This window comes from Phyllobacterium sp. OV277 (genome assembly GCF_900104355.1).
Lineage (GTDB): Bacteria > Pseudomonadota > Alphaproteobacteria > Rhizobiales > Rhizobiaceae > Phyllobacterium.
Map to the genome: position 1 here is coordinate 1 of NZ_FNIY01000006.1, position 55107 is coordinate 55107.

Sequence of the window (55107 nt, forward strand, 5' to 3'; positions counted from 1 at the left end):
CCGATCCTGTCAAAACCCATCCGCCCGGCCGAACTGCGCTCAACCATTCTGGCGCTGAAACTTCAGGCGGAACAACAACCCGTCCACGCATGATCCGCTAATTCAGGCTCCTTTGAAAAGCTGAGCTTCTATCGCGGTCTTGTCCAATATCGACCAGACCGATACGATTTTTGAGCTTTTAAACTGGTAGAACACGTTTTCCGCGAACGATATCTTGCGTCCGTTGACGCTCAAGCCGAGGAATTCGGCTTTTGGAGAGCATTCGAAGGCAAGGCGTGCAGCGACGTTTGGAGGTTCGCAGACCAGAAGTTGAATGTTGAAGTGGAGGTCGGGAATGTCCTCGAAGTCCTTCACCAGCATGTCGCGATAGCCGGATAGCTTTAACAATCGACCATTATGCTCGACATCGGAATCGACATGCCGCCCGAGATTGTTCCAGTCCTGCCGGTTTAGACAATCAATATAGGCGCGATAGAGCTGAGAAAGAGGCATGGAAATCTCCGGTTGCAGCTGCCAATTATTGAAAATGCATCCTCGATGCCGATCAACGTATCACAGTACATTTTACCAAGGGACCGTACGGGGCAATCGTTACTGTCGTGTCTGGGTATCCGAAACCAACGCGGATCGAATGCAATTGGTAGCACCCGTGCCATATTTGTCCCTGGCTGCGAGCAGGTGCAAGCTGCCATCCATAGGGTAGAACAAATTTTTTCAATGAATGTCGGATTGAGGGATTCTCAAACGTCCTTTGCAAGTTAATGGATCAAAGGAGGTTGCAATGACCATTCGCACGCGCATTTCGCCGAATCTTTGGTTTGATTTCAATGCGAAAGAAGCGGTAGATTTCTACGTTTCAATTTTTCCCAATTCTAAAGTGTTGCGCATGTCGCATTATCTGAAGGACAGTCCGGGGCCGGAAGGCGAAATCATGACTATTGAGTTTCAACTCGATGGTTTGGTCTTCACGGCCATCAACGGTGGACCCCAATTCAAATTCAACGAGTCCGTGTCATTCCTGATCGAGTGCACGGATCAGGCTGAGGTCGATCGCTATTGGGATGCTCTCCTTGCAGGCGGCGGCGAGCCGAGTGTTTGCGGTTGGCTAAAGGATCGCTTCGGTTTGTCGTGGCAGGTCAATTGGTCACCGATGATAGATATGCTGCTCGATGCCGACAAACAGAAAGCCGGGCGCGCAATGCAGGCGATGCTCAAGATGCGCAAGCTCGATGTTGCGACCCTGCAGAAGGCCTATGCCGGGGACTAAGGCGAGGTATCACGGATGCCCCACTGTGTTCAGAGATGGTGGGGCATCGCCGTAGTTTTTGATAGGGCGGAAGACTGAGAGGCAGACAAATGGCAAGCTCTAAGAATCCACATCACAAAGGACATCGGCTTTAGATCCGGCTGGATTGTTCCAGGTCAATTGGCCGAGCGTCTTCCGTGCGACGTATATCGACAAGAGCGCACCATGCTTGTTTGCAATATGTATCCGTGGGACCCCGTTTTCCGACACTGTGCGAACAGTCCATTGGGGGTCCTTCAAATCCTCAAAAAGTGTAATCGCCGGACCCGCAAGTTGGGTCAACGTCGCATTGCCCTTACCATCGAACGAAAACTCAAGGCGATTACCGCCCTCCCAGCATTTCAAGGTGTGAACTGGGTTCTTCGTTTGCGCGAGCGTAGGGCCTATCGTTCCGAACGCGACGGCCAGTATGAGCGTGACCGGCAAAGTGGTCTGCATTCTCATATTGCGCTCCTCATTGAGGTGAAAACGAGAAGAAAACCCGGACTATCAGCAGCGCTGCAACCTGAGTTCAGGCCGAGCCATCATCCAGAAATACGTCGTCCGAGCCGGTCTGGGCAACGCCGCCACAATCAATAGCATCACCTATGCGGCCTGCCGGTCTGCCATTGATGAATACCGTTGGTGAGCCCACCGCCAATGCCCGGCCATGGGATGGCGCTGGACATGACGGACACCCGTGCGGCGCATAGGCATCACCAACGCGCACTGCATTCTTGCCGTTGATAATAACATCAGGGCTACCCTCAATCGCATTGGTCGGAGGGAAATGGCAATCATGGCCGGAACCGATGTCATCTAAACGGGCTTGTGCTGGCATTCTGTTTCCATCGCATGACGTGAGCTGGAGTGGAAGGCGTGAGTAGGAATACAATGCTCAACAAATATTTGACAGAGTGTTGGATCAACATTGTAAATCGTTATAATCACTTCCTATTCGGTTGTAAGAGCCCTTGATTGGATCATTTTTTGAAGGACTTGCGGCGCATGTTGAAGCTTTTCGTCCGGCACATCAACAATTAGCCCTTCAGCTCTTGCCGCGAGGAGTAACGCAACGCCAGCGGTATCCTTTCCCAAGGCAATAAGCGTTGAGAGCTTGTTCTCCGGCAGTAATTCGGGATTCAAGAGTAGTGCTGCAAAATCAGCGGCAGGTTCAATGGCTGACTCTGCACCAATACGTCGCCAAATATCAAGAACTTGATCCAGCGTCGACCCTTTACACCAGGACAGTGCAGCGCAAGATATTGGCGTCCAACCAGCTCCGTTTGCCAATTGTTGCCATCTTTCAGCGGAGAATTCTTTAAGCCGCGCCGCTACGCCGTGATAGCGATCCAATGTCTCAAACATTCGCCCTTGTTTAGCTGTCCGAAACATAACAGCGTACGTGTTAGGCCAAAATTTTCCGCAAGCGTTAAGCTCTATCCAAATCATAATGGGTGAATAGCCGCCAGCTAACTCAGCCAAAAGTGGGAGGCTTTCATTGGAGGGTTGTTCATGAGCCATAGCGGAACCTATTTAAACAAATGTTGTTGATCGAATGGTACCCACGGCAGATAAGGGTTCGTGGTTGCAGACCGTGCTCCGTCGTAAAACTGCTTATTCATCTCAACAACGCGTTGCAACGCATACTGGCTGTCGGGATAGCCATATTTTTGCGGGTTTGCGATCATGTCTTCCGTTATATTGTTGATGATGCGATCCTGTTGCTGCAAACGCTCCAACTGTTTTTCATAAGCGTATTCTTTGGATTTCCATTGCTGAAAAAAGGGATGGACGTTGTACGTCTGAAATGGGTACTCCTCCTTCTTTGAGTAGGCCAATTCCGCCCATAGCGAAAAGAATTTTTCAACTCTCCATACTCCCCACAAAGATCCCAACGATGCCGAAACCAGTGTAGCGTCATTCGTAATGTTGAAAGCAGTCGCCTCTTTGAACAGGTTTCTTGCATCCGCCAAATAATAACTCGCTCCACCAATCAGGACATCCACAGCAACACCGGACACGACGCCCATCGTTCCGCCCAAATCATTCGAAGAGAATGGGGTCAATGCGTTGAAAGTACTGACATTACTCGCCAGCAGTTTATAAATGTGATGTGCCGACTTAATATCCTCGAGAGAAGTCGACCAGTTATACGCATCATTGACATCTTTTGCTTTTTCAATGCGTTCCAACATTTCTGAAGGGAGTTTGGTGGATTTACCTCCACCTCGCTCCAGCTTTTTCGCAGCATTGGACAGACCAAATTGTGCTGTGAGACCTCCACCGATCAACGATGCGCTGAATGCGACAAGATTCTCTCTTCCGAAGAAAAGAAAGGTATGTGCACCAATCCCAAGTGACATGCCGGAATGGTAACCGATCATCCAACTTTCAGACTTTGTGTTGGCAAAGCCCGCCCATGAGTCAGGATTATTGAGATCGTTGCCGTAAGGAAACTTGCTCATGATTTTCACCGATATAGATTGGGTTGGCGATGTATGGTTTTAAACTGCGCCGTTACAAAAGCCGATTTTGCGTTCAGGTTTTGCGATGTCTGGAGCTTCATTTGAACGGTTCAAATGGCTTGTCACCGCTATTGTATTTCAGCGCCGGTTCAAGCAGGCAATATAGGTTAGATTTGAATATGACGGCGATCGGGTAGCAAGCTTTATTATTGCTCGATGAGCATTTCTGAAGTCCCTCAAGAATATCAAGGCCCCGACATTTCTCCGTATCGCAATAACTCTGGCTAAATGTGGAAAAATCACTGGCGACATAAAATACGGTCGTGCGTCCATATATGCTTGGGTTTCCGATTTTGTCCGTCAGCTTCTTATAAGCAGATCGCACCTCTTCCACCGTCCCGCCATAAAACTTCTGAGGCGAAGTCTGCATAAAATCGAACTTCTCGATTTGCGAATTGCACGTGGACGCTTGGGCGATCGGAGCAATAAGTAAATTTGCAAGTGTAATAAGCAGTATGATTTTCATTTGAATTATCCAATCAGTTCAGACTGATTTTTGCGCTGTTCGCAATTATCTGTTTCTCTCCATTGATCTCGATTTCTTCGAAATCCATAAACAGCCTTTTACCGGTAAGGATCATAGTTCCGTCCTTGTGCATCAGTATTTGCGCCTTACCGCAGCGAACATGGAGTTCCCCCCCGCTATGCATCGTTGTTGTGTTTTGCGAACTAAATGACATTGTGTCATTACTCATGAGATTAATACGGGTACCAGCATTGACGCTGTAAGACATTGCCACGTTCGTTGCCATCCCTCCACCAGCGTTGATCGCATTAAACAGACCAACCGTTTCAGTCTTATTCTTCTCTACCGTCACCGACATGTTTCCTTCCCCAGGATTGAGGATGCCTGGAAAACCCAGATTTTTGGCTGCTTCTCCGATACCCTGCGTCAAGGAGGCCAAAACCTTGTTCACGATCCGCCCGATGCCTGACGGGCCAACGCTGAGTGATAGATTTCCACCAATCACCTCGTCCTTATTATTCCCAACCTCTATTTGCCTGTTGTGACCAATGTGTTGGACGTCATTGTTATCTATTGCTTGAGTTTTATTGTTGAGAATCTTGGTGTTCATGTCCTTTTGAGCGTGAATGTATATCTCTTCTTGTCCCTTCTCATCTTCAAAGGTCAATTCGTTGAACTGTTTAACATCCTTGCCTTTATGCGTATTAGTTCGGAACACGCTCTTGGTTTTGTTATGAGGCAATGGATACGGCACTTTTGTGCTCGGATTAGGCACGATGCCTGTGACGACGGGTCGGTCCGGGTCACCTTCGAGATAGGTGACCATCACTTCCATGCCAATGCGCGGGATGACCTGCGCGCCGAAACCGCCGCCTGCCCAGGATTGCATCACCCGAATCCAGCAAGTGTCGGAACCATCTTTCTTGGCGCGGTTGCGCTGCCATGGGAACCAGACTTTGATGCGTCCATATTCATCCGGATGGATTTCTTCGCCCGGCGGTCCGGCGACGATGGCTACTTGCGAGCCATCAATGCGCGGAGTGGTGGTATGGCGATGCGGTGTTGCCGGTAATCGGCTGGGAAGGGCTATGAACGAATTGGCGTATTCCAGCTTGCCATCGCCCGTCTCGTAGGATGAATCAACGATCTGGTGGACAATTGCGGTGACAACATATTCTTCGTGCTGGTGATCCGCATGCGCCACCTCGTAAGGCTTGAATCGCCGACCCGCGGCCAGCGTTCTGACCGTCGATGATCCTTCGATCTGCTCATGACCCGCTTCCACCGCCTGCATACGCAGTCTGGAAGCCTGATCATTGGCCGATTGATCCATCGCCTTTGACGGATAGTGGAACAGCTCATATTCGGCATTCTTTGGCAGCGAGACAAGCGAGGGCGTCGTTGCACCCTGCGGTCCTTGCGGCTTTTCAAAGTTCCAGTCGCCGCCCGCACGTTTTCCCGGCGTGAACTGATAATTGCGTGCAAATTCGCTGATGTGGTTTCTGTCCGTGGAACCTGCTGCAAACCTGACATCGGTATCAGGACCCTTCGTATAGCCGAAGGGATGGCTTGCCACATGCAGCGTATGCTGGCCCTCCTCATGTTCGAACCAGTAGAACAGGCCGTCGGCTTCGAGCCGCCGGGTCAGATAGGCAAGATCAGTTTCGTTCCATTGCACGGAGTAGTGCATCGGAGCGGGCGGCGTAACAACACCGCCTGTCACCGCAGCCTTGATGCCGTGTTCGCTCAGAAGCGTTTCCACGATCTGCACCGTGGTCATATCCATGAAGATGCGGCAGTCGGAGCGTTGCGACAGCAGCCACAATTGCGGGCGGATGATCAGGCTATAGGAGCGCAGACCACGCGAGACGGGCGGGCCTTCCTTCAATCCCGTGACAAGACCATTCCACGGTCGGCGCTGGCCATAGGCGATTTCCAGCGACAGATCGACAAGCGTTCCGACAAGCTCTTCCGGCTTGATGTCAGTGCGCTTGGATTTGACGTCCACCGCGATCTCGAACAGGCCGTTGATTTCCTCGCGGATATCCATTTTCTCGGCCAGAAGAACGTCCGTCCCCAGCGACGTTGAGATGCGAAGAATGCGGTCGGCTTGAATCAAGCCGGCGTCGGTGAAGTCAAATTCCATTCATTCCTCAACTGTAATTGGTCTCGAACCTACAACCTTTGATTGTTTTTAAGTTGCTTGAAAAGCGGCGTCGAGTGTTTATTCGCCTATAGTGCATTATTGCACAAGGATAAGCCTTCTATTCTTCAATAATCGCCAGATGAATTCAGTATCATTTTGAACAAATGCTGTTTTGGATTTGGGTGTCTTCCGCCGCGGCCATCTTGAAACCGACAATCCAATTGCTTGAACCAGATCGTTAATCGCCATATGTGAAGGGGATCGCAGCTGTTGCCGCCCTTATTACCGGAGTATCGATGTCAGACAATATAAACCGTTTTCTGGGAGACACGCCCGGCCGCATCTTGCTCAAGCTCGTTGTCATCTCGCTTTTTGTTGGTGTGGTCATGAGTGCGTTCAACTGGTCGCCGCTCGATATTCTCTATGGCTTTGAGAACTTTGCCCGGCGTATCTGGAATCTTGGCTTTGGCGCCATTGAGCGTTTCGCTGACTATTTCTTGCTTGGTGCCGTCGTGGTCATTCCCTGTTTCATCATCCTGCGGTTGTTAAGCTTTCGACGCTGATCTCAAAAACATCTCTCTGGCCTGAATGAGCCACAATTGCTGGGTATCGGCAGGGTGTCTCATTCAGGAATTGCCTATGCCAGCTTCAGAATCTTATTTGTCACGCCGCAGCTTTCTTGGTTTTGCAACCGTCTCGGCACTGTTGCCGCTGGCAGCGTGCCAGACGGTGACGAGTCCGCCCGGAAAGAAAGAAGGCGTTTCGTCGTCAGCTGCCTCTCTCGTTCAGAATATACGGTCTTCAAATGGCCTTGCTGGTTTGACTGCGGATTCCACGCTGGAAAAAGCGGCCTTGCAGCAAGCAGGTTTTATGGCGAGCGCAGGCCGGATGTCGCATACGACAGGCTGGGGCCGTGATTTTGCTACTCGGGTGCGGAATAATGAAATTCATGGTCTTGCTGCAGAAAATATTGCAGTAGGCCGCATGGAACTAGACCGGCTCTTTGCCATGTGGATGGCTTCGCCGCCACATCGTCGTAATATGCTTGATCAAAAATTCACCCGGTTTGGTCTTGCCTATTGCGAGGCATCAAGCGGCAGCAGCCAGCGTTATTGGGCGCTCGTTCTCGCAAGCTAATCTTTCGGCTGTAATTGGCCGATAGTGCTGGAAAAGAACCGCGCTCAATGGCATAGAACACCGTCAGCCTTCTGGCCTCTTTCTCCGGTGTTTCAATGTCAACGCAAGTGTCAAATCCTGATGGATCAAAGATTGTTCGCCCGTTCGAGGTGACCAATCGCTTGATGCTGGCGATTACGATTCCGGTGATGCTGGCATCGCTGACAACACCTTTGCTTGGCCTTGTCGACACTGCTGTTATTGGTCAGCTTGGCGATCCGCATTTGCTCGGCGGACTTGCGATCGGCGCACTGGTCTTCGATTTTCTGTTTTCGACTATGAATTTTCTCCGTGCTGGAACGACAGGGCTGGTGGCGCAGGCCATGGGACGCCATGACAATGTCGAGCAACAGGCTGTGTTCTGGCGCGCGATTGGCATTGCAGTGGTTGTCGGCATTGTTTTTATCGCTATCACGCCTCTGGTTCTGACCGGGACGATCAGGTTTATGAACCCGGATTCGGCGGTCGCCAACGCCATGTCGACTTACGTGTCGATCCGGCTTTTTTCTTCGCCGATGGCGCTGGGGAATTTCGTCGTGCTTGGGCTGTTGCTGGGACAGGGAAAGGCGATGCAGGGACTTTACCTGCAATTCCTGCTGAACGGTGTCAATGTCATCATGACCTATTGGCTGGGCCTCGTTCTCGGTTGGGGTGTTGCGGGTATTGCCTGGGGAACAGTTCTCGGCGAAAGCGTGGCGCTTCTGGTCGGTTTGATGATGGTCTACTGGCAGTTTCGCGCGGTACCCAACCCCTCTCTTGCGCGTATCCTCGATATGCATGCCATACGCCGCATGTTTGCGGTCAACCGCGATATCATGTTGCGTTCTTTCTTTCTGCTTATCGCCTATGCCTATTTTACCCGCGCTGGTACCGAAGCGGGTGCAGTGACATTGGCGACGAACGCCGTTTTGATGAATTTTCTGCTGATTTCAGGCTATTTGATCGATGGTGTAACCACGGCCGCGGAGCAGATTTCCGGCCGTGCAGTAGGCGCGCATTATCGCCCGGCCTTTGATCGCGGCATCAAGCTATCATTCCTGTGGGGGCTGGTTCTGGCTTCGCTGATGGCACTTTTCTTCCTGACCTATGGCAACGCCATTGTTGCCCTGCTGATCAAGTCGGCTGATGTTCAGGCCATGGCAGCCCTATACATGCCATGGGCAGCTTTGGCTCCTGTCACCGGCTTGTTGGCCTTCCATATGGACGGCGTCTTCATCGGTGCCACATGGTCGCGCGACATGCGCAACATGATGATCCTGTCACTCCTCGGTTATTTCGCCGCTTATTACGTTCTGCCGCAATTCATGGGCAATCACGGGCTCTGGCTGGCGCTGCATCTTTTCCTTGGATTGCGTGGGCTGTCGCTTCTGGCCATCCTGCCGCGGCGGGCACGGTTGCAGTTCGCCAACTAGATCAATGAGCTGGTCTGCCGTTCAGCGCGATCGAGCGCATGCTGGATCAATCGCTCAACCAGTTCGGGATAGGCGATGCCAGTCGCTCCAAGCGCCTTCGGATACATGCTGATATTGGTGAAGCCAGGTATGGTGTTGACCTCGTTGACAACCATACTCATATCGGGCCGAACAAAGAAATCGACACGGGCCATGCCTTCACAGCCCAAGGCCCGGAATGCCCGGCCCGCCATATCCTGCAACTGCCCTGTGACAGCGTCGGGGAGATTGGCTGGAATAGACAGAGCGGCCCCATCCGCGTCGATATACTTGGCCTCATAGGTATAAAACCCATGGCTTGCCGCCGGAGCGATCTCGCCGGGAACGGAAACAGTCAACGATCCATCGCCATGTTCCAGCACGCCGAATTCAATCTCGCGCGCCTGAACGAATTCTTCTACGATAAGCTTACGGTCGTGCTTGAAGGCCTCTTTAACAGCCGCATCAAAGGCTTCTGCCGTTGCTGCCTTGCCGACACCGACGGATGAGCCTTGCCGGGCTGGTTTGATAAAGACCGGCGTCCCAAGATCGCGCGCTATACCGTCGAAAGAGGCCGTTTCGCCAAACTGGATCGTCACGCCACGCGCGACTGGCAGTCCTGCCTCTTTAAGCAGGCGCTTGGCAATGTCCTTATCCATCGCCGCAGCGGACCCGAGAATACCGCAGCCGACATAGGCCACATCAGCGACTTCGGCCAATCCCTGCACAGAGCCATCTTCACCGTAAAGGCCGTGCAGCACTGGAAACACAATATCGACAGGCGGCAGTTCATGCGGCGCGCCGCTTGCGGGAATAACCAAAAGACGACCTTTACCACCCGGCAGCAGGCTGACTTCTGATCCGGTTGTCGGCACTGCCTTTGGCAGTCCACCATTTTCAAGTTCAACCAGTAGCCATTGTCCGCTGCGTGTGATGCCAATGGGCACTATTTCGTATTTTGACGTATCGATGGCCTTGACGACATTGCTGGCAGAAAGCAGGGAAACCTCGTGTTCGGCTGAACGTCCGCCAAAGAGAACTGCAACCCGTCTTTTGCTTGTCATCACTCTGTTTCCATGTGGTTGGGAATATCGCTGTTCCGTTGGATTGCGGAACAATGGCGAAATTACGCTCGCCGATCAGGCGGGAATATCTTTGCTAGCCCAATCAGCAACATCGCGGTCACGCAGTTCAGCAATGTTGCCCACGCCATCGCGTTTTAGTGCCGCTGACATATCCTTGATAATCTCGGCAGCAAGCCCGGGGCCGCGATAGATCATGCTCGTGTAGAGCTGGACAAGATCAGCGCCCGCGCGGATTTTTGCGATTGCCGTCCTGGCGCTGTCGATGCCACCAACACCGATGATTGGCAGAGCAGGTCCAACACGCTGGCGCATTTTAGCCAGAACAATTGTCGAGCGGGTAAAGATGGGCGCGCCTGAAAGTCCACCAGCCTCGCCTGTGTTTTTCGCGCTGCGCAAACCAGTGCGTGACAGCGTGGTGTTGGAGATGATCAGACCATCAAGCGGATGCAGTCCAACCTCGGCAGCGATATCATCAAGGCTTGCATCAGGCAGATCAGGTGCGATCTTCAGAAATACGGACCGCCTTGCGCCAGACTGAGCGGCAACTTCATCGCGTGCTTCCAGTACCTTGCCGAGCAATTCCTTGAGACTGTCCCGCGCCTGCAGGTCACGCAGACCGGGCGTGTTCGGCGAAGAGATGTTGACGGTGAAGTAACTCGCAAGCGTATGGAATTTGCGGATACCGGCGACATAGTCTGCCACGCGATCAGCCGAATCCTTGTTGGCTCCGATATTGACCCCGACAATTCCCGGATGGTTCTTGCGTGATGAAAGGCGCTGAAATGCAGCCTCATGGCCTTCATTGTTGAAGCCAAGGCGATTGATCACGGCATTGTCTTCAACAAGACGGAAAATGCGCGGCTTTGGATTGCCGGATTGTGCTAGCGGTGTGAGAGTACCGATTTCAGCAAAACCGAAGCCAAGTTTCAATAAAGCATTCGGCACCTCAGCATTCTTGTCGTAACCCGCCGCCATACCCAGTGGATTTGGGAACGTCAGTCCCGCAATCTCGACACGCAAGGCTGGATCACTCGTTGAGGCACAGGAGGGAACGAGTCCCGTTTTCAACGCCTTGATCGACATGCCGTGGGCATCTTCCGGATCGAAAGTGAAGAGAACTTTGCGGCCAATCGACTGGAACAGCCCACTCATGCATCCATCTCCGGGAACTGGTGTTTGCCGCCAGCATCAAGCGGCAGTGGTTTGACCCATAGAACTGCATCCATGGGGAGTGATGCATAGAGATGCGGGAAAAGATCGCCGCCGCGGGAAACTTCATACTTCAAGGCTTCGCCAAGTCGGTCAGCTTCGACTGCAATCAAAAGCAGGTCATCCTGTCCAACAAAGTGTTTGGCAGCCGTTTCCACCGCCTGTGCAGCGGTGGAAAAATGAATATAGCCGTCGGCATGGTCAATCGGTGCGCCATCAAACACACCGGCAGCTTCTGCCGCCTGCCAAAGTCCCCTTGGGGCAATCTTGTAAATCAATTTGCTCATGCGGTTTTACTAGACGCAAAACCGCAATGCGCAAAGAGTAGACTGGCATCGGTAACAGAAATCTCGACCCGAATTCCTATTTTCGGCGTATTATCCGCTCAAGCTCGGTGTTCTGCATTTCGGAGGTCAGTCATGTCACGCACACGAACTCTCTTTGCCGCCGTTACGGCTGTTCCACTTCTGGCTATCGCTGGCTCAACCGGTGTTTTTGCTGAAGACACGATGAGCTACTCGCTGGAAAAGACCGAAACCGGTTATATCAGGCTGAACAACAAAACAGGCGAGACGTCTATCTGTCAGGAAAAATCCGGACAGCTGGTCTGCAAGCTCGCCACAGAAGAGCGCAAGGCCTATGAGGAAGATCTGGCTGATCTGAAAACCCGTGTCGCCAAATTGGAAGACACGGTGGCGAGCATAGGCAAAATTCCTCCGGTGGTTCGCGATGCGCTGCCTTCCGATGAAGAATTTGAAAAAGGCTTGAGCTACATGGAGAAATTCATGCGTCGTTTCATGGGCATCGCCAAGGAATTCGAGAACGATGACAAGGGCTCGAAGGCAGAACCCCAGAAGACCTGAACCGCACGAATTTCCGCATGATTTTCCAGGACTGTTTTCCACGGATAATAGCAAATCCATCCCTCCCGGCATCATTTTGTTCTTGATTTGTTCCAGTAATTATACGACTTTAGTGTTCAATAATTGACGCTGGAGGGACAGGATGAACGAGGGCCCAAGATTGATCGGTGAGATTTCCATCCGGCTTTTTGTGCGCCACGGCGACCAGCAAATGGCCCTGGATTTCTATGAGAATGTGTTTGGTGCGCGGATTGTCGGGCGGCCTTATCTGCACAATGGCGAATTGATTGCCGCTGAAATGCGGATGGGTGCGTCGGTGATCATGATTGTTGGCGCAAATCCGAAACGTGATGCAGATGCTTCAATGGGTGGCCCGCGCTCGGTTCACGCCATTGGTGCGACCCCTGTCATGCTCGACATCCATGTGGATGATGTCGATCGTGTCATGCACCATGCCACATCGGAAGGCGGCCATGTGCGCAATGCCGTTGAAGAACTTGATAATGGTGATCGGGTCGGCGTCCTCACCGATCCGTTCGGCCATTTATGGGTGGTTAAATCACGACGCAAACATCTGGCTGCGTGACGCAAACATCTGCTGTGTGAAGTGGCAGCCGGCCGTGATAAGGGCCGATTGCCATAGGTGCCTAAGAAGTAGCAAACTTCTTGGTTGCTGAGATCAATTCATGAACAATGCCCGGCTCCGTGACCGAGTGACCGGCATCTTCAACAATCCGCAAATCGGCTTCCGGCCAGACCTTTTTCAAATGCCACGCATTCAACAGCGGCGTGCACATGTCATAGCGGCCATGCACCAGAACGCCCGGAATCTCGCGGATCAGATGGGCATTGCGCAGGAGATGATCATCCGTGTCGAAGAAGCCCTTGTTCTGGAAATAGTGGCACTCGATGCGCGCAAACGCGATGGCAAAGTGGTCTCCGGCGAAAGCCTCTTCTCGCGCTGGATCTGGCAAAAGGGAAAGCGCCGAGCCTTCCCAGCGTGCCCACAATTTGGCCGCTGCCAAGCGAACGGCCGGGTCCTCATCGGTAAGGCGTTTGTAATAGGCGGCAATCATATCGCCACGCTCCGCCTCTGGAATATGCTCCTCATAGGCTTCAAAACGATCAGGATAGATGATGCTCGCACCGTTTGAGTAGAACCACTCAATCTCAAAGCGACGGATCATGAAGATGCCGCGCAAGATCAATTCGGTGACGTGTGCCGGATGCGTCTGGGCATAGGCGAGTGCAAGGGTCGAACCCCATGAGCCACCAAAAACCTGCCATTTCTCGATACCGAAATGCTCGCGGATGCGCTCCATATCGGCCACAAGATCCCATGTCGTGTTCTCACGCAATTCAGCATAAGGCGTTGATTTTCCACAACCACGCTGGTCAAACAGAATGATGCGGTAAAGCTCCGGATCATGCAGGCGGCGCATGGTGGGATTAATCCCGCCGCCTGGCCCGCCATGGATCATGATAACCGGTTTACCGTTGGGATTGCCGCATTCCTCCACATGGATACTGTGCAAATCGGACACAGCAAGCATCTGCTCGGAATAGGGCTGGGTCTCGGGGTAAAGAGTATTGGTGATCATGCATCTTTCTTTCGAAGATTGTCCGTAATGTACGTATGATTGCGCGGGATTATGGTTTTGCCAAGTCAATTCATGTGTTTAGCAGACATCAACGGACAAACCGTACGCGTTTAAAACTTTTGTGCGGACTAAATTTGTCTTGATATATCAGGTAAATGCGCTTTAGTCGAAAGCATTAAAATCAATAAATTACAGTTGCTGATATTTTTCGAAATAAGGACTTTTCAATAATGAAATTTAAGTTTGTCATTGTGGACGATCATCCACTTTTCCGCGGCGCATTGAAAGCAGCCCTTGGTATGCAGCCATGGGATGCGGAAATTATTGAGGTGGGCGATCTGGAGAGTGCCAAGAATCTGTTGCTCGACGTATTTGATGTTGATCTGGTGCTTCTTGATCTTGCATTGAACGGGGTGAGTGGCCTGACTGGCTTGATTATCTTGCGCGCGCTGTGCCCGACCATCCCGATTGCAGTTGTTTCGGCAACTGACGATCTGTTCACCGTCCGCGCAGCTCTTGCACTGGGCGCATCGGGCTTTATTTCCAAGTCGTCGACGCCCGATAAAATTGGCCTTGCTGTCAGCAAGATATTTGACGGTGAAATCTGGTCGCCGCCCGCGTGCGACGACGAGAGCTCTCTTGATGCTGAGCATTATGAGTTGATTGCTTGTTTGCGCCGGCTAACGCCACAGCAGGGGCGTGTTCTTGGCATGATGGCTGGCGGCATGCTGAACAAGCAAATCGCCCATGAGCTTAATGTATCGGAGGCGACCATCAAGGCGCATGTGTCGGCTGTTCTGAATAAGCTCGGTGTTGAAAGCCGGACACAGGCAGTCATTCGTTTTTCGCGTTTCAAGTCCGATACAGCGACCTTGAACACTGAACTTGTTGAATTGCAGTAGACCTGAGCGCAATTTAACTGCAGCTATCAGCTAGTTGAAAGTGCGAAAGGAGTGCTCTGAGGGCTGCGGGCTTGACGGGCTTGTTGATAATCGAAACATCGGTGGACATGGCGTGGTGGCGCAATTGGTTGGATCGCTCGGCAGTAACGAGCGCAGCCTTTATCTGGCAATCATAGTGGTTGCGTGCGTATTCAACGAGATCAATACCCGTTGCTTCACCGAGGTTGTAATCCGTAAGGATGACATCCGGCGCTGACGTGTGATTTTGGCAAAAGCTGCTTAAAGCGCCACTGTGGTTCAACACGTCCACTTTGCATCCCCAGCTTTGCAGGAGTGCTTTCATGGCGGAAAGCGAACGCTCATCATCGTCAATATAAAGAATTGCCAGGCCATCCAATGGACGGGAGTGCCGTAGGGCCGGCATCTCTTTGACAAGCGCTGATGCTTTGGTTTCTGACACCGGCATCCGCACCGAGAAAACCGAGCCTTTTCCAAGGTTTGAATGAACCTCGATAGACATGTCGAGAGTCTTGGCTATGCGTTCAACGATCGATAGACCAAGGCCAAGTCCCTCCGATTCCATCATACCCTCGGAGAGCCGGGAGAATTCACGAAAGATGATATTCAGCTTTGATCTGGCAATGCCAATGCCCGTATCAAGAACCTGAACCTCAAGCATTTGGCCCCGGCGGCGCACCCCGACCAGTATCTTGCCTGACTTGCAGTACTTGACCGCGTTCGAAACGAGGTTTTGAAGCAATCGGCGTAAGAGGTTGCGGTCTGTCGCAACGATGGCCGAACTCGCAACAAGTTTGAGTTCAAGACCCTTCTGGCCGGCCGCAGGCAAAAAATCTCCTATCACTTGCTCTAAAAGTGTGTTCAGCGCAAAGACAGAAACAACAGGCTTCACAGCACCCGCATCCAATCGCGAAATGTCCAGCAACGTGTTGAAGATCGACTCTACTGCCTCGAGAGATGAATCGAGGCTGGCCGCCAACGCTCTCTGATGCGAATCGCCCAACTGCTCGGTCAGTGCGGACGCATAAAGACGGGCCGCGCTGAGCGGTTGCAGGATATCGTGCCCCGCATCCACCAGCAAACGTGTCTTGCTGTTATTGGCTTCTTCGGCCCGGCGCTGTGCTTTTGCCAGTTCTTCATTTGCATGGGTAAGCTCTGCCGTCCGTTCGCGAACGCGTGCATCGAGATGTGCATTGGTCTGCCGCAAACTCAAAGCATGGATGAGCGGTCGGTCCCTGCTGTTTTCGCTGTCAGCATGCCGGTCAATTGTCTTGGTACGCACATAATGTGCCAGGAGATATAAAAGTGCGACGAGCGCGCCAGTCCAGCCCACCATGGGCCTCAACCTTCCGTTAAATAGCGGCAAATGCCTTCATGAAAATGGATCGATCTCAAAATGGGAATGCGGGAAAATCTGCGGTAGTGAACGCGTATCTACTTATAAAACAAAACTTTTTGTTAATAATTTAGGAACATCTGTTACTGTCAATCTGTGTTGCACGTCGCATCACTGGGGACTGACAGCTTCCAATTAACACGGAATACTGGAGAGTGGTATATCATGCTAAAGGAATTCAAAGAATTTGCCTTGAAGGGAAACATGGTCGATCTCGCCATTGGTGTGATCATCGGCGGTGCTTTTGGCAAACTGGTTGACTCGATTGTTAACGACATCCTGATGCCGATTATCGGGCTTCTTACAGGTGGCGTAGACTTTTCCAACATGTATATCCAGTTGGCGGGAGCGCCCGCTGCTACACTGGCTGCCGCACGCGCTGCCGGTGCAACGCTTGCTTACGGCAACTTCATCACCCTGGTGATCAACTTCCTGATCATTGCCTGGGTTCTCTTCATGGTGGTGAAAGCCATGAACAGGCTCAAGAAGAAGGAGCCGGTTGCCCCTGAAGCTCCTGCTGCGCCGACCAAGGAAGAAGTATTACTTACTGACATCCGCGATCTGCTCGCCAAACGCTAAGGCGTTTCGCACGTATTTTAAAACCCCGGCCCCGTGCCGGGGTTTTTGTTTATACCTGTCAGTAAGTCGTCAGCAGACTATCAGCGGCGGTGATGGGAACATCACAAATATCCACGTGATTATTAAGTTTCGTTGCGTTACGTCTGGCCTCTGGCATTGGAGAAAATCATATGGGTCTGATCGAACATTTGCGCCACGAAGCCGCTGTCGCTCCCGAAAGCGGCATTGTTGCCGTGATGAACCACGGAAGGCGGCAGGAGGGGGTCATTCCTTTATGGGCGGGCGAAGGCGATCTGCCGACACCGGATTTCATCCGTGATGCTGCAAGTGCTGGTTTGGCCAATGGCGAGACTTTCTACACCTGGCAGGCAGGCATTCCCGAATTGCGGCAGGCGCTGGCTGAATATCACAAGCGCCATTTCAATGTTGATCTGTCTGTAGACCATTTTTATATCACGGGCTCCGGCATGCAATCGATCCAGCTTGCGATTCAGGCCACCGCGGGGGCAGGGGATGAAGTGATCTATCTGTCGCCCGCATGGCCGAATTTTGCCGCCGCAGCCGGTATTGCCGGTGCAACACCGGTTCCTGTCATTCAGGATTTCACCGGAAATGGCTGGACACTTGATCCCCAGAAAATCCGCGACGCAATCACGCCAAAAACAAAGGCGCTGTTCATCAATTCTCCATCAAATCCTTCGGGTTGGACTGCCGATCTCGAAACACTGAAAGAGATATTGCAGATTGCGCGCCAGCACGGTCTGTGGATCGTTGCCGATGAGATCTACACCCATTTTTATTATGGTGCGCAGCGGTCACCGTCTTTCTTTGATGTCATGGACCCGGATGACCGCATTATTTTCGTCAACAGCTTTTCCAAGAACTGGGCCATGACGGGTTGGCGGGTGGGCTGGATGACCGTTCATTCTTCCCTTGGCAAAACTGTAGAGAACCTCATTCAGTATTCAACATCGGGCGTTGCGCAATTCATGCAGCGCGGTGCCGTTGCTGCGCTTGATCATGGTGACGAATTTATCCGAATGCAGGTTGATCGCGCGCACAAGGCCCGCGACATTCTCTGTGCCAAACTTGCGGCCACCGGCAGGGTGCGTTTGTCACCGCCTGCGGGCGCTTTCTATCTGCTCTTCGGTATTGAAGGTGTCACGGATTCATACCGTGCGGCCTTTGATATTGTCGATCAAGCAAAGGTTGGCCTTGCGCCCGGCACAGCTTTTGGGGATGGTGGTGAAGCCTTCCTGCGACTGTGTTTTGCCCGACGAATCGATCAGGTCGAGGAGGCTGCCGATCGCCTCGCAGACTGGATCCGGAAACGTTGAATCGCATACATCTCAATAATACCCAGGCCACCATCCTTTCCCTTTTCATTGCCTCGGCTGGCGCTTTCAGCGCCGGTTTTGTTGGTCTGCCTATCCCATTCCTTCTTGGATCAACGCTCGCGGTTACGGCCGCATCGCTGTCGGGTGTTCGTATTCATTTGCCTGACTGGTTGCGGGTCTTCGTGTTCTTCATGCTGGGCATTCAGGCTGGTTCCGGCGTTTCGCCTGATACGATCAACCAGATGGTGTTGTGGCCGGTGAGTTTTCTCATGCTCTTTGTTGCGCTCGTCGCTGTGACGGGGCTCACCTATCTGATGCTGCGCAAAGGGTTTGGCTGGGATGGGCCCACAGCCCTGTTTTCGTCGCTGCCGGGTGCGCTTTCCTTCGTGCTGGTTGCGGCGATGGGAACGCAAGCCAATATGGTCAAGATCACCGTGGTTCAATGTATCCGGCTTCTGCTGCTAATCGGCTTTCTCGCGCCACTGCTGGCGATCATCGCAAAGAACGCGCCGCATGTTGTTATTGAGATGAATTATAACTGGACGGTGCAGGAGGCACTTATCCTGTTTGTCTGCGGCCTTGGCGGTGCGCTGCTTGGCCACTTCACCCGCGTGCCCGGTGGCATGATGTTGGGGGCTCTGCTGGCGAGCGCCTTGCTGCACGGGGCATCGTTGGTGACAGCCGTCGTGCCGCGCTCCATTGCTGATATCGGATTGATTATTCTGGGTGTTCTGATTGGCTCACGGGTTGGTGCGGAGCATCGCACCCAACTCGTGCGTTATCTGCCCGCGGCTCTCTGTGCGTTCATCATCGGAACCGTCGCATCGTTTCTGGCCGCTTTTGCGGTCTGGTACATTCTGGATATCCATCCTGCACAGATCGCGCTTGCCTTTGCGCCCGGCGCGCTGGAAGCTTTGACTGTGATTGCCTTCTCGCTCGGCGTTGATCCGTCCTATGTGGCATCCCATCACGTAGCGCGGTTCCTGATGATTGCGCTCGCTGTGCCATTTCTCGCCCGCTGGTTGAGCGGTGCCAGTGCAAATAAATAAGCCCGCCATCTCGAACGAAATGACGGGCCTGTTCTAACTTCAGAAAATGGTGTTTCAGCCACCCGCCTTGGATACGGCGAGTGTGACCACGCGTTCGTTTGTTTTGACTGATGGAGTGCTGTCCTTGGCGAAGGGAATGCCAAGAGCAGTCCAGACTTCAACCAGAGCGTCCTTCAATTCAAGCACCAGCTCATCGGAATGGAACGGCGTTGGAGTGATGCGCAAACGTTCGGTTCCGCGCGGGACAGTCGGGTAGTTGATTGGCTGGATATAGATCCCATGAACTTCAAGCAGCCGGTCGCTTGCCATTTTGCACAACTCGGGATCGCCAACATGGATCGGGACGATGTGCGTTTGCGAGTGCATGACAGGCAGGTTTGCCGAAGCCAGAATATCTTTGGTAAGTTGCGACTGACGCTGATGCTGTCTGCGCTCTTCCTGCGATACTTTCAGATGGCGAATCGACTGGGTGGCAGCCGCTGCAATGACCGGGGGTAGGGCCGTGGTGAAAATGAAGCCGGGCGCATAGGAGCGAACCGCATCGATCACCGTCTTGGCTCCAGTAATATAGCCGCCGAGTGTGCCGAAAGCCTTGGCCAGTGTTCCTTCAATAATATCGATACGGTCTGAAAGGCCTTCCTGATCGGTGATGCCGCCGCCACGATTGCCATACATGCCAACTGCGTGGACCTCATCAATATAGGTCATGGCATTGTACTTTTCGGCCAGATCGGCAATCGCTGCAATCGGCGCGATATCGCCATCCATCGAATAAACAGATTCAAACACGATCAGCTTGGCGCGTTCCTTGCCTGCTGCTTTCAACAGGTCTTCAAGGTGCGCCACATCATTGTGACGGAAAATCTTCTTCTCTGCACCGGAGCGACGAACGCCTTCGATCATCGAGGCATGGTTCAACTCATCGGAAAGAATCAGGCAATTGGGCAGAAGCCGTGCGATGGTCGAGATTGACGCTTCGTTGGATACAAAACCTGACGTAAAGACCAGACCGGCTTCCTTGTTGTGAAGGTCGGCCAGTTCGTTTTCAAGCTCTACAAGCGGATGGTTATTACCTGAGATATTACGCGTGCCGCCAGCGCCAGAGCCCATGCGGCTGGATGCATCATGCATGGCAGCGATCACGGATGGATGCTGCCCCATTCCGAGATAATCATTGGAACACCATACGGTGATTTCGCGCGTGGCATCAGCGGTACGCCAAAGCGCGCGCGGAAATTTTCCCACGATCCGTTCCAGATTAGCAAAGACCCGATAACGCTTTTCAGCGTGCAACTGGTCGATCGCGTCTTCGAAAAACCGACGATAGTCCATGTACTGCTCCTGTATCACAAACTTACTACCGTTTTTGCTGCTTAAAATCCATGATGGGAAGGTGGGCAATTTGCCACGCTTGGTAAATGACAGCGTCCAAGTTCAGCATGCCCTATAGTGCCAAGGATTTGCGAAAGACGGACGCCGCCTTTCGGGAAGATGTTCAGTCCGAGGTGTTCCTGCTGCATAAAGTGTTTTGGCTGAAGAATTTTTATGCTGTCGCTTCAAGGCTTTGCACTCTTGCCGAAATACGGCAAGATGAGCGCTGAGAGCTGTATTCATGGTTCAGAGGTTAACAGATGACAGTACTCGTAACCGGCGGTGCCGGATATATTGGCAGCCACATGGTCTGGGAATTATTGGACTCGGGAGAGTCGGTTGTTGTCATCGACCGGCTATCAACCGGATTTGAATGGGCAGTACCGCCGGAAGCCAAACTCATAGTCGGCGACATTGCGGATCAGCACCTTGTCCGTGAAACCATTGAGCGCAATTATGTTGATGCGGTCATTCACTTTGCCGGTTCGGTCGTCGTGCCGGATTCGGTTCGCGACCCGCTCACATATTATGAAAACAACACCTCAAAATCCCGTTCCCTTATCGCAGCGGTCATCAAATCGGATGTGAGGAATTTCATTTTTTCATCAACGGCCGCTGTGTATGGCGATGGTGGTATGGAGCCCGTCACCGAGGATACGACGCTTCAACCGCAATCACCCTATGGTGTTTCCAAACTGATGACCGAATGGATGTTGCGTGACACGGCAGCAGCCCATGATTTCCGTTACACGGCGCTTCGCTATTTCAATGTTGCTGGTGCTGATCCCAAGGGCCGATCCGGCCAATCCACACGAGGGGCGACCCATCTGATCAAGGTTGCTTGTGAAACAGCCCTTGGCAAACGGCCCTATATGGAAATTTACGGCCACGACTTTCCCACGCCCGATGGTACGTGCGTGCGCGATTATATTCATGTGAGTGACCTCGTTGCAGCCCACCGCCTTGCACTGGATCGGTTGCGCACAGGCGCCAGCAGTCTTACCGCCAATTGCGGTTATGGCCGGGGATATTCCGTGCGCGAAGTGATTGAAAGCGTCGAACGAGTGCACGGGGCACCCATTGACGCTCGCCTCACGGATCGCCGTCCAGGGGATGCAGCATCCATCGTCGCTGACAGCGCACGAGCCAGAAAAGATCTGGGTTGGGAACCGCGTCTCGACAATCTCGATGCCATCGTCGAATCGGCCCTGATTTGGGAAAAAGCTCTGGGAAGCCGCAATTCGGGCCGCTAGCTTACTTTTCCCTGGTTTCCTTTTTGAGCGGCAGCATTAGTCGCAACGTCAGGAAGGTGACGAGGGAGATGATAAAAGCCACATCGTAACTCTCCAGGCCAACAGCAACGCCGATGGCACCGGTCGCCCATATACTGGCGGCGGTAGCCGTGCCACGCACTGAATCCTTCATTTGCAGGATCGCGCCGCCGCCGATGAAACCGACACCAGTAATCAATCCTTCGATGATGCGCGCTGTCGCTTCCGGGTGCTCTCCCATGACCCCTTCGGTGCCCTGAATAAAGCCACAGCTGGCAAGTGCGACAAGGGGAAATGTGCGCATGCCTGCACTGCGCTCTTCGATTTCCCGCTCCCATCCGATCGGAAAGGCAAGCACATAGGCAACCGCAAGAGTCAGGACGTGATGAACGATGGGCAAGGAATTAAGGTACTGAAATATTTCGTACAAAACATACCCCATTGGTCGGAGGAAAGGTTGCTTTACAACGCCTGCCGACGCGGACAGTTCCCGATGAGGTAACGACATTTGTCTTTCGGCTGGCCATGCGGCGGAGAGACACATTGTCTTAACAGACATAAGTCTAGAAAAGGGGAACCTTCTTCGCTGGGAAGGTGTTTAAGACCACGAAGTAGCGTTTGGAGTAATGTGATGGACGGCACCAACCGGACCAACGAAAAACAGTTATCAAGAATCCTGCGACGACAGATATCGCAGTCGTCCTATAGGACGGCAATACGTGCTGCCGGTATCTACAAGGTGGAAGACACCGTGCCCGAGAGCTTGCTCGACCAGCTCCGTCGGCTTGATGAAGCCGAACACAAGGCACCGAAGTAGCAGACCACTCATAAGCGGATCGCTCTTCTGTTCGAAAAATCCATTTTATTACATGGGACAAAGAGGTGGATTGGTATCCACCCCTCACCGATTTGATCCTTTAGGCCGCAAGGGCCAAATGGCTGGTTTGTTCCTCTGCCGTCGCAATCGCCTTGGCTGCTGCTTCCGGACCCATGCCAATACCTTCGATGCGAACAACGTCAATGTCCGTCATGCCAAGGAAACCGAGCACGGATTTGAGGTACGGCGTAGCATAATCCATACCTGAAGCGGGTCCTTCCGAATAAACGCCGCCCGAAGCGATCACGAGGTAGACTTTCTTCCCGGTTACAAGGCCCTTGGGGCCGTCTTCGCCATAGCTGAATGTCTTGCCCGCACGGGCGATGTGATCAATCCATGATTTCAGTGTTGAAGAGATGCTGAAATTGATGAAGCCTGTCGAAATTACAATGCTGTCTGCTGCAAAGAGCTCGTCGACAGCCTTATCCGATATGGCAACAGCGCGCTGCTGCTCAAGTGTGCGTGCCTCAACCGGTGTATAAATACCAGCTGTGTATTCCGCGTCGATGTGCGGTAGCGGATGGCTGGCAAGATCGCGGGTGACAATCTGGCTACCGGGCGTTGCCCGCTGCAGCTTGTTTGCAAATTCTGTCGCAACCGCTGTTGAATGCGATGCCGCGCCGCGAGGGCTGGATGTAACGAGAAGAATGGATGACATGATTTATGTACCTTCTAAAAGGATGATTGATTTCGTGCCTGTAATTTGGCCCTCGACATCCATTTAGAAAACTGTGAAAATATCTATCAAACTCATCGAAAAAGTAGATAGATCATGCAGCCGAACCCAACACTCGATCAGCTCCAGGTGTTTCTTGCCGTTGCCGACACTGGCAGTTTCTCTGCCGCTGCCCGGCTCCTTAACCGCTCTCAATCGGTTATCAGCTATACGATTGCCAATCTGGAATCCCAGCTTGAGCTGCAGCTTTTTACCCGCGTGGGAACAAAGCAACCGCGATTGACTGATGCGGGTCTCGCCATGCTTGAGGATGCGCGGCGTATGGCGTCAGCCCTGCAAAGCTTGAGGGCGCGCGCCGAAGGTCTGAAAACGGGCCTCGAAGCGGAAATCTCGATTGCCATTGATGTGTCCGTACCCTCTCCGGTTCTCATCCATGTTTTGAAGGCCTTTCAGCAACAATTTCCGACCGTCAGTCTGCGTCTGCATGTTGGCGCGCTGGGTATGGTGTGGGATCTTGTGTTGAAGAAACAGGCAGATATCGGCATTGGCGGATCACCGCTTCAGCCAAGCGATGACCTGGTGACAATTCGGGTTGGCCTGATGACCATGACACCCGTCGCGGCACCGGATCATCCGCTTGCCCTTTATAAAGGACCAGTTCCCCTATCATTCATCCGTGATCACGTTCAACTCGTCGTCACCGACCTTTCCGAACAGACCAAGGGCCTGAATTTTGGTGTATTTGCCTACAAGACATGGCGATTGACTGATGTCGGCATCAAGCATCAATTGATGATTGCCGGTCTGGGGTGGGGCGGCCTGCCCAAATGGATGATACGCGATGATGTTGCCGAGGGCCGGTTGGTTGAGCTTGATCTCGAACCCTATCCCGAGGGGAGTTATCCGCTTTTTGCGCTTCACATGGCAGACAGGCCCCTTGGGCCCGCCGCTACATGGTGGATCGAACGCTTCAAGCAGGAAATGGATTCGTGCAACTATTGATCTTGGAAGATAAGTTGGTTCACGCCTTTTTTCCGATGCGTCCAAGATGGGTGTCCTGAAACGCACTGTAGAATTTCAGGCCGTATCCAAGAGCGCGATCAATGGCAATATGGAACACCCATATCAAACCAATCGACAAGACGAGCTTGGAGCCGGACCACCAGCCTGCCGCCAGAAGAATAATTGGCAGAGCGTAAAGATGCACCGCGTTATAGCAGATCGCACCAATCTTCGGACCTTTGAGATAGGCTAGCATTGAGATATCGGGCACAAGGAAGAGCACAATAAAAAGCCACCAGCTAAGGCCAAAAAGCGAATAAGCTGTTATGGCAAGCGCAGCCACCATTGCTCCTTCAATCCGCAGCAGAATGGTCATAATATCATGTGGCTCCCTTGCATGGGTCAATTTATATCCCGAATTCTGGCGGCGGCAATCCAGCCGTCATCTTGGAGATGTAACCGGTTGCCGAGAATCAAATTATTTTAGACATTCAGTGATTATCGCGCTGAAAAAGGCACAATTGATATGTCCACTATGCGGGAAGCAGACCTGCTATACCCCTCTTGTTTCAGAGATTTCAAAATGCCCCGATTTTCCTCTGAGCTTATGTAAAATGCCAATACCTATATTGATGTATCATCAGATCGATAAGCCGGCAGGACGGGGCAGCCCATTCCGCTATTTGACCGTGGACCCCGGCAATTTTCAGCGCCAGATGAAATGGCTCAAACGCATGGGCTATACGGGGCTGTCGATGCGCGATTTGCAGCCCTATCTCGCAGGTGAAAAGACCGGCAAGGTGGTTGGCGTTACCTTTGATGACGGTTTCCGTAACGTCTATGTCCACGCTCTGCCTGTCCTTAACGAACTTGGCTTCACCGCAACAAATTATTTCGTCAGCCGGCAGATCGGGGGCTTCAATGAATGGGACATGCCCGTAGGCGTTCCCCATGCGCCGTGCATGTCCAAAGCGGAAATGCTGGAATGGGCCGCAATGGGGCACGAAGTTGGTGCTCATACGCTTGATCATGTGCATCTGGCACAGGTCGGTCTTGACGAAGCCCGGCGCCAGATTACCGGTTCACGATGCGAACTCGAAGACATGCTTGGCAGCACCGTGAATGCCTTTTGTTATCCCTATGGCGATTTGTCCGGTGATGTCAGGAAGATAGTTGAGGAAGCGGGCTTTACGACTGCCACCACGACCCAGCGGGGCCGGGCAACACCCGATGATGACAAACTGCTCTTGCCGCGTAAGATCGTTCGTCGCACCGATGGCTGGCTGAATGTTTTGCGTAAATCCGTGACCGGCTGATCATGGCGGTCATATCCGGAGAAATTACACGCAAGCGTAGCATCTGTATTGGCACGATCACCCGCAATCGTCCGTTGATGTTGCAAAATCTTTTGAATTCCTACGCGCACATGCGCGTGCCGGAGGGGACACGCATCCATTTCCTCATTGTTGAAAACAATGATCAAGCCACGCTGCAGGGCGTCGTGGACGCATTTCGCAGGCAGGTCCCGCAATATTCCGTCCGGTATGAGATAGAACCGTGTCTTGGCATCGCCTTTGCGCGCAATCGCGTTCTCGAATGCGCGATTGATGCAGGCGATGATTTGCTCACCTTCGCGGATGATGACGAGATGGTGGAACTGGACTGGCTGATACAATTGCTCGCCGAGCGTGACACCTATGATCTGGATATTGTCGGATCGCCAGTCCGCCTCGCGCCACCGGCTCCCGATGCAACCCTGTGGCAGAAAATGATCTGGTCCGGCATGGAACTGGCCAACCGGAAGAGCGAGGCAAAATATCTGAGCAAGCGTAATAGCGGTCAGGTGCATCGCATAAGGATCGCAACCGGAAGTTGGATGGGAAATCTGGCGTTCTTCCGCCGAACTGGTGTGCGTTTTGACAATGGCCTTGCGCTGGCGGGCGGCGAGGATTGGCGGCTTTGGGCTGATGCCAGCAAACTTGGTGCCAATACGGGCTGGACCCCCCAGGCAATTGCCTATGAAACCGTGCCGCAAGACCGGCTAACTTTTGCCTATCAGTACCGGCGCAGCCGCGACATCAGCACTATCGAGATGCGAGCCAAATTGCGGAAAAGACGAATCATAACGCTTCTGCGTTTGCCGGGCTCACTTGTCGGCAGGATATTGTCGGTTTGTCTTTACCTGATTGCTATGCCGTTTACGAAGGGAAGAACCCTGGTGAAGGCAGCCTCGCGTCTCGGCAGCATCGTCGGCCTCCTGCGGGCATGTTTTGGCAAAGATTCATCGCACTACCAGCGCGTCAGCAGTGCATGATATCCACCTGTCAGCCTTACTGGTCTCATCAAAACTATCTGTGGATTACCTGTGGATAATGGTTCGCGAACAATGATCATTTGATGATCGTTTGCACTTTGATGCTAGCTAAACACCATTTCCAAGAGCTGATCTGCGTCCGCTAACATGCTTAAAATATCGACAGAAGTCAAAGCAGTGAAAGCTGGAATACCGGTGCGAAATCGAGCTAGAAGCGTCGTGATCAATTTCAGGTATCGATCCGCCGCACCATATTCGAGACCGTACGCTTGATGATCGTATTTGTATTCGAACCAATAATTTTGAGCGGCCAAAAGTTCCGCTTCCGTCATTTGTTCAAATGACTTCTCCGGTTTTGCGTCAAGAATTTTCCCACACTCCATTTTTTCTCAACAATCTCACGCCGCTTTGCGGCAATACAGCCCTTAAGCGACAGATTTAGACAAAATACGAAATTAAATTAATTCTATTTTTTATTCTTTGCTGGCGCCGGCGCATCGCTCGAATGGCGATCCCATGCAAATTGCGGGTGTTCAACTTGGTGATTTTGTTGCGCCGCAAGTGCCGCCCTCGATCTGCCGACGATTGATTCGATTATCGGTGATTTACTCGCGCGGAGGGCTGAGCAGAAAAAAATTGAACAGGAGACAAGGGCCGCAGATCAAACGCGCCGCGCCGCTCTTTTTGGCGGTGATCTTGGCGGACTTTATGCGTAGGTGTCGCAAATCGGTGACAGGACGCTGCTCAAATGACTATCCAAACTATATATTGGTTAGCGGTACTCGCAACCTGAAATCTCTGATTTCTCAATGATTTCAATTGGTTGCGCTGGTGCTGCGAGAGAGGATTGAACTCTCGACCTCTCCATTACCAATGGAGTGCTCTACCACTGAGCTACCGCAGCTTATTTGCGAACGCGGCGGACTTCTGCCATATCATTGCTTAAATCGCAAGCAAGCAATCGTAATCTCTTGAGCAAAATATCAGGATTCGCCAAAAGCCTAGCATTCTCTGGGAAAATATCGCGATTGGCGGATACGGATTTTGAAAGATCACATATGACATCGCCGTCTTCGAAAAACCCGAATTCCGAGCAAACAAGTCGTGAGAAGCGGCGTTCAGAACAATTACGGGCGAATCTGGCGCGGCGAAAACAGCAAATACGTTCCCGGCGCTCCGGGGCTGCAGATGAACGCGACGAGGGAATCACCGCTGCAGAAAAGACCTCCTCCGACACCCCGTCTTCGGAATCTTGACCGGTCGCGCTGCGATCGAAGCATTTCTTGAACCATTGTCTGCGATGGTTTAGATCAACCGGCTCTGCAAAGGGCTCAACGACAGGACGGGTATATCCCGCGAAAGTGACACATTATGGATCGTATCAAGATTGTTGGCGGTAATAAGCTGAATGGCATCATTCCGATTTCCGGTGCCAAGAATGCGGCCCTGCCGTTGATGATCGCGTCACTTTTGACGGATGATACGCTGACGCTCGAAAATGTGCCTCATCTGGCCGACGTAGAACAGCTGATCCGCATTCTCGGCAATCATGGCGTTGATTATTCCGTCAATGGCCGCCGTGAACGTCAGGATGGCGCCTACTCACGCACGATCCATTTCACCGCTCGCAATATTGTCGATACAACAGCGCCCTACGAACTCGTTTCCAAGATGCGTGCAAGTTTCTGGGTCATCGGCCCGCTTTTGGCGCGCATGGGTGTAGCCACCGTATCGCTGCCGGGTGGTTGCGCCATCGGTACCCGTCCGGTTGACCTGTTCATTGATGGTCTGCGCGCGCTTGGCGCCGAGATCGAAATCGAGAATGGTTACGTCAAGGCAAGCGCAAAGGGCGGCCTTGTCGGCACACGTTTTACCTTCCCGAAAATATCGGTCGGCGCCACTCATGTGCTGATGATGGCAGCGACCCTTGCCAAGGGCGAGACCATCATCGAGAATGCCGCGCAGGAGCCCGAGGTTGTCAATCTTGCCGATTGCCTCAATGCGATGGGCGCACGCGTCAGCGGTGCGGGTACTTCGACAATTACCATTGAAGGCGTCACCAGCCTTTCCGGTGCGCGTGTTCGTGTGATTCCTGATCGTATTGAAACCGGCACCTATGCGATGGCTGTGGCCATGACCGGCGGCGACGTGATCCTCGAAGGCGCCGATGCCAGCCTTTTAAGCGCGGCACTGGAAACACTCGGCCAGGCCGGTGCTGAAATTTCCGAGACAAATTCAGGTCTGCGTGTCGTGCGCAATGGCCACGGCATTATGCCAGTGGATGTTACCACGCAGCCATTCCCCGGCTTCCCGACCGATCTGCAGGCACAGTTTATGGGCCTGATGACCATGGCCAAGGGCACATCGCACATCACCGAGACCATCTTTGAAAACCGTTTCATGCATGTGCAGGAACTGGCTCGTCTTGGCGCGAAAATTTCACTCTCCGGTCAGACGGCAAAGATCGAAGGTGTGGAACGGCTCAAAGGTGCGCCTGTCATGGCAACAGACCTGCGTGCATCCGTATCTCTGGTTATTGCCGGTTTGGCCGCTGAAGGCGAAACAACCGTCAATCGCGTTTATCACCTCGACCGTGGTTTTGAGCGTCTGGAAGAAAAGCTGTCGCGTTGTGGCGCCGTTGTGGAACGTATCAGCGACTGATTGAGCGCTGTTTTTCCTGTTTGTGCACTTTCGCCCAACAGTAGAATTCCATTTGCCTGAACTTTCCTCTAACAGGGAAGGGAATGTGGCGCGTCCCGCGCGCCATGATCCTGATAAGTCATGCAAAGGGTAGACATGGACACTCTCAAACTCATCGCGCTTGATGAGGAAGATCTGCAAATCCTTTCTGCGCATCTGCAGGATTCCGTGCTGAAAATAGCCGATATCGATTATCTGCCTGCCGAACAGCGTTTGGTTCTGGCGGTGAACCGCTTCGTCTGGGAACTGGCTGCCGATGGCAAACGCCACCGCACGTTTGAACGCCGGCGCACGGCGCTGCATTTTGCGCGGGTGACCAGTCTCAAGGCGACCGGTATCGAACGCCGCTACAAGGACGATGTACTGTCACTTCTGGCCATCCGGTTCATTGCCGGAGACGCCCCTTCAGGGACGATCGAACTGACATTTGCTGCCAACAAGGCTCTGCGTTTTGAGGTGGAAGCGATCGAAGCGCAGCTTACGGATCTCGGACCTGTCTGGGAAACCGAGTTCAAGCCGGAACATGATGCCTGACGGGCAAAAGGAGTGGTTACATTGGCATTGGTGTTGAGGCAGTCCGATCCTGATTTTGAATCCCGGTTTGCCGCGTTTCTTCTAACGAAGCGCGAGGTATCGGAAGATGTGGATCGCACAGTTGCCGATATTATTCACCGGGTCCGAACCGAGGGTGACGCAGCGCTGATCGAATATTCGCAGCGTTTCGACCGGATTGATCTCGTTCAGCACGGCATTGCCATTACCTCCGCGGAAATCGATGCGGCAATGGCCGCAGCGCCCTTGGAAACTGTCGAAGCCCTCAAGCTTGCGCGCAACCGCATTCATTCGCACCATCAGCGGCAGATGCCGCAGGATGATCGATACACCGATGCCTTGGGTGTAGAGCTTGGCTCGCGTTGGACAGCAGTGGAATCGGTGGGGCTTTATGTACCCGGCGGCACGGCGAGCTATCCAAGCTCTGTGCTGATGAATGCCGTTCCGGCACAGGTGGCAGGCGTTGAGCGGATTGTCATGGTTGTCCCATCTCCGGATGGAAAGCTTAATCCACTGGTTCTCGTGGCAGCACGGCTTGCTGGCGTTTCAGAGATTTATCGTGTTGGTGGAGCGCAGGCGATTGCTGCATTAGCCTATGGCACGCAAACCATTGCTCCCGTGTCGAAGATCGTTGGTCCGGGGAATGCCTATGTGGCGGCTGCCAAACGCCGCGTTTTCGGTCAGGTTGGCATTGATATGATTGCCGGGCCTTCCGAAGTGGCTGTCCTTGCGGATGGTGACAATAATCCTGACTGGATCGCCGCTGATCTTCTGGCGCAGGCAGAACACGATACCGCCTCGCAATCCATATTGATCACCGATGATGAAGCGTTTGGCGATGCGGTTATCGCGGCGGTGGAGAGGCAACTGGCAAACCTGCCGCGAACTGAAACCGCAAGCGCTAGCTGGCGTGATTATGGTGCGGTGATTCTGGTGCAGGATCTGGAATCGGCGCTGCCACTGGTCAATCGTATCGCTCCGGAGCATCTGGAAATTGCCACCGATGATCCCGAGATTCTGCTTGCGGGTGTGCGCAATGCCGGTGCCATATTCCTTGGCCGTTATACACCTGAAGTCATTGGCGACTATGTCGGCGGCTCCAATCACGTCCTGCCAACGGCACGGTCAGCACGTTTCTCCTCCGGCCTTTCTGTACTTGACTATGTCAAGCGAACGTCCATCCTGAAATTGGGTGTGGAACAGTTGCGCGCTCTGGGGCCAGCGGCGATAGAACTCGCGCGCGCCGAAGGTCTTGATGCGCATGGCAATTCCGTCGCGATCCGGTTGAACCTATAGGACAATAATGACAGCAACGGGCAATACCGATGCGCGATTGATCGATGTGGAGTTGGACGAGACCATCGGCCGCTCCACGCCTGATGTTGAGCATGAGCGGGCCGTTGCCATTTTCGACCTCATTGAGGAAAACAGCTTTCGTCCTGTTAGTGACGAGGGAACAGGTCCCTATCGCCTAAAGCTTTCGCTGATAGAAACACGGCTGGTCTTTGCCATTTCCCGTGAAACGGGCGACGATGTGGTCACCCATATTCTCTCCCTGACGCCGCTACGCAAGGTTGTGAAAGACTATTTCATGATCTGCGAGAGCTATTACGAGGCAATCCGGTCTTCCAGCCCGAGCAAGATCGAAGCAATCGATATGGGGCGAAGAGGGCTGCACAATGAAGGGTCGCAAGCGCTGATGGATCGCCTGAGTGGCAAGATCGAAGTGGATTTCGATACGGCCCGCCGCCTCTTTACGCTTGTATGTGTGCTGCATTGGCGGGGGTGATGGGGCCATTGAGCGTTGAACCGGAAAAGCTCCCCGACGAGCAGGAACCTGCCAAAGGCAGCATGCCCACCGCTGTGCTTTTTATTTGCGGGATGAATTCCATCCGCTCACCTATTGCTGAAACACTGGCCCGCAGCCTTTTGCCGCCACGGGTCTATGTAGCATCGGCAGGTGTGGAAAAGGGTGAGCCCGATCCGTTTGTCGATGCGGTGCTGGAAGAACTGGGGCTGAAGCGTATTTCCGCTCATCCGCGCACCTTTGAAGAACTGGAAGACGATTATTTTGACCTGATCATCACATTGTCGCCCAAGGCCCATCATATGGCGCTGGAACTGACACGCACGACATCGGTTCATGTGGAATATTGGCCGACACCTGATCCAACGCTGGTGCGTGGCCGCCGTGATCAGATCATGGAAGCCTATCGCGACGTCAGGGATAACCTCAAACATCACATTCAGGAGCGTTTCGGCTAGGCAATTTGAGTGTTTGTCAGGCCGTGCACAATTGCTTCCAACTCCCTTGTTCACAAATGGCGCGCAATACTATAGGTTCCGCGCAAAATTGCGGTCGAGTGTGACCGCAAATTCCTTTTTTGGAGATAGAACTACGCATGGCGAAAGAAGAAGTACTAGAGTTTCCCGGTCTCGTGACGGAGCTGTTGCCCAACGCGATGTTCCGGGTAAAACTCGAAAATGATCATGAAATTATTGCTCACACGGCTGGTCGTATGCGCAAGAACCGCATCCGCGTTCTGGCTGGTGACAAGGTTCTTGTCGAAATGACTCCATACGATCTGACCAAGGGTCGCATTACCTACCGCTTTAAATAAGTCCTCTTGGCCTCCGGCCAGACTCGTCCGCAGGACACGAATTTCCAGGAAATGCGTTCATGAGCGATCAACACAAACTGGTTCTGGCATCCGGCTCGCCGCGCCGTCTGGCGCTTCTGGGCCAGATCGGCCTGGAGCCTGATCGCCTTTTACCCGCCGATGTGGACGAAACGCCTCTGCGTGCCGAACATCCGCGTTCCCTCGCACGCCGCCTGTCGCGCCTGAAAGCCGAGAAAGTTGCGGGTGAGTTGAAGGGCGATGCCGAGCTTGGCAATTCCTATATCATCGCCGCCGATACGGTGGTGGCGGTTGGTCGGCGTATTTTGCCGAAGGCCGAAATTCTCGATGATGCGACAAGCTGCCTGCGCCTTTTGTCCGGCCGCTCACACCGCGTCTATACGGGCCTGTGCCTTGTTACGCCGAAGGGCAAGATCCGGCAGGAACTGATTGAAACGCGTGTGCGCTTCAAACGCCTTTCACGCGAGGAGCTGGAGAGCTATCTTGCGTCAGGTGAATGGCGTGGAAAAGCCGGTGGCTACGCCATTCAGGGACTTGCAGGCGGTTTTGTTGTCAAGCTGGTCGGTTCCTACAGTAATGTGGTTGGCCTGCCTTTATACGAAACTGCCGGCCTCCTGCATGGCGAGGGTTATCCCGTCTATGCCAATTGGCAATCATCGGCGCATTAGAGCCTTTTCTATTTAAACAAAAAGCTCTGAGGTTTTGGACTGATGGACGAAAACAATAGCTCGGCGAAAGTAACGCCATTGCGGCCGCCACGGCCATGCCCGGAATGCAAAAGACAATCGCAGCGCGAGCATTACCCGTTTTGCTCAAGCCGCTGCCGCAATGTCGATCTTAATCGCTGGCTGAACGGTGCTTACGTTCTGCCTGCTGTCGAAAGCGCTGACGATAGCGAGGATGATTCGGAGCACTGAGGCCCCGCACCCTTAGATTTTGATAACCCGCGTGGTGGGAGGCTGTGCCAGCACGATGTTGATCGCGCGAAGCACGTTGATGCTGTCGCTGAGAGGCATAATCTTCGAGGTTTTCTCGCCTTTGCGCATGGCATTCATCACAGCCATGGCTTCAAACTGCAGCCCACTGCCCTCAAACGGATAGTCTTCGATCTTGCGGCCGGGGAAGGGCAGGCGGTCGAGCAGTTTACCAATCAAACCGAGGGGCCTGTTCAGTGGACCAAATGGGGTTGCGAGAACATACGGCCGATAAAGCGTCAGCCGTTGCGCCTGTAGAAAATCTGCATCCAGCCGCAATGCGCCTTCTGTTCCTTCGATGACAAAATGATTCGCGCCGTCCCGGTCAAAACCGCAAGATAGATTTGCTTCGGCACCATCATAATGCAGGGTCATTTCCGAACTCATATCGACGCCGCTAGGCGCTACATGCCACAGGCCAGAGACTTTTTGCGGTTGGCCGAGAAAGTACATGGCCAGAGACACGCAATAAACGCCGAGATCGAGCGTCGCACCGCCTCCCAATGACCGCTTGAAAAACCGGCTTTCAGGATCGTAGTCATGGGCATAGGCAAGTTCTGCGGTGATTCGGCGGATTGTTCCGATTTCCCCCGCATCGATCTTCGTTTTGGCCGCCACCACGGCTGGCAGGAAGCGGGTCCATAAGGCCTCCATGGCAAAGACCTTGGTCCTCGTTGCTTCGCGTTGGATTACCGAGGCTTCCGTGTGTGAGGGCGCAATGGGCTTTTCAGTGAGAATAGCCTTGCCTGACCGTACGGCCTTCAGCGCCTGGGCCAGATGAACGGAATTGGGCGTGGCGATGTAGACGGCGTCAATGGCGGGATCGGACAAGAAGGAATCGAGATCGACATAAGCCCGCTTTCCGCCGAATGCGTTGCGAAACTGTTCGGCACTGGCAAGTGAGCGGGAGTGATTGGCGACAAGGGCTGCGTCAGGTACAAAAGCCAGATCGGCGGCAAATCGCTGGGCGATTTCGCCGCTCCCGATGATTCCCCAGCCAAAATCACTGCTCTTGGCAGCCTTCTCCCCCGTTTCATCCATGCAATACGAATCCTGTCTCTTGATGGTTTAAACAAACGCACCAATGCATGCCGTTTGCAAGAGGCAGAAAAACGGCAAAAAAATCGTTAGTTGATGCTGGACAGGGGGATTTTTAGTGTTATAACCCACCCGCTTCCGACAGAAAGTCAACGCTGTCAGAAAGGCTTGCCGGATAACGGAAATGCCTGAAGTGCCCAGATAGCTCAGTTGGTAGAGCAGCGGATTGAAAATCCGCGTGTCCGTGGTTCGAATCCGCGTCTGGGCACCATTTTCACTCATTTTATCATGCAGAATCGTCAGGCCAGCGTTTGATAAGCTGGGATAAACGACACGCGGAAATGAATTTGCGGCAGGTACCATTTCTCAAACCAGTTCATCCGCATTTTCAGGTCCTATCTTTTTGATCCAATCAGCACTAAAATTTGCCGCGGAATTGATCTAAAGATCACGCGGCAGTCTGGGATGGCTGCGAATCGGGGTAAACCGCGTAAATGGTGTATCAGAGTAAAAAGCGATTTGCGGCGGTGCTTCTAAGCGCTGGCTTTCTTGTTGCGTGCTCTGGCGCTGCCCTTGCAGCCGATACAGAAGCGGTCGCCACCGACGGCAAGCCTGTTAATCCTGCACGCTGGATCGTAACCGTCGGTGCCAGTGTTGAATATGGCAGCAAGTTCGAAGGCGCTCGCACAAGCGGCTTTGGCTTCATGCCTTCCTTTGACATCCGCAGTGCTGACGAGCCCGAAGGCATGAGTGCCCCCGATGACAATATCGACTATACGCTTTTGACATTGGGCGGGCTGGAGCTTGGCCCGGTGATCGGTTTTCGGTCTGGTCGCGACCACTCTGATGACAAAGCCTTTGTCGGCCTGCGCCATATCTCGTTTACTGTCGATGGCGGCATGTTTGCGCAATATTGGCCGATTCAGGATCGCCTGCGTGTGCGTGCCGAGGTGCGGCAGGCCTTCAACAACTCAGGTGGTCTCGTCGCCGACCTGTCAGCCGACGTGTTCCAGCGTTATGATAAGTTCCTGTTTTCGGTTGGTCCGCGGCTGTCGATCGCTGACAGTACCTATATGCGCAACACATTTGGCGTGACGGAAGATGAAGCCCGCCACAACCACCGAGTTGAGGCCTATACGCCGGGCGGCGGCATCAAGTCGTATGGCATCGTCGCTGCGACAACCTATTCGTTCTCGGATGCGTGGAGCGTTCAGCTGTTTGGTCGCTACGACAGGCTGGCCGGAGATGCAGCTGAAAGTCCTGTTGTGCCAAGGCTAGGGTCCAAGGATCAGAAAGCCGTGGGCATTACCTGGAATTACTCGTTCGGTATTGGACACTAAAGCAGGCCGTTATCGGCCTGCCCAAACAATGTGACATTCAAAAATACGGATGATTGCTTAACTGCAGGCTTGCCATGCGACGTGGCGGATGTCCGAGCGTGCAATGCCAAGATCAGCAAGATTGCGATCGGTGCACAGCCGGAGTTCGTGCAGATTCTGACGGTACTGGCGCCATTTTTGGATGCGATTGCGAAGGCTCATTTGGTATTCCCCTTATTTATGGTTGCCCTCCCGGGGAAATAGTGCGGTGCGTTGGCTGTCTTGAAAATTGCCAATGTTGCATAGCAGCAATGATCATGCTGCATAGCAATATTACCGGTCCCGGTAGCCTTCTTTTGATTTTCGTGCCCGCCGCGTTATAGACATGGCAAGTCATGTTTTCTGAGGGGAGATGCCATTGTCCCGGTCAACTGGATCTGCACGCGATAAACTGGAGCAAAGCTTGGCAACCATTGCCGCTGGCGGCGGGCATGCGTTTGTAAAACTCTACCCCGATACTGCGCGCAAGGAGGCAGATGCTTCGGACCGGCGTGCGCGCGACGGGCGCCTGCTTGGGCCGTTGGACGGCAAGATCGTTTCAATCAAGGATCTGTTCGATGTGGCGGGGGAAACTACGCTCGCCGGTTCGATCATGCGCCGCAATAGACCAGTAGCGGTCAAGGATGCACTGATTGTTGAGCGTCTGCGCAAGGCCGGTGCGGTCATCCCAGGCAAAACCATCATGACGGAATTCGCCTTCACAGCTGTCGGGCTCAATCCACATTACAAGGTTGCGGGAAACGCCGTTGATGCCAGTCGCGTTGCCGGTGGGTCATCGACTGGCGCGGGCATTTCCGCGGCCGATGGTACAAGCGACATTGCGATTGGTTCGGACACGGGCGGGTCCATTCGTATTCCGGCATCACTCAACGGCGTCGTGGGTTTCAAACCCACCGCAAAGAGAGTGCCGCTAGAGGGTGCGTTCCCTTTATCACTAAGTCTTGATTCCATTGGCCCTTTGGCGCGTTCTGTTGCCGATTGCGCTCTGGCGGACGCGGTTATGGCGGGTGAGGATATAGTCCTTCCCGAAGCCGTATCTTTGACTGGTTTGCGCATAGCCGTGCCACGGGGAGTGGTTCTTGATGCAACGGAACCTGAAATCGCCAAGGCCTTCGAACGCAGTCTGCAACTTTGCGAAAAATCAGGTGCTATTCTGGTTGAATGCACACTGGATGATCTGATCCGCGAAATGGCCGAAGCCACATCGGTTGGTTCAATCGCAGGCATAGAGGCCAGCCGTGTTCACGCTGATTGGCTTAATGATACGGGGCTCGATGTCGACCCGCGTGTTCAGAAACCCTTGTTACGGCGCTTGGCTGTATTGGAAGCGGACTATATCGAGCTCATGCAAAAGCGGCGCGACCTGATGCGCAAGATGGATGGGTTCATTGCGTCCTATGATTTTCTCGCCATGCCCACAGCGCCGATCACAGCTCCTTTGATCGCCTCGGTTGTCGAGGATGATGAATTCTACAAACAGACAGAAGGCCTGTTCCTGCGCAATCCACAGATCGCCAATCAATTCGATCTGACGGCTATCAGCCTTCCCATGCCCGATCTGGCATTGCCTGCTGGCTTGATGCTGTTTGCGCGCCATGGTGCCGATGCCAGACTTTTATCGATGGCCATGTCTGTCGAGCGATTGCTTGGCTAGGATATTTCGGGAGAAGCAGAATTAGCACTCGCAATTTCCGGTAATCCCGTCAGGATGCGCCTCGACCATTCGACCAATAGGAAACTCCCGTGATCCGCCATTGTGTTTTCATTCGTTTTCGCGACGAATTCCCCGCTTCTGATCGACAACAGATATATAGCAATCTTGAAAATCTCTGTGGCAAACTGCCGGGAGTATTGTCGTTCGTGGCCCGGCCAAACGTCAGTCCGGAAGCGGGCATGGACAAAGGCTATTCGGAGGGCTTCATAATCGATTTTGCCGATGCGGTTGCCCGTGACACCTATCTTGAGGATGCGGAGCACAGAGCCATCGGCGGGCGTATCGTTGCCTCTGCTGTAGCTGGGGTTGAGGGTGTTTTTGTTTTTGATCTGGATATGTGAAGCGAATGCAGGACAAGGAATTTTTCATAAAGCTGTTTCAGGCTGCTGTTGAGGCTGCTGACCCGCAACACACGATCGCCGCGCATTTGCCCGCCAAGCCCAAGGGCCGCACCATAGTGGTTGGAGCAGGCAAAGGGTCTGCGCAAATGGCCAGCGCGTTTGAAAAGGTGTGGGATGGCCCGCTCGAAGGTGTGGTTGTTACACGCTACGGTTTTGGTGCGCCGTGTGAGCACATTGAGATAATCGAAGCGTCCCATCCGGTGCCGGATGCGGCTGGGTTGATCGCCTCAAAGCGTCTGCTTGAAACGGTCTCGGGCTTGAGCGCGGATGATCTGGTCGTGGCGCTGATTTCGGGCGGCGGCTCGGCATTGTTGCCATCACCACCTGATGGCATGACGCTTGATGATGAGATTGCCGTCAACAAAGCACTGCTTGCCTCAGGGGCGCCAATTTCCGCGATGAATGCGGTGCGCAAGCATCTTTCCACCATCAAGGGCGGAAGGCTCGCCGCTGCGGCCTATCCCGCGCGGGTGTTCTCGCTGATTGTTTCCGATATACCGGGCGATAATCCCGCCTTTGTTGCTTCCGGCCCGACAGTTGCTGACGAAACAACCCGTGAAGACGCATTGCGCATTGTCGAACGCTATAATCTCGATCTGCCGGGCGCTGCCTTGAAGCATTTGCAATCGCCAGCCGCTGACGCGCCAAAACCCTCCGATACGGAATTTGCCACGCATGAGCACCGGGTCATCGCATCAGCTGGCGTTTCACTCGAGGCATCGGCCAAAGCTGCGCGCGCGCTTGGTGTTGAAGCCGTTGTGCTTTCCGATGCAATTGAAGGTGAGGCGCGGGAAGTGGCCCATGTGCATTCGGCTTTGGCCAAGCAGGTATTGAGCAAAAACCAGCCCTTCTCCAGACCTGTCGTCATTCTTTCCGGAGGTGAAACGACGGTCACGGTTCGTGGCAAAGGCAAAGGTGGGCGCAATAGTGAATTTCTGCTGTCGCTGGCCATTGATATTGATGGCTATGATGGGATCACCGCTTTTGCCGCCGACACGGATGGCATTGATGGCTCGGAAGACAATGCCGGCGCTTTTGCTGACAGCAGCAGCATAGCGCGGCTATTGACAAAGGGACTTGATGCGTCGGCCTATCTCAATGGCAATGATGCATGGTCGGCATTCAACGCCATTGATGATCTCTATGTGCCCGGACCAACAGGGACCAATGTCAATGATCTCAGGGCAATCCTTATCCGGTAGAAAGCCACGCGCCTTTTTCAAGGACAAGGCTAACGCTTTATTTGGCCCGCAATCGCCATGATTGGGTGGTCAACGCTCTGCGATTGTCTTAAATGTCGCTTGGGCGGCTCTCACATGTAAACGAAGGAACGTCGTATGCGCATTGCATTACCCATGGCTATCTTGTCCCTAATGGTCTTGACGGCCTGCAATACAAGCACAGCCACAAGCACAGGCACGAGCAAGAGTTCAAAACCGCAAGCTTCTGCCATGTCGCCGGCAAAGGACACGCATTTTGTTCCACCACCCAAATCTTTGACCCAGAAGGCCACGCCGTCGAAGGTTCCGGAAACGCCCGGTGCACAGAACGCCGTTCAGTAATCGGCTGAAACGGGCAATATCCGGGTTGCTATTTCAAACACCGTTCCAATGCAGATGATGCTTGGGGCGGTGTTTTTGTTGATGCGTAAAGTTTGTGGGCTCTTCGGAGGGGAGGCTGGAAACAACAAAACCCACCGCGGGAGGAGGTGCGGTGGGTTTCGTTGGTTATGGAAGGTCTTCTGGGAGGAGAAGAGACCGACCGTTTCGACAGAGCCGGGAGGAGGTGACGCTGTCGAAAATTCCTGATCTAAGAATAACTCCATTAGTCTGATTTAATATAGATAATATTGCATAGCAGCATTGCGTCTGGTGCAATGCAGCATAAACGCGTTCAATTATCACGTCCGCATCACAGCCTGTTGAGAGCTGGCGGGGAACTTCTACGCTGTCTGATTCGTTAACATATCCTGAAGAGGCCGTTTATCGAGCTGTCGGGCCTCCGCAATCGAGGCCAAAGAGATGCGTAAATTATCTGCGTCAGTCCTTATAACGGCAATTGTGGCGTCTGCGTTATCAATTCAGCCCGCCGGAGCGTTCAGCATGAAGGGCCAAATGGCTGCTCCATCGGAGAACAATGACATCAGCAACAAAAAATTTGAGAAAGCTGCGCTGCTGGAAGCACAAGCCTATATTTGTGGAACGGATAGCGATGCTAGTCTGCAGGTTATGCGGGCCGGGATGGCGGAAACAGGTTTGCCGGAAGATATTGCCGTCGAAGTGGTTTCAGACCTCGCATCCGGCCTAATCGACAAGGCTGTGAAGTCTGGTTCAAAAGAAATCTGCGGAAAACCACGCGTGCAAATCTCGCGACTTTGACCGGTAATCTACCGCTGGAATTAAATAAGCGAATGCATTCATGGCGTTGTGTATAGATCGATAGAATTTTAAGTAAATTTGAATCAAACCAAGAAACTTATATCAAAAGTTGTGATCGCTTCGGGGCTTTCCAAGCGTTGTATTTTGCTACTAATGTCGGATGGAAACTTTCATTATAATCTGCAAGAACAATTAACTACCGGGAAAAATATCCACCAAATGCGCGGCGGAATTTGTTAATCCTGCCGTCTGCAACATGGATTTTTATCTGCAATAATGTGAATGTTTCAAAGAAAAAGAAAATAGTAATGCCGCTCGTGGGACTTGGAGAGAGAAGCATGAACAAGAGAGTTCAGACGCTGAAAGTATTGAAAACAGAACTCTCGAAGTTGTGTGCCATTGCCGATGGTGAAGGATTTGAAATGATTGCTTATTTCATTGAAACTGCCATCCGCGAGTCTGACGAACAATTGTCTCAGGAAACGCGTGCTCTTGTGGGAATGGAATTACGCGCCGAAGCTGCCGGATTACGTGTTCTCAAGAACTGATTGTTAATTGCACGGACCTATCTATTTCTTCCATTGAACAGAACTTCAAATTTTGTGAATCATGAATTGTTTGCCATGCATTGCGCGTGGTGACCGAGCGCCTATATCTAGGCAATGACCCCGCTCTCAGTTCTCGACCTTTCGCCGGTTCCCGTTGGCAGCACGCCCGCGCAATCACTCCGTAACTCGCTGGATTTGGCACAGAATGCCGAACGGCTCGGCTACAATCGACTGTGGCTCGCCGAGCATCACAATATGCGTGGCATCGCGAGTGCCGCCACGGCTGTTGTTATTGCGCATGTTGCCGCTGGCACATCGACCATTCGCCTTGGTGCGGGTGGTATCATGCTTCCCAATCACGCGCCGCTGATGGTGGCCGAAGCTTTTGGTACCCTTGCTGCCTTGCATCCAGGCCGGATTGATCTTGGCGTTGGCCGCGCTCCCGGTACGGACCAGATCACCGCCCATGCCTTGCGCCGTAATCTTGAACAGGACATCAATGGCTTTCCGCAGGATGTCGTTGAACTCCTGAGCTATTTCCGCGAACCGGAACCGGGCCAGAAGGTGCAGGCTGTACCGGGGGCCGGGCTTAACGTCCCCGTGTGGATACTCGGTTCAAGTCTGTTTGGTGCGCAACTCGCGGCGGCGCTGGGATTGCCTTACGCCTTTGCCTCGCATTTTGCCCCGGCCGAAATGGAAAGGGCAGTCGAGATTTACCGTGCAAGGTTCGAACCATCCGAGTATCTGGCAAAACCCTATGTGATGTTGGGACTTAACGTCTTCGCAGCCGATACGGATGCCCAAGCGAATTTGCTGAAAAGTTCGCAGCAGCAAGCCTTTGTCAATCTGCGGACAGGCAATCCGGGGCCCTTGCCTGCACCGCTCGAAGGCTATGAAGAGACACTTGATCTCCACGCGCGGGCGATCTTACGGCAATCATTGTCCTGCACGGTCGCGGGTTCACCTTCTACTGTCAAGGCAGGCGTCGAAGAGTTCATCCAGCGCACGGGTGCCGATGAGATCATGGTGACAGGCCATATATTCGATCACAAGGCGCGCATTCGCTCGTACGAAATTCTCGCAGATGCGATGATTGCTGATAGTCAGGCAAAAGCCACGAGAGTGAGCGCCTAGGCGGCCTCTCTGAGGCCACCGGCTGCTTCGATAAATGCGATCACTTCATCAAGGCCATTGCGTCGCAACATATCGGTGAAAACGTAAGGCTTTGCGCCGCGTTGAACCTTTGTGTCCGCCTCCATGACATCGAGATCGGCACCCACATAGGGTGCCAGATCCTTCTTGTTGATGATCAAAAGATCCGAACGGGTAATACCGGGGCCGCCTTTTCTCGGGATCTTTTCACCTTGGCAGACCGAAATGACATAGATGGTCAGATCAGCTAGATCGGGTGAGAAAGTTGCCGCCAGATTATCACCGCCGGATTCAATGAAAACAATGTCGAGATCGGGGTGGCGCTTGTTCATCTCGGCTATTGCCTGCAGATTGATCGTCGCGTCCTCGCGGATGGCCGTGTGCGGACAGCCGCCTGTTTCCACACCCATGATCCGGTCCTCGGGCAGTGCCTGCAATCGGCTGAGGATCAGCGCATCCTCCTTGGTGTAGATGTCATTGGTTATAACGGCGATCGAATAGCGGTCGCGCATCGCCTTGCAGAGCATTTCGGTGACAGTGGTTTTGCCGGAACCAACAGGCCCGCCAATCCCGACGCGAAGTGGTCCATTTTGCGAGATCATGACCGGAAAATCCTCGAATATTGCGTTTCATGTTGCATGGCCATGATATCGGACTGGATTGCCGCTGATCCGAGGTCATCAAGGCTTGATAGGGCAGCGCGTTGCGCAACCGCGATGATTGGTTTTTCAAACGCTGCCATCAGCGCGACACCGTGGCTTTGGCCAAGCGGTATGAGCCTGACGGCACCTTGAATGAGGTTGGACATGACCGCATGCAGGAAGGCTGCAAGTCCGGCTTCCAGACCAACGCCATTACGTGCCGCGATGATTGCAACCGCAACGGGGTAGGGTATTTCATGGACAGGTTCTGAACTGCCTGCATCCCAATGCGCTATGGCTTGCAGAAATGCGCTGCCTTGCAACATGGTTTCCATGTGGCGTTCTTTCGATCCCGCCATGGCTTCGCCAAGAGCCGAAACGTGCCCGTAATCACCGTCTCGCGCTACTTCCTGCCAACTAGCGGTAAACAGCACTGCGTCATTCCAGATGGAGCCATGGTGCAGTAGATCGCTCAGCCAGTTTTGCAGCGAAGTCTTGTCATGGATCAATCCATTATGGATCGCTCTTTCAACACCGTGACTGTAAGAAAACGCACCGACAGGAAAAGCCGGAGACAGCCAGGTCATCAGGCGCAAGAGCGCTGTGTTTGAACTCAGATCAGTCATGGGAATGGTGATGATGCTCATGACTATGCCCGTGACTACTACCATCGGGGTGGTCATGTCCGTGGTCATCATCATCATGCGCATGGCCATGACCGCTGTGATAGGCACCGCGCAGCGGATGGAATGGCGCGACAATCTCGGCAACCTTTGCTCCAAGGCCTTCGAGCATGGCCTTGATGACATGATCGCGCAGGATGACAATGCGGTCTTCTTCCAGTTGCGCGGGAAGATGACGATTGCCCAGATGCCATGCCAGTTCGGTCAGATGCTGCCGGTTGCGCGGGGTGACTTCATACAGCACCTCGTCAGCCGCAATGATCTCGGCCATACGCCCATCCTCCAGAATGAGGACATCGCCATGGGTGAAAGCAATGGGGTCGGGTAGATCGATGAGTATCTGTTCGCCCTTTTGCAGGGTCAGTACCTTACGGCGCAAATGCCGCTCGTCATGGGCGAGGACAATCTGGTCAAATGGTGTGCCGTGGTAGTGACCGGCATGGTTATGGCCTGTAACGCGTTTCATGAGTTCATTCTCCTCAGAACAGGAAGTAGCGCTGCGCCATGGGCAGCACTGTTGCCGGTTCGCATGTCAGAAGTTCGCCATCCGCGCGCACTTCATAGGTTTCCGGGTCAACTTCCACATGCGGCGTGGCATCGTTGTGGATCATGGATGCCTTAGAAATGCCGCTGCGGGTGTTTTCGACGCCGATCATCCGCTTGTCTGTGCCCAAAGACTGGCGAAGGCCCGCTTCAATTGAGGCCTTGCTGACAAAAACAACTGACGAATTGCTGACGTTCTTGCCAAAGGTGCCGAACATGGGGCGATAGTGCACCGGCTGCGGCGTCGGGATCGACGCGTTGGGATCACCCATCGGCGCGGCGGCGATCGATCCGCCCAGTAACACCATATCGGGTTTGACGCCGAAGAAGGCCGGATTCCACATTACCAGATCGGCGCGTTTGCCCACTTCAATCGAACCGATATGTCTTGAAACACCCTGCGCAATCGCCGGATTGATCGTATATTTGGCGATATAACGTTTCACGCGGAAATTATCATTGTCGCCGGTTTCCTGCGGCAGGCTTCCGCGTTGACGTTTCATCTTGTCGGCGGTCTGCCATGTGCGGATCAGAACTTCGCCGACACGGCCCATGGCCTGACTATCCGACGAGATAATCGAAAAGGCACCGATGTCGTGCAAAATGTCTTCCGCGGCAATCGTCTCCTTGCGGATACGGCTTTCGGCAAAGGCCACATCTTCCGGGATCGATGATGACAAATGATGACAAACCATCAGCATGTCCAAATGTTCGGCAATGGTATTCTTCGTGTATGGCCGTGTCGGATTGGTTGATGATGGAATGACATTCGGCAGGCCGCAAATCTTGATAATATCAGGCGCGTGACCGCCGCCCGCACCTTCCGTATGAAAAGCGTGGATCGTGCGGCCTTTGAATGCCGCAACGGTATCTTCAACAAATCCGCTTTCGTTCAGTGTATCCGTATGGATCATCACCTGCACGTCGAACTGATCAGCCACGGTGAGGCAATTATCGATAGCAGCGGGGGTCGTCCCCCAGTCCTCATGCAGCTTCAATGAACAGGCGCCGCCAAGGATCATCTCTTCCAGTGCCTTGGGTTGTGATGTGTTGCCTTTACCTGACAGGCCGAGATTCATCGGAATGGAATCAAAAGCCTGAATCATCCGCCCCAGATGCCAAGGGCCGGGCGTACAGGTTGTTGCCAGCGTCCCATGCGCCGGACCGGTCCCGCCGCCAAACATAGTCGTGACACCTGACATCAAGGCTTCATCGATCTGCTGTGGGCAAATAAAGTGGATATGCGCGTCCATGCCTCCAGCGGTGAGAATTTTTCCCTCGCTGGCAATGATTTCCGTGCCCGGACCGATGATGATGGTAACACCCGGCTGAGTGTCTGGATTACCCGCCTTGCCGATGGCGGCGATCATTCCATCCTTGAGCCCGACATCCGCCTTGTAGATGCCTGTGTGATCGACAATCAGAGCATTGGTGATAACGGTATCAACAGCACCATCGGCCCGTGCGACCTGACTCTGGCCCATACCGTCGCGAATAACCTTGCCGCCGCCGAATTTCACCTCTTCGCCATAGACGGTGAGATCTTTCTCCACCTCGATAAATAGCTCCGTATCGGCAAGGCGGACCTTGTCACCCGTGGTTGGGCCAAACATGCGGGCATAGGCGGAGCGGGTGATTTTAGCGGGCATGATGTTTCCCTCTTGAACTGTATGTCTTGCATGGGGCTAGAGCCGTCCGTGACCGCCACATTTCTGCCGCGATATAGCCCCGAAAAAACCCGATCATCGACCGCTTGAGATCGAATTCGGCATGTGAACTACACCAATCATCAAGCGATGATCGTTCGCCAATCATTTGAAAGGAAAAACGATGCGAAAACTGATGATTCTGGCCCTTTGTGCCGGTTTCCCGCTGGCAACTTCGGTCGCCTATGCCCAGACCGCTGCGCCAGCCACACCAAGTGCCCAGCAACCGGCAAGCAAGGGCGAAACGCCTGCACAGTCCGACGCGGTTCCCATCAAGACGATCAACATTGTTGATATCAACGAATTGCCCGAGGGGACGAAAACTCAGGTTAATGAGGCCGTGGCCAAACGAACCGATAAGGATATGACGCAGTTGCGCACCTCGATCGACGCCTCGCCGCAAGTCTCGGCTGCGTTGAAGGAAAAAGGGCTGACTTCCGCTGCGGTGGTGGTTGCGAGCCTTGATTCCAAAGGTCTGCTGACGTTGGTCACCAAGAAGCCAAGCTAATCCCGCTGCATAGGAAGATCTCATCAATCCAGCTTTAAACAAGCGGGAACGACCGGAAATTTGCCGGTCGTTTGCTTCGCTGGATTTCCGGGAAGGCTGACTGGTCAAAGCTTTCCCATGATCTTTTGCTGAAATCCGTAAACGATCCTGTTGCCACCGAGCGGGACGAGTGTCACGTCACGCTCTTGGCCCGGCTCGAAGCGCACGGCAGTCCCTGCGGCAATATCAAGTCGCATGCCGCGTGCCTGCGCGCGGTCAAAAATCAGCGCGTTGTTGGTTTCAAAGAAATGGTAATGCGAGCCGACCTGCACGGGACGGTCCCCGGTGTTGGCGACCTTCAACGTCACGGTGATCGCACCTGTGTTCAGTTCAATCTCGCCCTTGGCGGGGATGATTTCACCCGGGATCATATCGTCTCCTAACGGATTGGTTCATGCACGGTGACGAGCTTGGTCCCGTCAGGAAAAGTTGCTTCCACCTGAATGTCGTGGATCATCTCAGGAATGCCTTCCATCACCTGATCGCGGGTGATGACGTGGGCTCCGGCTTCCATAAGGTCGGCAACAGAACGGCCATCGCGCGCACCTTCCACGACAAAATCGGTAATCAGAGCAATGGCTTCGGGATGATTAAGCTTTACGCCACGTTCAAGGCGGCGGCGAGCGACCATAGCCGCCATGGAGATCAGGAGCTTGTCTTTTTCACGGAGTGTCAGATTCATTTTGTCCTCTTGGCCATCCCATGTTTGTTATGTGTGACTAAGATCCGATCCTAAATTGACCAGACTTTAGGCACGCCTGCCTTTTGATTCAGCAGTTCGATCAGCGGTATCAGCCGTTTCCGCAGGGAATAAGCATCCTCGTCCACCAGCCTCGCAAGAAGCTTGCCAGACCAGACGGAGGCCCCGCCTTTTTCGCCAATTATTTTTCGCGTGCTCTCCAGATGACGTTCGGCATCAGGATCAAGCAGTAGAATAGTTGCCATTGTGCGCATCCCACCGAGAAGCGCAGGGCGAGCCAGCACGGTTGCCGTATCAGGGCCAATCGTAAAATCTTCTGCGTGAACAAGCTTGTCTTGCCGGTAAATACGCCAGCGATCGCGGAAGAGGCAGCTCTGCACGTCTTCGCCCATGGCTTTACGGCCAAAAACCACCGGTTCAACGATCAATGCTCGGCTTGTTGCGGCAAGATGCGCCGTTAGTATCCGTTTCAAAGCCGACCGTTCGAACAGGATCGTCTCTTGCGGCAGCCAGGCAAGGCTGGCGTTCTCGCCGATTGAGAGCGTCGTCTCCACATTGGCAACGGCTGATGAAGCCTTGTAGATGCGCTCGCAGGCTTGTGTGGTTATCTGCGCATGGCAATCATTACCCGCATCGAACTGCCAGCGCATTTCATCGCCGCCGGTAAGACCGCCCGATGTGTTGATCATCACGGCTTCCAGCGTGTTATCGTCCCTGTCAGGCAGACGAATTTTTGCGCAACCCTCCTGATAAAGCGTTGCGATGCGTGTACGGCCGTTGACGGTTTTAACGGCAAGCCGCGCATGCCCATAGGCGCGCTGCGGCTTGGCTTCAGACATCAAATCAAGCGACGGGTGAGCGTTCATACCTCACGCTAGCGCAGCCTGATGAGCTGTGAAAGCTCAAACTTTTCCAAGCTCAATGGCGCGCTGGTGCGCCGCATGCACGGCCTCAGTCAGAAGGTTCTTCAACCTGTTATCACCCATCAGCACGTTCAAAGCCGCAGCCGTCGTCCCATTCGGACTGGTAACCTGCTCGCGCAGCGTTGTTGGTGTATCGGAACTGGCCGCTGCAAGCGCTCCCGCGCCGTAAACCGTCTGCATCGCCAGAAGCCCTGCGATCTCGCGCGTCAGGCCAGCGGCAACCCCGGCTTCCGTCAGACCTTCGATGAAATGAAACACGTAAGCCGGGCCGGAACCGGAAACAGCCGTCACCGCATCAATCAGGCTTTCATCGTCCACCGATGCAACGGCTCCGCTGGTTTTCAAAAGCGCATCCACAAAGGCTGCATCGCTGTCACCAACATTGGGATTACGGAAGGTGACGATCATACCCTTACCAATGGCCGCTGGTGTGTTGGGGATCGTGCGAATAATGGCCGTATGACCACCAAGGCGCTGTTCGAAGAAATTCACCGTAATCCCCGCAGCAACACTGACGAATGTCGCCTGTTCGGCAAAGCGCCTGTAGGCAGGCAGAACATCGCCCATCACCTGCGGCTTAACGGCAACAAGGATCACGCGAGGCTCAAGATCGGCGGCAAGCGACGCCGCATCGGCGACAGCGTGGACGCCAAGCGTCGCTGCACGGTCCCGCAAAGCATCGGTCGGCTCGACGACATGGACCTGTTCCGGCTTCAATATGCCCGCGTCCAGCCACCCCTTGAGCATGGCAAAACCCATATTGCCGCAACCAACCAGAACAACGCTATCAACCATTCTTCTTCTCCCAAATCACGTGGCGGCACTTTGATCTGCTCCATCGGGCCGGGTCAACCGTTTCAGGGAGATTTAGCTGCGGGTCAGGACGGGAACGCGTGCCGTCATGCGCAGACCGAACGCGGCCATGACGACCAGAAGCCACACGGGATCAACGCGGCGGAAGAAGAAGCTCTCAAGAAACGCGTTCATGAGCGAGAAGGTCAGTACCATCATGAAGAAGTCGGAGAGATAGATATTCTCCCGTTTCTTCAGGCACCGGGCATAATCAATCAGCGGAAAAACCACGAGGATGATGATGCCACACACCATTGCCGGATAGCCCATGCCGACGGCGATATCGAGATAACCATTATGCGCATGGACGATGCCGCGCACGTCCCAATCGAGATAGTAGCTCGGATTTTCCGCCTCGCGCACGACGGGCGCTTCCCAGAAGCTTTCAAAACCATATCCACGCCACGGCGTGGCTGAGAGTTTCTCCAGCGCAAACGTCCAGATGGACGTGCGCCCGGTAAATGTTGGGTCTGTTCCGAGATCTACAAGAAGATTGTGACTGGCGGGTATGAAAAGGCTGCCTATTGTGAAGACGAAAAAGCCGACGAGAGCGGCTGCTATCGTCAGTGATGCCAGCACGCGAAGACCGAACAGACCGGGGAACATGACAAGAAACATAACCAGCGGAACAAGCGCCGTGCTGGTCTTGGACCCGGTGTGAGCCACAAACCAGAGTGCGAGAATGAGGATGGTCCAGCCTACGATGCGCCAGCCACGGCGGATCAGATAAATGCCGCCGAACGAGAACGCCGCCATCACAGGCCCGGCGATATTCTTGTGCGCATAAATGCCTCGCCAGAGACCCGCATGTTCGGCTTCAATCTCGCTGGCCGTATGTTTTGCGAGGTCTGGAACAATAACAAGGCCAATATAGGAGAGAATAAGCACGGCAAGCGCTGCGATAACAAAGGCGAGCGAAAAGCCGTCGGCATCGCGCGGCACAGACAGAACTGCCAGAACGCAGATAATACCGATGAGCGTGAAAATGACGGCTCTTTGCGCCGATGAAGGATCGACAGCGATGAAAGTCGACAGAATGAGGAAGCCGAACATGACAAGCCACATTGGGCTGATCAGCGCTAGTAATGTGCGCGGTTCGGAGAGTGTCAGCATCGCAAGAATGGATACAACACCAAGAGCGCCAAATCCCAGCTGATTGACGATATCGCCGCCGCCATCAGCGCCTGCCGCGCTCACGGCCTGAAATGGTCGGAATGAAACCAGCAGGCAACAGAGGATAACTGCCGCCGCAAAACTGGCTATGAGGCGGACAGGCAGGTCCCTGATCGCGTCAGTTCTTTTCAGGTTGCCGATACTGCTCATTGGAATATCCAAATTCCGCGAGAATGCGGCCAAGGCCAATATAGACCTGATAGAGCCCGATGGACAACGAGCCGGTCTGGGTAATTTTGATGATCGCGCGGAAGGGCGACAGGGCCAGCAGGGCAACGCTTTTCAGCACTGTCTTCAATCTGCCCAGAGGCTCCTGTGCCCGCTTGCGTTTCTCGATCAGAGTAGAAATTACACCATTGCGCAGCGCCCGGGCCCTGATCCAGTCCGCTTGTACGCGCCGTTCAGGAATGGTTTCGAATACAGGCGCTTCGGCGCACCAGGCAACGGTGAAACCTTTAACGACGCTCCGGCTGATAAAATCAGAATCGCCGCCACCCATGAAATTGAAGGCAAGGTCCAGAAACGGAAATGGCATAGCTTCCAGCACCTTGCGGCTGACAAGAAGATTGCCCGATGAATAAATAATCGGGACACGACCAGTCTGCGAATAATGCGGGCTGAACACCGGATGTTTAGCCCAGACCTGATGCTCTGGCTTGGCGAAGACAGGAACCTGCGGCCCGCCGACAAAATCGACACCATAAGTTTCCTGTGTTCGCAGCAAATTTTCCAGCCAATCCGGATCTGCTACTTCATCATCATCAACGACAAGCAGTGATTTGAATTTGGGAAATATTTTAAGCGCCGTCAGCCAACCTGCATTGTAGGCGTTACAATTGCCGCGATCATGCGCAATGATAACAAGCCCATTATAGTCGCCACTTTCGAACAAGGGTCCAGCAACCTTTGCACCGTCTTGCTCTTCTGCCTCGTTTTCCATGACGATAATTGCAAAATGACGTGCGGTGTTCTGCTCTTTCAGCGAGCGCAGCGTCTTCAACAAATGCTCTGGGCGTTTGAACGTTGGCAGGGTGACAACAACGTCGATTACCTCAGGTGCAAGCTCGGGCGACCGGGCAAAAACCGTTATGTTGTCTGGAAGGTCAATTGCCATAAATGGATTTGTGCCCGTTGCCTGATATAATCAACCTATACGTGTCATTTGTTCAAGATTTCATTACATTGTTCATACAATTCCATTAGTGAGAAGCCAGACCTCAGCTTGGGCCAGTCATGCATCTTCTATTTGTAACATCGCTGGTTCCTGATGGAAAACCAACCACAGGCTATGAGATCGCCAATGCGGCAATCATTGATGGATTGGTGCGGGCCGGTATCCATGTGACTGTATTGGGTTTCATCTGGCCGGGCAGTTCACCATCAGACCCGGATAACACCATCGTGCTTGGTGAAGTCGATGTGCGCAATGACACCGCAAGCCTTACCCAGAAGCTGCGATGGCTTGGCAAAGCTCTTGTAACAGGACTGACTGTCTCTTCGGTCAAGTTGCGGGTTATTTCGCAAGACAAGTTGCGTGCCGCCATCGGATCATCAGGTAATTTCGATGCTTATGTGCTGAACGGTGTGACGCTTTCAGGTGCATTTGAAGACTGCTTTGCTGACAAGCCGCAAATCTTCATTGCCCACAATGTCGAACATCATTCGGCTTGGGAGAATGCGCAGGCAGCCACCAGTCTCGTGCAAAAATTTCTGTTCCGGCGCGAGTCGCGGTTGCTGGCCGGACTGGAAGGACGTTTGTGCCGCCGCGCTTCTTTTGTATTCACATTGGCTGAACAGGATATCAAGGCATTGGGCCTTGCTGATACTGGCCGGGCAGCGGAACTTCCTCTCGTAACCGGCGCCGACACCGGTAAAATGGCCCATCGCAAAATCGAGCATGACCTTGGTTTGATTGGCACATGGACGTGGCAACCAAACCGCATTGGCCTTGAATGGTTCCTGCGGGAAGTTGCGCCGCACCTCGACAAGGACATCGGCATTACGGTTGCCGGCAGTATACCGGCTGATTTGAAAGCGGCCTGGCCAAACGTCAATTTTGCCGGTCGTGTGCCGGATGCGGCCGAGTTTGTCCGCTCTTGCGCTTTGATCCCGCTGGTGAGCCGTGCCGGAACGGGCGTTCAGCTCAAGACCATCGAGACGTTTGAGATGGGGCTGCCCAGCGTTGCAACATCCCTGTCCGTGCGCGGCATTGCCAGTATTCCGGAAAATTGTGCTGTGGCGGATGATCCGCAAGCCTTCGCCAAAGCGATTGGGGCTATGGTGGCGCGGGTGCGCGCCGGTGAGGATTTGACCTGTTCGGGTGAAGCGTTTCGCGCCGCGCAATTGGCGCGGTTTGATTCACAGCTTCGTCTCGGACTTGATGCGCTTGGCGCTTCTTTAGGAAGAGTTGGACCATGAGCCCGGCTCTTCTCTCGGTGCACCACGCGCTTCCGCAGCACATTATCCTTGGTGTTTCCGTGCTGGCGCTGTCATGGGATGACGCCATCCAGCATCTGCACACTTTAATTGATGAGAAGCGCTTCACACTGATCACATGGCTGAACGCGCACAATTCCAATCTGGTAGAAGACGATATTCGTTTTCGCAACGCATTGGACGAGTTCCTCGTTTTGCCCGATGGAGTCGGTGTCGACATTGCCGCGAAGCTGCTTCATGGCAAAACCTTCCCCAACAATTTGAATGGTACGGATTTCACGCCTGCATTGCTCCGGGCACTGACCCGGCCTTTGCGTATAGGGCTCCTCGGCACACGCCCCGGCGTGGTCGAGAAAGCGGCGGAAAGCCTGAAAGAAAACGCCCCGCAGCATGAATACCGCGTTATCAGCCACGGTTTCTTTGCGCCATCCGATGAGCCGCGCATTCTGCAGAGCCTTGCGGAATATCATCCGCACATCCTGCTGGTTGCCATGGGGGTGCCGCGTCAGGAGCTTTTCATGCAGGAAAAGCTGACGGCAGAGCATTGTGTCCTCGCATTTGGCGTTGGAGCACTCCTGGATTTTCGTGCCGGAGCTGTGTTGCGGGCACCACGCTGGATGCAGAAACTGCGTCTGGAGTGGCTGTACCGGTTTTCACAGGAACCAAAACGGCTTTGGCGTCGCTACGTCTTGGGCAATCCGCGTTTTCTGTTCAGGGTGCTTCGCACGCTCGTGACAGGCGTAAGGGTTAGTCGATGAGAACTGCAATCGTCACAGCCAGCTATGCGCCGGACTTTGAGCGCTGCAAATTGCTTTGCGAGACGATTGACCGATTCGTGAGCGGCTATACGCGCCACTATATTCTGGTTGAACATCGCGATATGGCATTGTTCCGCCAGCTCGAAGGGCCGCGCCGGATCATTGTGGATGAGAACGATCTGTTGCCGGGCTGGATCAAACCATTTCCCGATCCGCTCAGCCTTGGCCGTAAGCGCATCTGGCTGTCGCCGCGAACAATGCCATTACGTGGCTGGCACGTACAACAGTTCCGCCGCATTGCCATTGCCTCCCATGCCGATGAAGACGCCTTCTTTTATGTGGATTCCGACGTGGCTTTTCTGCGCCCGTTCGATTGTGCGTCCAACTGGCACGGCGATACGTTGCGACTGTTTCGGCGGGATGGTGAATTGCTGCGCCCCGTTGCGGACGATCAGCGCATCTGGTCGGAGCAGGCAGGGCGCTTGCTCGGGATCGAACCGGTAAGCCCCGCTGGTCATGATTATATCAGCACATTGATCGCCTGGCGCCGCGATGCCCTGCTGTCCATGTGCGACCACATCGAGAAGCTATCGGGGAGGCACTGGATCGCCGCGATTGGTCGCCAGCGCCGTTTTTCCGAATGCTTGATTTATGGCCGCTATGCCGATGAAGTGCTCATGGCAAAGGGGCACTACCATGATAGTACCGAGTTCTGCCGGATATATTGGGTTGAGCCAGCCCCGACAGAGGAAGAGTTTCAGGCCTTTGTCGAAGCCATGACGCCAGAGCAGGTCGCCATCGGCATACAATCCTTCATCGGCTTTGATACCGCCCGCATCCGCAAATTGGTCAACAGTTAAATCACACGCGCCGTGCCGGCTTCCGGATGGCTCGATAGGTCAGCCATGTGGAGAGCAGGTAAATGGCTGCGAACATGGCATTGAGCCATATCAGCCAATCATTGACTTCTTTGAATGTGACCAGCAGCCATGAAAGCAAAGCCGCCTTTGCCAGCGCGAGCAGGCCAAGATTGAGCGCGCGCAAGCCAGATTGTCCGCGCGCATAAAGCAGCTCAGCCTGATATTCTATGAGATTACGCAGTCCGGGAACCAGAACAACGAGCGGCAAAAGTGCCACAACCGAAGCGACGTTCGAGCCGAGCGCGCGTGGAAAAATATACAGAAATACGGCAAGGGCAATCAGTCCGGATGTGGAAACGGCGAAAACGCCAGCCTCTAACCCGCCGCGAATTTTCAGCGATCTCAACATATCAGGCGTGCGCATCAGTTTCTGCACCAGCATCATGTTGAAGGACCGGACGGGCAGGGCCGTCAGGTCCACAAGCCGCATGATGATGGCATAGACACCTGCGGTCTGTGGTCCGCCCACGGCGAGCACCAGAAGCTTGTCGAGCTCCATCTGGATATAGAACAGGATTTCAGCACCCGCGACGGCAAAGGAATCCGCGAGCCGTCTGTAATAGAGTTGCGGTATGAGCCGCAGTTTCACCCTCGGGTAGAAGAACAGAACAGCGATGATGAGCGCGACGCCGTTGGCGCCCGCATACCACCAGCTCCACGCGCCAAGTGTGGTGACAGTGGAAAATGCGAAAAGAACAGCGGCGGCTGCGCGCAAGGCAGTGCCAATGATAACGAGCAAGGCTGCGCGGCCAAAACGGTTAAGGCCATTATTGACGACCACGACAACCTCCAGCGAACGCCAGAGCAGGGCCTCGGTTGCAACGATGACGGCAAAAATCCCGAACGCCAGATCCGCCCCGAAAAACACCAGATGTGTGAGGAAAGCCGCCAGCGCAAAAATCGGCAGGGAAATGACGACCGCTGCCAGATAGCCGCCGGTATAGGCACCAAGCAATTGGGGTTTGACCGTCGAAATACGGTAAAGCGGTGATACGAATCCAAACGACACCAGCCGCGACAGGACCACACCGGTTGCAGATGCCGTGGCAAAGAGGCCAAATTCAGCAATCGACAATGTATTGGCGAGCGCGACGAAGTAGGCAAGGGAAATAACAAGCCGTCCAGCTGATCCGCTGATCACCGAGAAATAATTGCGAATGAGCCCCGCA

65 protein-coding genes and 2 tRNA genes (1 of these 67 only partly in view) are annotated in these 55107 nt (G+C 53.7%); 36 read left to right on the top strand and 31 right to left on the bottom strand.

Annotated features, from left to right (window positions below):
• Positions 1-102: 102 nt before the first annotated feature.
• Complete coding sequence (locus BLU05_RS18485) at positions 103-492, bottom strand: ester cyclase (RefSeq protein ID WP_091883222.1); 390 nt, start codon at positions 490-492, stop codon at positions 103-105.
• A 289-nt stretch (positions 493-781) separates the two neighbouring features.
• On the opposite strand from BLU05_RS18485, the gene BLU05_RS18490 reads away from it, so the two are divergent.
• Positions 782-1267 (top strand): VOC family protein, encoded by a 486-nt coding sequence (locus tag BLU05_RS18490; RefSeq protein ID WP_091883225.1) that lies wholly within the window; start codon positions 782-784, stop codon positions 1265-1267.
• A gap of 550 nt (positions 1268-1817) precedes the next feature.
• On the opposite strand, the gene BLU05_RS18500 is transcribed toward BLU05_RS18490, so the two are convergent.
• The 5 genes from BLU05_RS18500 to tssI form a co-directional block, all read right to left on the bottom strand.
• A complete protein-coding gene (locus BLU05_RS18500; RefSeq protein ID WP_091883230.1) occupies positions 1818-2126 on the bottom strand; it encodes a PAAR domain-containing protein in 309 nt (102 codons plus the stop codon).
• A gap of 113 nt (positions 2127-2239) precedes the next feature.
• Positions 2240-2809 (bottom strand): hypothetical protein, encoded by a 570-nt coding sequence (locus tag BLU05_RS18505; protein ID WP_091883233.1) that lies wholly within the window; start codon positions 2807-2809, stop codon positions 2240-2242.
• An 8-nt stretch (positions 2810-2817) separates the two neighbouring features.
• Positions 2818-3753 carry a hypothetical protein gene (locus BLU05_RS18510; RefSeq protein ID WP_091883235.1) on the bottom strand — a complete coding sequence of 312 codons (936 nt, stop codon included), beginning with the start codon at positions 3751-3753 and terminating at the stop codon, positions 2818-2820.
• A 97-nt stretch (positions 3754-3850) separates the two neighbouring features.
• Entirely contained in the window at positions 3851-4279 is a 429-nt protein-coding gene (locus tag BLU05_RS18515) for a hypothetical protein (RefSeq protein ID WP_091883238.1), read from the bottom strand.
• Between the two features lie 13 nt (positions 4280-4292).
• Positions 4293-6425 carry a type VI secretion system Vgr family protein gene (gene tssI, locus BLU05_RS18520; protein ID WP_091883239.1) on the bottom strand — a complete coding sequence of 711 codons (2133 nt, stop codon included), beginning with the start codon at positions 6423-6425 and terminating at the stop codon, positions 4293-4295.
• A 296-nt stretch (positions 6426-6721) separates the two neighbouring features.
• Between tssI and BLU05_RS18525 the strand changes: the two genes are divergently transcribed.
• The 3 genes from BLU05_RS18525 (at position 6722) to BLU05_RS18535 (ending at position 9013) form a co-directional block, all read left to right on the top strand.
• Positions 6722-6988 (top strand): DUF6460 domain-containing protein, encoded by a 267-nt coding sequence (locus tag BLU05_RS18525; protein WP_091883242.1) that lies wholly within the window; start codon positions 6722-6724, stop codon positions 6986-6988.
• Positions 6989-7064: 76 nt separating this feature from the next.
• Positions 7065-7562 carry a CAP domain-containing protein gene (locus BLU05_RS18530; RefSeq protein ID WP_091883245.1) on the top strand — a complete coding sequence of 166 codons (498 nt, stop codon included), beginning with the start codon at positions 7065-7067 and terminating at the stop codon, positions 7560-7562.
• A 95-nt stretch (positions 7563-7657) separates the two neighbouring features.
• Positions 7658-9013 carry an MATE family efflux transporter gene (locus BLU05_RS18535; RefSeq protein ID WP_091883247.1) on the top strand — a complete coding sequence of 452 codons (1356 nt, stop codon included), beginning with the start codon at positions 7658-7660 and terminating at the stop codon, positions 9011-9013.
• Here BLU05_RS18535 and BLU05_RS18540 read toward each other — a convergent pair.
• The 3 genes from BLU05_RS18540 to BLU05_RS18550 all read right to left on the bottom strand — a co-directional run bounded on the left by BLU05_RS18540 (position 9010) and on the right by BLU05_RS18550 (position 11612).
• On the bottom strand, positions 9010-10095 hold the full coding sequence (locus tag BLU05_RS18540; protein ID WP_091883250.1) for a D-alanine--D-alanine ligase family protein: 1086 nt from the start codon (positions 10093-10095) through the stop codon (positions 9010-9012). The two genes, BLU05_RS18535 and BLU05_RS18540, sit on opposite strands and share 4 nt — an antisense overlap.
• Positions 10096-10170: 75 nt before the next feature.
• Positions 10171-11268, bottom strand: a complete 1098-nt coding sequence (locus tag BLU05_RS18545; RefSeq protein ID WP_091883252.1) for a quinone-dependent dihydroorotate dehydrogenase — start codon at positions 11266-11268, stop codon at positions 10171-10173.
• Positions 11265-11612 (bottom strand): DUF952 domain-containing protein, encoded by a 348-nt coding sequence (locus BLU05_RS18550; protein ID WP_091883254.1) that lies wholly within the window; start codon positions 11610-11612, stop codon positions 11265-11267. Before BLU05_RS18550 ends, BLU05_RS18545 begins: the two co-directional genes overlap by 4 nt.
• A 132-nt stretch (positions 11613-11744) precedes the next feature.
• Here BLU05_RS18550 and BLU05_RS18555 point away from each other — a divergent pair, with 132 nt between their 5' ends.
• Both BLU05_RS18555 and BLU05_RS18560 read left to right on the top strand, forming a co-directional pair.
• Positions 11745-12188: a hypothetical protein gene (locus tag BLU05_RS18555; protein ID WP_091883256.1), complete on the top strand. Its 444-nt coding sequence runs from the start codon at positions 11745-11747 to the stop codon at positions 12186-12188.
• 142 nt (positions 12189-12330) lie between these two features.
• Positions 12331-12774, top strand: coding sequence for a VOC family protein (locus BLU05_RS18560; RefSeq protein ID WP_091883259.1), 444 nt, complete (start codon positions 12331-12333; stop codon positions 12772-12774).
• A 61-nt stretch (positions 12775-12835) separates the two neighbouring features.
• On the opposite strand, the gene pip is transcribed toward BLU05_RS18560, so the two are convergent.
• Positions 12836-13789, bottom strand: a complete 954-nt coding sequence (pip, locus tag BLU05_RS18565) for a prolyl aminopeptidase (RefSeq protein WP_091883262.1) — start codon at positions 13787-13789, stop codon at positions 12836-12838.
• A gap of 230 nt (positions 13790-14019) precedes the next feature.
• Here pip and BLU05_RS18570 point away from each other — a divergent pair, with 230 nt between their 5' ends.
• Positions 14020-14691, top strand: a complete 672-nt coding sequence (locus BLU05_RS18570; RefSeq protein WP_091883264.1) for a response regulator transcription factor — start codon at positions 14020-14022, stop codon at positions 14689-14691.
• Positions 14692-14704: 13 nt separating this feature from the next.
• Here the strand turns inward: BLU05_RS18570 and BLU05_RS18575 are convergent, their stop codons facing one another.
• Positions 14705-16045 carry an ATP-binding response regulator gene (locus BLU05_RS18575; RefSeq protein WP_091883266.1) on the bottom strand — a complete coding sequence of 447 codons (1341 nt, stop codon included), beginning with the start codon at positions 16043-16045 and terminating at the stop codon, positions 14705-14707.
• Positions 16046-16270: 225 nt separating this feature from the next.
• On the opposite strand from BLU05_RS18575, the gene mscL reads away from it, so the two are divergent.
• The 3 genes from mscL to BLU05_RS18590 all read left to right on the top strand — a co-directional run bounded on the left by mscL (position 16271) and on the right by BLU05_RS18590 (position 19070).
• On the top strand, positions 16271-16684 hold the full coding sequence (gene mscL / locus BLU05_RS18580) for a large conductance mechanosensitive channel protein MscL (RefSeq protein WP_091883269.1): 414 nt from the start codon (positions 16271-16273) through the stop codon (positions 16682-16684).
• Between the two features lie 170 nt (positions 16685-16854).
• The gene (locus tag BLU05_RS18585) at positions 16855-18021 is read left to right on the top strand and encodes a pyridoxal phosphate-dependent aminotransferase (protein ID WP_091883271.1); all 1167 of its coding nucleotides are present in this window, start codon (positions 16855-16857) and stop codon (positions 18019-18021) included.
• Entirely contained in the window at positions 18018-19070 is a 1053-nt protein-coding gene (locus BLU05_RS18590; protein WP_091883274.1) for an AbrB family transcriptional regulator, read from the top strand. Before BLU05_RS18585 ends, BLU05_RS18590 begins: the two co-directional genes overlap by 4 nt.
• A gap of 54 nt (positions 19071-19124) precedes the next feature.
• On the opposite strand, the gene hemA is transcribed toward BLU05_RS18590, so the two are convergent.
• Complete coding sequence (gene hemA / locus BLU05_RS18595) at positions 19125-20402, bottom strand: 5-aminolevulinate synthase (protein ID WP_091883277.1); 1278 nt, start codon at positions 20400-20402, stop codon at positions 19125-19127.
• A 299-nt stretch (positions 20403-20701) separates the two neighbouring features.
• Here hemA and galE point away from each other — a divergent pair, with 299 nt between their 5' ends.
• Complete coding sequence (gene galE / locus BLU05_RS18605) at positions 20702-21694, top strand: UDP-glucose 4-epimerase GalE (protein ID WP_091883282.1); 993 nt, start codon at positions 20702-20704, stop codon at positions 21692-21694.
• 1 nt (position 21695) lies between these two features.
• Here galE and BLU05_RS18610 read toward each other — a convergent pair whose 3' ends face one another.
• Positions 21696-22142, bottom strand: a complete 447-nt coding sequence (locus BLU05_RS18610) for an MgtC/SapB family protein (protein WP_244518425.1) — start codon at positions 22140-22142, stop codon at positions 21696-21698.
• Positions 22143-22343: 201 nt separating this feature from the next.
• Between BLU05_RS18610 and BLU05_RS18615 the strand changes: the two genes are divergently transcribed.
• A complete protein-coding gene (locus BLU05_RS18615) occupies positions 22344-22529 on the top strand; it encodes a hypothetical protein (protein ID WP_091883287.1) in 186 nt (61 codons plus the stop codon).
• Positions 22530-22629: 100 nt separating this feature from the next.
• Here the strand turns inward: BLU05_RS18615 and BLU05_RS18620 are convergent, their stop codons facing one another.
• Entirely contained in the window at positions 22630-23247 is a 618-nt protein-coding gene (locus BLU05_RS18620) for an FMN-dependent NADH-azoreductase (protein ID WP_091883289.1), read from the bottom strand.
• Between the two features lie 114 nt (positions 23248-23361).
• Between BLU05_RS18620 and BLU05_RS18625 the strand changes: the two genes are divergently transcribed.
• Positions 23362-24267 (top strand): LysR family transcriptional regulator, encoded by a 906-nt coding sequence (locus BLU05_RS18625; RefSeq protein WP_091883292.1) that lies wholly within the window; start codon positions 23362-23364, stop codon positions 24265-24267.
• A gap of 19 nt (positions 24268-24286) precedes the next feature.
• Here BLU05_RS18625 and BLU05_RS18630 read toward each other — a convergent pair whose 3' ends face one another.
• Entirely contained in the window at positions 24287-24643 is a 357-nt protein-coding gene (locus tag BLU05_RS18630; protein ID WP_091883293.1) for a DUF4260 domain-containing protein, read from the bottom strand.
• A gap of 238 nt (positions 24644-24881) precedes the next feature.
• Between BLU05_RS18630 and BLU05_RS18635 the strand changes: the two genes are divergently transcribed.
• Together BLU05_RS18635 and BLU05_RS18640 are read left to right on the top strand one after the other, a co-directional pair.
• Complete coding sequence (locus BLU05_RS18635; RefSeq protein ID WP_091883295.1) at positions 24882-25583, top strand: polysaccharide deacetylase family protein; 702 nt, start codon at positions 24882-24884, stop codon at positions 25581-25583.
• 2 nt (positions 25584-25585) lie between these two features.
• Positions 25586-26581, top strand: a complete 996-nt coding sequence (locus BLU05_RS18640; protein WP_091883296.1) for a glycosyltransferase family 2 protein — start codon at positions 25586-25588, stop codon at positions 26579-26581.
• A 104-nt stretch (positions 26582-26685) separates the two neighbouring features.
• Here BLU05_RS18640 and BLU05_RS18645 read toward each other — a convergent pair whose 3' ends face one another.
• Both BLU05_RS18645 and BLU05_RS18650 read right to left on the bottom strand, forming a co-directional pair.
• Positions 26686-26913 carry a hypothetical protein gene (locus tag BLU05_RS18645; protein ID WP_139210490.1) on the bottom strand — a complete coding sequence of 76 codons (228 nt, stop codon included), beginning with the start codon at positions 26911-26913 and terminating at the stop codon, positions 26686-26688.
• Between the two features lie 497 nt (positions 26914-27410).
• A tRNA-Thr gene (locus tag BLU05_RS18650) sits at positions 27411-27485 on the bottom strand.
• A gap of 154 nt (positions 27486-27639) precedes the next feature.
• Here BLU05_RS18650 and BLU05_RS26620 point away from each other — a divergent pair.
• The 9 genes from BLU05_RS26620 (at position 27640) to yacG (ending at position 33389) form a co-directional block, all read left to right on the top strand.
• Positions 27640-27837, top strand: a complete 198-nt coding sequence (locus BLU05_RS26620; protein WP_091883711.1) for a hypothetical protein — start codon at positions 27640-27642, stop codon at positions 27835-27837.
• A gap of 115 nt (positions 27838-27952) precedes the next feature.
• The gene (gene murA / locus BLU05_RS18660; RefSeq protein WP_091883301.1) at positions 27953-29242 is read left to right on the top strand and encodes a UDP-N-acetylglucosamine 1-carboxyvinyltransferase; all 1290 of its coding nucleotides are present in this window, start codon (positions 27953-27955) and stop codon (positions 29240-29242) included.
• Between the two features lie 135 nt (positions 29243-29377).
• On the top strand, positions 29378-29815 hold the full coding sequence (locus BLU05_RS18665) for a DUF2948 family protein (RefSeq protein WP_091883304.1): 438 nt from the start codon (positions 29378-29380) through the stop codon (positions 29813-29815).
• 21 nt (positions 29816-29836) lie between these two features.
• Positions 29837-31129, top strand: a complete 1293-nt coding sequence (gene hisD, locus BLU05_RS18670; RefSeq protein ID WP_091883714.1) for a histidinol dehydrogenase — start codon at positions 29837-29839, stop codon at positions 31127-31129.
• Between the two features lie 7 nt (positions 31130-31136).
• Positions 31137-31622, top strand: coding sequence for a UPF0262 family protein (locus BLU05_RS18675; protein ID WP_091883306.1), 486 nt, complete (start codon positions 31137-31139; stop codon positions 31620-31622).
• 62 nt (positions 31623-31684) lie between these two features.
• A complete protein-coding gene (locus tag BLU05_RS18680; protein ID WP_244518431.1) occupies positions 31685-32098 on the top strand; it encodes an arsenate-mycothiol transferase ArsC in 414 nt (137 codons plus the stop codon).
• A 137-nt stretch (positions 32099-32235) separates the two neighbouring features.
• Positions 32236-32454 carry a translation initiation factor IF-1 gene (infA, locus tag BLU05_RS18685; protein ID WP_008122731.1) on the top strand — a complete coding sequence of 73 codons (219 nt, stop codon included), beginning with the start codon at positions 32236-32238 and terminating at the stop codon, positions 32452-32454.
• A 59-nt stretch (positions 32455-32513) separates the two neighbouring features.
• Positions 32514-33140 (top strand): Maf-like protein, encoded by a 627-nt coding sequence (locus tag BLU05_RS18690; RefSeq protein WP_091883311.1) that lies wholly within the window; start codon positions 32514-32516, stop codon positions 33138-33140.
• Positions 33141-33179: 39 nt separating this feature from the next.
• Entirely contained in the window at positions 33180-33389 is a 210-nt protein-coding gene (gene yacG / locus BLU05_RS18695; protein ID WP_175540673.1) for a DNA gyrase inhibitor YacG, read from the top strand.
• Positions 33390-33401: 12 nt separating this feature from the next.
• Here the strand turns inward: yacG and BLU05_RS18700 are convergent, their stop codons facing one another.
• Positions 33402-34487: a Gfo/Idh/MocA family protein gene (locus tag BLU05_RS18700; RefSeq protein ID WP_091883315.1), complete on the bottom strand. Its 1086-nt coding sequence runs from the start codon at positions 34485-34487 to the stop codon at positions 33402-33404.
• 192 nt (positions 34488-34679) lie between these two features.
• Here BLU05_RS18700 and BLU05_RS18705 point away from each other — a divergent pair.
• A tRNA-Phe gene (locus BLU05_RS18705) sits at positions 34680-34755 on the top strand.
• 223 nt (positions 34756-34978) lie between these two features.
• Positions 34979-35824 (top strand): MipA/OmpV family protein, encoded by an 846-nt coding sequence (locus tag BLU05_RS18710; RefSeq protein ID WP_091883318.1) that lies wholly within the window; start codon positions 34979-34981, stop codon positions 35822-35824.
• 57 nt (positions 35825-35881) lie between these two features.
• On the opposite strand, the gene BLU05_RS18715 is transcribed toward BLU05_RS18710, so the two are convergent.
• Positions 35882-36025, bottom strand: coding sequence for a DUF1127 domain-containing protein (locus BLU05_RS18715; protein WP_091883320.1), 144 nt, complete (start codon positions 36023-36025; stop codon positions 35882-35884).
• 196 nt (positions 36026-36221) lie between these two features.
• Between BLU05_RS18715 and BLU05_RS18720 the strand changes: the two genes are divergently transcribed.
• From BLU05_RS18720 to BLU05_RS18730, 3 genes are all read left to right on the top strand, one after another.
• The gene (locus BLU05_RS18720; protein WP_280139042.1) at positions 36222-37517 is read left to right on the top strand and encodes an amidase; all 1296 of its coding nucleotides are present in this window, start codon (positions 36222-36224) and stop codon (positions 37515-37517) included.
• 89 nt (positions 37518-37606) lie between these two features.
• Positions 37607-37918: a Dabb family protein gene (locus BLU05_RS18725; RefSeq protein WP_091883324.1), complete on the top strand. Its 312-nt coding sequence runs from the start codon at positions 37607-37609 to the stop codon at positions 37916-37918.
• Positions 37915-39180, top strand: coding sequence for a glycerate kinase type-2 family protein (locus tag BLU05_RS18730; protein WP_091883327.1), 1266 nt, complete (start codon positions 37915-37917; stop codon positions 39178-39180). Before BLU05_RS18725 ends, BLU05_RS18730 begins: the two co-directional genes overlap by 4 nt.
• A gap of 110 nt (positions 39181-39290) precedes the next feature.
• On the opposite strand, the gene BLU05_RS26280 is transcribed toward BLU05_RS18730, so the two are convergent.
• Positions 39291-39449, bottom strand: a complete 159-nt coding sequence (locus BLU05_RS26280; RefSeq protein ID WP_175540664.1) for a hypothetical protein — start codon at positions 39447-39449, stop codon at positions 39291-39293.
• A gap of 631 nt (positions 39450-40080) precedes the next feature.
• Here BLU05_RS26280 and BLU05_RS18740 point away from each other — a divergent pair.
• The 3 genes from BLU05_RS18740 to BLU05_RS18750 all read left to right on the top strand — a co-directional run bounded on the left by BLU05_RS18740 (position 40081) and on the right by BLU05_RS18750 (position 42038).
• Entirely contained in the window at positions 40081-40356 is a 276-nt protein-coding gene (locus BLU05_RS18740; RefSeq protein ID WP_091883332.1) for a hypothetical protein, read from the top strand.
• 338 nt (positions 40357-40694) lie between these two features.
• A complete protein-coding gene (locus BLU05_RS18745; RefSeq protein ID WP_091883335.1) occupies positions 40695-40904 on the top strand; it encodes a hypothetical protein in 210 nt (69 codons plus the stop codon).
• Positions 40905-41018: 114 nt separating this feature from the next.
• The gene (locus tag BLU05_RS18750) at positions 41019-42038 is read left to right on the top strand and encodes an LLM class flavin-dependent oxidoreductase (RefSeq protein ID WP_091883338.1); all 1020 of its coding nucleotides are present in this window, start codon (positions 41019-41021) and stop codon (positions 42036-42038) included.
• Here BLU05_RS18750 and ureG read toward each other — a convergent pair.
• Genes ureG through ureC form a run of 4 tightly spaced genes read right to left on the bottom strand, consistent with a single transcriptional unit; the run spans position 42035 to position 45572 of the window.
• Complete coding sequence (ureG, locus tag BLU05_RS18755; RefSeq protein ID WP_091883340.1) at positions 42035-42658, bottom strand: urease accessory protein UreG; 624 nt, start codon at positions 42656-42658, stop codon at positions 42035-42037. The genes BLU05_RS18750 and ureG overlap by 4 nt on opposite strands.
• Positions 42655-43344: an urease accessory protein UreF gene (locus BLU05_RS18760; protein WP_175540665.1), complete on the bottom strand. Its 690-nt coding sequence runs from the start codon at positions 43342-43344 to the stop codon at positions 42655-42657. The genes ureG and BLU05_RS18760 overlap by 4 nt, the downstream gene beginning before the upstream one ends.
• The gene (locus BLU05_RS18765; protein WP_091883345.1) at positions 43316-43846 is read right to left on the bottom strand and encodes an urease accessory protein UreE; all 531 of its coding nucleotides are present in this window, start codon (positions 43844-43846) and stop codon (positions 43316-43318) included. Before BLU05_RS18765 ends, BLU05_RS18760 begins: the two co-directional genes overlap by 29 nt.
• A gap of 13 nt (positions 43847-43859) precedes the next feature.
• The gene (gene ureC, locus BLU05_RS18770) at positions 43860-45572 is read right to left on the bottom strand and encodes an urease subunit alpha (RefSeq protein WP_091883348.1); all 1713 of its coding nucleotides are present in this window, start codon (positions 45570-45572) and stop codon (positions 43860-43862) included.
• A 181-nt stretch (positions 45573-45753) separates the two neighbouring features.
• Between ureC and BLU05_RS18775 the strand changes: the two genes are divergently transcribed.
• Entirely contained in the window at positions 45754-46137 is a 384-nt protein-coding gene (locus BLU05_RS18775; RefSeq protein ID WP_175540666.1) for a hypothetical protein, read from the top strand.
• 104 nt (positions 46138-46241) lie between these two features.
• Here BLU05_RS18775 and BLU05_RS18780 read toward each other — a convergent pair whose 3' ends face one another.
• From BLU05_RS18780 to BLU05_RS18805, 6 genes are all read right to left on the bottom strand, one after another.
• The gene (locus BLU05_RS18780) at positions 46242-46547 is read right to left on the bottom strand and encodes an urease subunit beta (RefSeq protein WP_091883353.1); all 306 of its coding nucleotides are present in this window, start codon (positions 46545-46547) and stop codon (positions 46242-46244) included.
• A gap of 8 nt (positions 46548-46555) precedes the next feature.
• On the bottom strand, positions 46556-46858 hold the full coding sequence (locus tag BLU05_RS18785; RefSeq protein WP_091883356.1) for an urease subunit gamma: 303 nt from the start codon (positions 46856-46858) through the stop codon (positions 46556-46558).
• 50 nt (positions 46859-46908) lie between these two features.
• Positions 46909-47715, bottom strand: a complete 807-nt coding sequence (locus BLU05_RS18790; protein WP_091883358.1) for an urease accessory protein UreD — start codon at positions 47713-47715, stop codon at positions 46909-46911.
• Between the two features lie 63 nt (positions 47716-47778).
• Positions 47779-48594, bottom strand: a complete 816-nt coding sequence (gene proC / locus BLU05_RS18795) for a pyrroline-5-carboxylate reductase (protein WP_091883361.1) — start codon at positions 48592-48594, stop codon at positions 47779-47781.
• A gap of 72 nt (positions 48595-48666) precedes the next feature.
• Positions 48667-49974, bottom strand: coding sequence for an O-antigen ligase family protein (locus tag BLU05_RS18800; protein ID WP_091883363.1), 1308 nt, complete (start codon positions 49972-49974; stop codon positions 48667-48669).
• The gene (locus BLU05_RS18805; protein ID WP_091883365.1) at positions 49943-50938 is read right to left on the bottom strand and encodes a glycosyltransferase family 2 protein; all 996 of its coding nucleotides are present in this window, start codon (positions 50936-50938) and stop codon (positions 49943-49945) included. The genes BLU05_RS18800 and BLU05_RS18805 overlap by 32 nt, the downstream gene beginning before the upstream one ends.
• Before the next feature lie 119 nt (positions 50939-51057).
• Here BLU05_RS18805 and BLU05_RS18810 point away from each other — a divergent pair, with 119 nt between their 5' ends.
• From BLU05_RS18810 to BLU05_RS18820, 3 genes are read left to right on the top strand one after another with little or no spacing between them, the layout of a single operon-like run.
• Entirely contained in the window at positions 51058-52242 is a 1185-nt protein-coding gene (locus tag BLU05_RS18810) for a glycosyltransferase (protein WP_091883366.1), read from the top strand.
• Positions 52239-53018, top strand: coding sequence for a WecB/TagA/CpsF family glycosyltransferase (locus BLU05_RS18815; protein ID WP_091883369.1), 780 nt, complete (start codon positions 52239-52241; stop codon positions 53016-53018). The genes BLU05_RS18810 and BLU05_RS18815 overlap by 4 nt, the downstream gene beginning before the upstream one ends.
• Positions 53015-53878 (top strand): DUF6492 family protein, encoded by an 864-nt coding sequence (locus BLU05_RS18820; RefSeq protein WP_091883371.1) that lies wholly within the window; start codon positions 53015-53017, stop codon positions 53876-53878. The genes BLU05_RS18815 and BLU05_RS18820 overlap by 4 nt, the downstream gene beginning before the upstream one ends.
• A gap of 1 nt (position 53879) precedes the next feature.
• Here BLU05_RS18820 and BLU05_RS18825 read toward each other — a convergent pair whose 3' ends face one another.
• Positions 53880-55107, bottom strand: partial view of a lipopolysaccharide biosynthesis protein gene (locus tag BLU05_RS18825; RefSeq protein ID WP_091883374.1) — the 3' portion only. The gene runs 26 nt beyond the window's last position; only the last 1228 of its 1254 coding nucleotides appear in the window; its start codon lies beyond the right edge, outside the window — the gene reads right to left on this strand; its stop codon occupies positions 53880-53882.

Coding starts and splice junctions, on each gene's coding strand:
- BLU05_RS18485 (WP_091883222.1), bottom strand. CDS start 492: ATGCCTCTTTCTCAGCTCTATCGCGCCTATATTGATTGTCTAAACCGG.
- BLU05_RS18490 (WP_091883225.1), top strand. CDS start 782: ATGACCATTCGCACGCGCATTTCGCCGAATCTTTGGTTTGATTTCAAT.
- BLU05_RS18500 (WP_091883230.1), bottom strand. CDS start 2,126: ATGCCAGCACAAGCCCGTTTAGATGACATCGGTTCCGGCCATGATTGC.
- BLU05_RS18505 (WP_091883233.1), bottom strand. CDS start 2,809: ATGGCTCATGAACAACCCTCCAATGAAAGCCTCCCACTTTTGGCTGAG.
- BLU05_RS18510 (WP_091883235.1), bottom strand. CDS start 3,753: ATGAGCAAGTTTCCTTACGGCAACGATCTCAATAATCCTGACTCATGG.
- BLU05_RS18515 (WP_091883238.1), bottom strand. CDS start 4,279: ATGAAAATCATACTGCTTATTACACTTGCAAATTTACTTATTGCTCCG.
- tssI (WP_091883239.1), bottom strand. CDS start 6,425: ATGGAATTTGACTTCACCGACGCCGGCTTGATTCAAGCCGACCGCATT.
- BLU05_RS18525 (WP_091883242.1), top strand. CDS start 6,722: ATGTCAGACAATATAAACCGTTTTCTGGGAGACACGCCCGGCCGCATC.
- BLU05_RS18530 (WP_091883245.1), top strand. CDS start 7,065: ATGCCAGCTTCAGAATCTTATTTGTCACGCCGCAGCTTTCTTGGTTTT.
- BLU05_RS18535 (WP_091883247.1), top strand. CDS start 7,658: ATGTCAACGCAAGTGTCAAATCCTGATGGATCAAAGATTGTTCGCCCG.
- BLU05_RS18540 (WP_091883250.1), bottom strand. CDS start 10,095: ATGACAAGCAAAAGACGGGTTGCAGTTCTCTTTGGCGGACGTTCAGCC.
- BLU05_RS18545 (WP_091883252.1), bottom strand. CDS start 11,268: ATGAGTGGGCTGTTCCAGTCGATTGGCCGCAAAGTTCTCTTCACTTTC.
- BLU05_RS18550 (WP_091883254.1), bottom strand. CDS start 11,612: ATGAGCAAATTGATTTACAAGATTGCCCCAAGGGGACTTTGGCAGGCG.
- BLU05_RS18555 (WP_091883256.1), top strand. CDS start 11,745: ATGTCACGCACACGAACTCTCTTTGCCGCCGTTACGGCTGTTCCACTT.
- BLU05_RS18560 (WP_091883259.1), top strand. CDS start 12,331: ATGAACGAGGGCCCAAGATTGATCGGTGAGATTTCCATCCGGCTTTTT.
- pip (WP_091883262.1), bottom strand. CDS start 13,789: ATGATCACCAATACTCTTTACCCCGAGACCCAGCCCTATTCCGAGCAG.
- BLU05_RS18570 (WP_091883264.1), top strand. CDS start 14,020: ATGAAATTTAAGTTTGTCATTGTGGACGATCATCCACTTTTCCGCGGC.
- BLU05_RS18575 (WP_091883266.1), bottom strand. CDS start 16,045: ATGGTGGGCTGGACTGGCGCGCTCGTCGCACTTTTATATCTCCTGGCA.
- mscL (WP_091883269.1), top strand. CDS start 16,271: ATGCTAAAGGAATTCAAAGAATTTGCCTTGAAGGGAAACATGGTCGAT.
- BLU05_RS18585 (WP_091883271.1), top strand. CDS start 16,855: ATGGGTCTGATCGAACATTTGCGCCACGAAGCCGCTGTCGCTCCCGAA.
- hemA (WP_091883277.1), bottom strand. CDS start 20,402: ATGGACTATCGTCGGTTTTTCGAAGACGCGATCGACCAGTTGCACGCT.
- galE (WP_091883282.1), top strand. CDS start 20,702: ATGACAGTACTCGTAACCGGCGGTGCCGGATATATTGGCAGCCACATG.
- BLU05_RS18615 (WP_091883287.1), top strand. CDS start 22,344: ATGGACGGCACCAACCGGACCAACGAAAAACAGTTATCAAGAATCCTG.
- BLU05_RS18620 (WP_091883289.1), bottom strand. CDS start 23,247: ATGTCATCCATTCTTCTCGTTACATCCAGCCCTCGCGGCGCGGCATCG.
- BLU05_RS18625 (WP_091883292.1), top strand. CDS start 23,362: ATGCAGCCGAACCCAACACTCGATCAGCTCCAGGTGTTTCTTGCCGTT.
- BLU05_RS18630 (WP_091883293.1), bottom strand. CDS start 24,643: ATGACCATTCTGCTGCGGATTGAAGGAGCAATGGTGGCTGCGCTTGCC.
- BLU05_RS18635 (WP_091883295.1), top strand. CDS start 24,882: ATGCCAATACCTATATTGATGTATCATCAGATCGATAAGCCGGCAGGA.
- BLU05_RS18640 (WP_091883296.1), top strand. CDS start 25,586: ATGGCGGTCATATCCGGAGAAATTACACGCAAGCGTAGCATCTGTATT.
- BLU05_RS18645 (WP_139210490.1), bottom strand. CDS start 26,913: ATGACGGAAGCGGAACTTTTGGCCGCTCAAAATTATTGGTTCGAATAC.
- BLU05_RS26620 (WP_091883711.1), top strand. CDS start 27,640: ATGACATCGCCGTCTTCGAAAAACCCGAATTCCGAGCAAACAAGTCGT.
- murA (WP_091883301.1), top strand. CDS start 27,953: ATGGATCGTATCAAGATTGTTGGCGGTAATAAGCTGAATGGCATCATT.
- BLU05_RS18665 (WP_091883304.1), top strand. CDS start 29,378: ATGGACACTCTCAAACTCATCGCGCTTGATGAGGAAGATCTGCAAATC.
- BLU05_RS18675 (WP_091883306.1), top strand. CDS start 31,137: ATGACAGCAACGGGCAATACCGATGCGCGATTGATCGATGTGGAGTTG.
- BLU05_RS18680 (WP_244518431.1), top strand. CDS start 31,685: ATGCCCACCGCTGTGCTTTTTATTTGCGGGATGAATTCCATCCGCTCA.
- infA (WP_008122731.1), top strand. CDS start 32,236: ATGGCGAAAGAAGAAGTACTAGAGTTTCCCGGTCTCGTGACGGAGCTG.
- BLU05_RS18690 (WP_091883311.1), top strand. CDS start 32,514: ATGAGCGATCAACACAAACTGGTTCTGGCATCCGGCTCGCCGCGCCGT.
- BLU05_RS18700 (WP_091883315.1), bottom strand. CDS start 34,487: ATGGATGAAACGGGGGAGAAGGCTGCCAAGAGCAGTGATTTTGGCTGG.
- BLU05_RS18710 (WP_091883318.1), top strand. CDS start 34,979: ATGGTGTATCAGAGTAAAAAGCGATTTGCGGCGGTGCTTCTAAGCGCT.
- BLU05_RS18715 (WP_091883320.1), bottom strand. CDS start 36,025: ATGAGCCTTCGCAATCGCATCCAAAAATGGCGCCAGTACCGTCAGAAT.
- BLU05_RS18740 (WP_091883332.1), top strand. CDS start 40,081: ATGAAGGGCCAAATGGCTGCTCCATCGGAGAACAATGACATCAGCAAC.
- BLU05_RS18745 (WP_091883335.1), top strand. CDS start 40,695: ATGAACAAGAGAGTTCAGACGCTGAAAGTATTGAAAACAGAACTCTCG.
- BLU05_RS18750 (WP_091883338.1), top strand. CDS start 41,019: ATGACCCCGCTCTCAGTTCTCGACCTTTCGCCGGTTCCCGTTGGCAGC.
- ureG (WP_091883340.1), bottom strand. CDS start 42,658: ATGATCTCGCAAAATGGACCACTTCGCGTCGGGATTGGCGGGCCTGTT.
- BLU05_RS18760 (WP_175540665.1), bottom strand. CDS start 43,344: ATGAGCATCATCACCATTCCCATGACTGATCTGAGTTCAAACACAGCG.
- BLU05_RS18765 (WP_091883345.1), bottom strand. CDS start 43,846: ATGAAACGCGTTACAGGCCATAACCATGCCGGTCACTACCACGGCACA.
- ureC (WP_091883348.1), bottom strand. CDS start 45,572: ATGCCCGCTAAAATCACCCGCTCCGCCTATGCCCGCATGTTTGGCCCA.
- BLU05_RS18775 (WP_175540666.1), top strand. CDS start 45,754: ATGCGAAAACTGATGATTCTGGCCCTTTGTGCCGGTTTCCCGCTGGCA.
- BLU05_RS18780 (WP_091883353.1), bottom strand. CDS start 46,547: ATGATCCCGGGTGAAATCATCCCCGCCAAGGGCGAGATTGAACTGAAC.
- BLU05_RS18785 (WP_091883356.1), bottom strand. CDS start 46,858: ATGAATCTGACACTCCGTGAAAAAGACAAGCTCCTGATCTCCATGGCG.
- BLU05_RS18790 (WP_091883358.1), bottom strand. CDS start 47,715: ATGTCTGAAGCCAAGCCGCAGCGCGCCTATGGGCATGCGCGGCTTGCC.
- proC (WP_091883361.1), bottom strand. CDS start 48,594: ATGGTTGATAGCGTTGTTCTGGTTGGTTGCGGCAATATGGGTTTTGCC.
- BLU05_RS18800 (WP_091883363.1), bottom strand. CDS start 49,974: ATGAGCAGTATCGGCAACCTGAAAAGAACTGACGCGATCAGGGACCTG.
- BLU05_RS18805 (WP_091883365.1), bottom strand. CDS start 50,938: ATGGCAATTGACCTTCCAGACAACATAACGGTTTTTGCCCGGTCGCCC.
- BLU05_RS18810 (WP_091883366.1), top strand. CDS start 51,058: ATGCATCTTCTATTTGTAACATCGCTGGTTCCTGATGGAAAACCAACC.
- BLU05_RS18815 (WP_091883369.1), top strand. CDS start 52,239: ATGAGCCCGGCTCTTCTCTCGGTGCACCACGCGCTTCCGCAGCACATT.
- BLU05_RS18820 (WP_091883371.1), top strand. CDS start 53,015: ATGAGAACTGCAATCGTCACAGCCAGCTATGCGCCGGACTTTGAGCGC.